This is a genomic window from uncultured Pseudomonas sp. (assembly GCF_913774235.1).
Taxonomy (GTDB): domain Bacteria; phylum Pseudomonadota; class Gammaproteobacteria; order Pseudomonadales; family Pseudomonadaceae; genus Chryseomonas.
Window position 1 is genome coordinate 1 of the sequence record NZ_CAJYDW010000019.1, and the last position, 55886, is coordinate 55886.

Sequence of the window (55886 nt, forward strand, 5' to 3'; positions counted from 1 at the left end):
GAGCCTGGCCGGCTGCCTGCTGGCGGCCACGGCGCTGGGCGTCTGGTGCCTATTCCTGCTGCGCCAACGCCAGGCACGGGGCTAGCCCTGGGCGGTCATCACTGCGGTCGATGATCGCTATCCCGCGGGACGATTTCTAGGCGAGGGGCAGGGTGGGGACAATGAGCTCACACCCACCCGACAAGGTACACGCCATGAAAACTCTCACCGCCCTCTTCGCCGCCACCCTGCTCACCGCTGCCGTCGTCCAGTCGGCCCAGGCTGAGGAAAGCGCCCTGCGCCCCCTGGGCTCGCTGATCGAGAAACAGCAGCAAACCGACCGTACCCTTGCCGAAAATGGCGCCGATCGTAGCCTGCAGCCGTCGATCCAGCGCCAGCAGGATCGCCTGGACCGCCGCGCCCTGGCCGAAAACGGTACCGACCGTAGCCTGCAGCCGTCGATCCAGCGCCAGCAGGATCGCCTGGACCGCCGCGCCCTGGCCGAGAACGGCGCCGACCGCAGCCTGCAGCCCTCGATCGAACGTCAGCAGAATCGCCTGGATGGCCAACGCCTGGCTGCCGACGGTGCCGAGCGCACCCTCCAGCAATGGCCCCAGCGCCAGCCGACCCATGGCTCCGTAGCGTGAGTTGGCTAGACCGTCAGCCGGTCGCGCAGATAGTCCGAGAACAGCTGGACGATGCGCGCCGACTGGCGATGCTGGGGATAGACCGCATAGACCGCGGCACTGGGCAGGGCGTAGTCCTCCAGCACCTGCACCAGCGCCCCTGAGGCCAGCGCCGCGCCCACGATGAAGGTCGGCAGCACCGCTATCCCCTGGCCGGCGATGGCCGCATCCCGCACCACCTCTCCGTTGTTGGCCCTGAGTTGCCCCTGCATGGGCAGCACCAGCGGCTTGCCTCCACGCTGGAAGCGCCATTCCACCTGGCGGCCATGCCCATAGAGCAGACAGCTGTGCCCGGCCAGATCCTCCGGCTGCAACAGCGGCGGCGCCTTCTTTAGATAGTCCGGACTGGCACAGGTCACCAGCTGCATCTCGGTCAGCCGCTTGGCGATCAGACTGGAATCGGCCAGGGTGCCGATGCGGATCGACATGTCGTAACCCTCCGCCAGCAGATCCACCGCGCGATCATTGAGATCCAGCTCCAGGCGAATCTGTGGATAGGCCGAGAGGAAGTCCGGCAGCAAGGGGCTCAGGTGCAGCGTGCCGAAGGTCATGGGTGCACTGACTCTCAGTACTCCCTGAGGTACCGTGCGCCGGCTGGACAGCAACTCCTCGGTGTCGTTGACGTCCTCGAGAATCTTCACCGCCCGCTCATAGAGCAGCACCCCCAGCTCGGTCGCCTGCAGCCGCCGCGTGGTGCGATTGATCAACCGCACCCCCAGGCTCTCTTCCAGCAACAGGGTCCGCCGACTGACGAACTGCTTGGACAGCCCCAGCTTGTCGGCGGCGGCGGTGAAACTGCCCTCGTTCAGGGTGGTGACGAACAGGCGCAGGTCTTCGAAATTCATGGCGGCATCCAGGCAACGGGTAGCGCTTTCACAGGTGATCAGGCGGCCGCCATTGTGCCAAATCGGTGCGGCAGGGACCGCGCCTTTGCTCCGGTACAGCCAAATTGCGCGCAAAAGAAAACCCCCTCGCCACCTTGCGGTAGGGAGGGGGCTCTGGCGTTCGCCTAGATCAGACGTTGAAGCGGAAGTGCATGACATCACCGTCCTTGACGATGTAGTCCTTGCCTTCCAGGCGCCATTTGCCGGCTTCCTTGGCGCCGTTCTCGCCCTTGAAGGCGATGAAGTCGTCGTAGGCCACCACTTCGGCGCGGATGAAGCCTTTCTCGAAATCGGTGTGGATGACGGCGGCGGCCTGGGGCGCGGTGGCGCCGATGCGTACGGTCCAGGCGCGGACTTCCTTCACCCCGGCGGTGAAGTAGGTCTGCAGGTTGAGCAGTTCGTAGCCGGCGCGGATCACCCGGTTCAGGCCCGGCTCTTCCATGCCCATGGATTCGAGGAACATCTGCTTTTCCTCGTCGTCATCCAGTTCGGCGATTTCCGCCTCGATCTTGTTGCACACCGGCACCACCACGGCGCCTTCTTCTTCGGCGATGGCGCGGACCACGTCCAGGTGCGGGTTATCTTCGAAGCCGTCCTCGGCGACGTTGGCGATATACATCACCGGCTTGCTGGTCAGCAGGTGGAAGCTGCGCACCAGGCGCTTCTGCTCCTCGTCCAGGCCCTTCATCAGACTGCGGGCGGGCTTGCCGGCCTCGAAGTGGGGAATCAGCTTCTCCAGCAGGGCCTTCTGTGCCAGGGCTTCCTTGTCGCCGCCCTTGGCGTTGCGGGTGACGCGCTGCAGTTGCTTCTCGCAGCTGTCGAGGTCGGCGAAGATCAGCTCCAAGTCGATCACCTCGATATCCCGCTTGGGGTCCACGGAGTTGGCCACGTGGATGACGTTCTCGTCTTCGAAGCAGCGCACCACGTGGGCGATGGCATCGGTCTCGCGGATATTGGCAAGGAACTTGTTGCCCAGGCCTTCACCCTTGGACGCACCTGCCACCAGGCCGGCGATGTCGACGAATTCCATGGTGGTGGGGATGACCCGCTCGGGCTTGACGATCTCCGCCAGGGCGTTCAGCCGCGCATCGGGCATGGGCACGATGCCACTGTTGGGCTCGATGGTGCAGAAGGGGAAGTTTTCCGCCGCGATACCGGATTGGGTCAGGGCATTGAACAGGGTGGACTTGCCGACGTTGGGCAGGCCGACGATGCCGCAATTGAATCCCATGGTGTGTGTCCTCGCGGAAGAAAGGGAAGAGGGTAGGGTGGGTCAGGCCTTGCGGCTGTGCAGGCGCTGCATGGCGCGGGTCAGGTCACCGGAGAGCAGCTCCGGTACCACCTCCAGGGCGGCGTCGATGCTGGCGTCGAGCAGCTCCTGCTCGCTGCGCGGTGCGCGGCCCAGCACGAAGTTGGAGACCAGGCTGGCATGCCCCGGATGGCCGATGCCCAGGCGCAGGCGCTGGAAACCGTTTTGATTGCCGAGCTGGGCGATGATGTCGCGCAGCCCGTTGTGGCCACCATGGCCGCCGCCGGTCTTGAGGCGCGCGGTGCCGGGTGGTAGGTCGAGTTCGTCGTGGGCCACCAGGATGGCCGCCGGCGGAATGCGGAAGAAGCCGGCGAGCGCCGCCACGGCCTGGCCGCTGCGGTTCATGTAGGTGGTGGGAATGAGCAGACGAACATCGTTGCCCGCGTGGCGAAAGCGCCCCACGAGGCCGTGATACTTGCGGTCGGCAGCCAGGCTCGCACCTTGGGCGGCTGCCAAGCGCTCAACGAAAAGGGCCCCTGCATTATGCCGGGTCTGGTCGTATTCGGGGCCTGGATTACCCAGGCCGACGATCAGTTGAACGGCAGTCATGTCAGGGGCCCTTCTCGGTCAGGCGTGCACGAGCTTACTCGGCAGCGCCTTCTTCGGCAGCACCGTCTTCGGCTTCTTCACGGATGCGCGGCAGGTGGATGCTGGCAACCGGCAGATCGCTGCCGTGGGCCAGGGACACCAGCTCGACGCCAGCCGGGACGTTCAGGTCGCTCAGGTGAACGATCTGGTCCAGCTCGACCTTGGCCATGTCGACTTCGATGAATTCCGGCAGGTCTTTCGGCAGGCAGGAGACTTCGACTTCGTTGATGGTGTGCAGGATCTCGCCACCTTGCTGCTTCACGCCCACGGAGGTTTCCTGGTTCATGAAGTGCAGGGGGACGTGGGCGGTCAGCTTCTGGCCGGCGATGACGCGCAGGAAGTCGGCGTGCATGACGTAGCCCTTGGAGGGATGACGCTGCAGGGCCTTGACCAGGACGCTTTCGTTGCTGCCGCCGACCTTCAGGGTGATGACGCTGGCGAAAGCGGCTTCGCTTTCCAGCATCTTGGCCAGGTCTTTGCCGACCAGGGTGATGGAGGTCGGAGCCTTGTCGCCACCGTAGATCACGGCGGGAACGTTACCGGCATTACGACGCAGGCGGCGGCTCGCACCTTTCCCCAGGTCGGAACGCACTTCGGCATTCAGAGTGAAATCTACCATTGTGAATCTCCAGGATAAGGAATCGGCAGACCGAGACTTGCGACCAGTTCTACGGCCCTACCGACTAAAAAGCCCCGGTAGACCGTCACGGCCTTCCGGGGCGCTTCCAGAGCGGCTGTTCCTTAACGGAACATCGCGCTGATGGATTCTTCGTTACTGATCCGGCGTACCGCCTCGGCCACCACCGGCGCGATGTCCAGTTGGCGGATCCGGCTGCAGGCCTGAGCCGCGGCGGACAGCGGAATGGTGTTGGTCACCACCAGCTCGTCCAGCACGGAGTTGTCGATGTTCTCGATGGCCCGACCCGACAGCACCGGGTGGGTGCAATAGGCCAGGACCTTGGCGGCGCCGTGTTCCTTCAGGGCCTTGGCCGCGTGGCACAGGGTGCCGGCGGTATCGACCATGTCGTCGACCAACACGCAGGTGCGGTCCTGGATGTCACCGATGATGTGCATCACTTCCGACTGGTTGGCCTTGGGGCGACGCTTGTCGATGATCGCCAGGTCCACACCCAGGCTCTTGGCCACGGCACGGGCGCGCACTACGCCGCCGATGTCCGGGGAAACGATCATCAGATTCTCGAAACGCTGGTCTTCGATGTCATCCACCAGGGCGGGGGAGCCGTAGATGTTGTCCACGGGAATATCGAAGAAGCCTTGGATCTGGTCAGCGTGCAGGTCGACGGTGAGCACCCGGTTGATGCCCACCACGGTCAGCATGTCGGCCACGACCTTGGCGCTGATGGCGACCCGCGCGGAACGCGGACGGCGATCCTGGCGCGCATAGCCGAAATAGGGGATGACTGCGGTGATACGAGTGGCCGAGGAGCGGCGGAAGGCATCGGCCATCACCACCAGTTCCATCAGGTTGTCGTTGGTCGGCTCGCAGGTTGGCTGGATGATGAAGACATCCTTGCCGCGCACGTTCTCGTTGATTTCGACGCTGATCTCGCCATCGGAGAATTTACCGACGGAGACGTCACCGAGAGGGATGTGCAGCTGGCGCACGATGCGCCGTGCCAGATCGGGGTTGGCGTTCCCCGTGAAGACCATCATCTTGGACACGCTGCAGTTCCTGCGGCTTGAGGTGGGTCTTGGAAGGAAAATGGCAGGGGCGGCTGGATTCGAACCAACGCATGGCAGGATCAAAACCTGCTGCCTTACCGCTTGGCGACGCCCCTGTATCTTGCTGAGTACTAGCTGTACTCATTCTCTGGTCAGACTTGCCAGCGCTCGGTGCAACATCGAAACGTTGCTGCCTTTGGCTACGAAGCCTGGAAGTGATGCTGGTAGCTGGCTCGCTACTGTATCAGCTTCGGTCTTATTTGGAAAGCTTCCAAATATGCAACCTCCAGTGCCGGTTAATCTAGCTGAAACAAATTTGTTTAGCAAGATCAAAGCGTTACGAATTTCTGGGTAACGCTTCTCGACCGTACTCTGGCAGTCATTCCGACCTGTCCACTCGAGAACGGCGCAAACTTTAATGGCGGGAGTGTCACGTGTCAACAGCGGATCGGAAAAAATTTCTGCAGTACTAACAGAGACTTGCGGCACGGCCACCAGATACCAGGGTTCCGGCGGCGTAACTGGCGTGAGCTTTTCCCCCACGCCCTCGGCGAAGGCGGCCTGGCCACGAACGAACACCGGGACGTCGGCGCCCAGGCGCAAACCCAGGGTGGCCAGATCGTCGAGGCTGGCGCCGAGGCCCCAGAGGTGGTTGAGGCCGAGCAGGGTGGTGGCGGCATCCGAGCTGCCGCCGCCGATACCGCCACCCATGGGTAGGCGCTTGGTCAGCCAGAGATCGGCGCCGCGGGGGGTACCGCTTTCCTCTTGCAGCAGACGGGCGGCGCGCAGGATCAGGTTCTGTTCCGGAGGGACCCCGGGCAGGCCGTCGTGCAACTCGAGGGCGCCGTCGTCACGGGCGGCGAAGCCCAGGTCGTCGCCCCAGTCGAGGAATTGGAAGAGCGTCTGCAGTTCGTGATAGCCGTCCGGCCGGCGACCGAGGATGTGCAGGAACAGATTGAGCTTGGCCGGCGCCGGCAGGGTGAAGGCGGGTACCGCGGTCATTTGCCCAGCTCACGCGGCTGCCAGCTCTTCACCACCAGGATGACTTCCAAGTCCTTACCGGTGAGCTTCAGGCGCTCGGGCAGGGTGTAGCCGTTCTGTTCGGTGTAGCGGGTATATTCGACGGTCCAGCCGTCCTGCACCAGGCGCGCCAGGTGGCTGTCGGCGTCCAGGGTCAGCTGGCTGCGGCTGTCCGGGGCCGGCAGACCGCGGACCCACCAGAGCAGGTGCGAGACCGGCAGGCGCCAGCCGAGTTGCTGTTCCAGCAGGGCTTCGGGGGAGTCGGCCTGGTAGCTGCCCTGGCCGGAGACGTCGAGGGTGACGGCGCCCGGACGCCCGGTGAGGCGAGTGGCGCCGCGGCCCAAGGGGCCGGCCAGGCGGATGTCGTAGTAGTCCTGGCGCTGCAGCCAGAACAGGGTGCCGCTGCCGGAATCGCGCGGGGCGCGGATGCCGACCTTGCCATCGATCTGCCAGCCGTCGAGGGCGGCGATGCGCTGCTTGTGGGCCTGCCACTGGGCGGCGTTGCCCTGGCCTTCCACGGCCTCCTGGCGAGAGGTGCTGGCGCAGCCGGCCAGCAGGACGAGCAGGAACAGGGTGAGGAGAGTACGCACGCGGATCATCGGAGGGTTTCGCTTCCAGTCAGGCGTTTGAGGGTGCTGCGCAGGATGGCGTCGTCGGCATCGGCCTCGAGACCGGCGCGCCAGACCTTGCGGGCTTCGCTGCGCTTGCCCTGGGCCCAGAGCACCTCGCCGAAGTGGGCGGCCACCTCGGCATCGGGGAAGCGTTCGAAGGCCTGGCGCAGGTAACGCTCGGCCTCGACCAGTTCGCCCTGGCGATAGCGGACCCAGCCCATGCTGTCGAGGATGGCCGGATCGTCCGGGCTCAGCTGGTGCGCCTTGTCGATCAACTGGCGCGCCTCGGCCAGGCGGGGGGTGCGATCGGCCAGGGTGTAGCCCAGGGCATTGAGCGCCATGGCGTTGTCGGGGTCGTGGGCGATGATGTAGCGCAGGTCGCTTTCCAGCTGACCGAGATCGCCACGCTTCTCCGCCAGCATGGAGCGGACGTAGAGCAGGTTGAGGTCGTTGGGGTATTGCTGCAGGGCCTGCTGCACGGTCTGCTCGGCGAGGGCGAGCTGGTCGGCGCTGGCCAGGCCTTCGGCTTCGAGCAGGTACAGCGGCACGGCATATTCGCTCTGGCGCTTACGGGCGTCGGCCAGACGCTGGCGCGCCTCGACGGTGCGGCCGGCGCCGAGCAGGATTTCCGTCTGGCGCTGCTGGGCGGCCAGGTAGTCGGTACCGGGACCGACCAGGGCGTATTCGGCCAGGGCCTGTTCGGGCTGGTCGAGTTCTTCGTAGCTGCGCCCCAGGTTGAGGTGCGCGGCGTCCACATGGCTGCCGCGGGCGATCAGCTCCTTGAGGTAGACCTGGGCTTCCTGCCAGGCCTGGGCCTCAAGGCAGACCAGCGCCAGGGAGAATCTGAGGTCGTCGTCATCGGGGAACTGGCTGACCAGCTCGGCGAATTCGCGCTTGGCCTGGTCCAGGCGATCCAGCTCCACCAGTAGGCGCGCATGGGCCAGGCGCAGGCGACGGTCTTCCGGATGCTGGCGAATGCCGGCCTCGAGCAGCGGCAGGGCCTCGGCGCTGCGATCCTCGCTCTGCAGCAGGCGGGCGCGCAGCAGCAGCGGGGCGACTTCGCGCTTGGCCGCCGGATTGCGCTCCAGCAGTTTCAGGGCTTCGTCGGCACGCCCGTCCTGCTGCAGCAGCAGCGCCTTGCCGAACAGCAGCTGGCCGTTGTGCGGATACTTGGTCAGCAGCCGGTCGAAGCTCTTGAGCAGGCCAGCGCGGGTGGTCTCGTCGGTTTCCGCCGCGGACAGGGCGAGGAAGTCGAAATGGGTATCGCCCTGGCCCTGGAGCACCTTTTCCATGTAGGCCATGGATTCGTCATAGCGCCCGGCGCGGGCCAGCATGATGGCCGCGGCGCGCTGGGCGTCCAGGTTGTCCGGAGCGTTGCGGGCCCAGATCTGCGCGGTTTCCAGTGCGGGGCTGTCGGCGCCGAGGTATTCGGCGATGCGGAAGGCCCGTTCGGCCACGCCCGGATCCTGGGTCGACTTGGCCTGCTCGACGTAGTTGGTCAGGGCGATGTCGAATCTATTGCGCTGACCGGCCAGCTCGGCGACCAGCAGGTCGTAGAGGGTGTCTTCGCGGAAGGAGCCGGCCGGTTGTGGCGTGCTCGTCTTGGCGGTGGGCGCGGGAATGGTGGCTTCGGGCGTCGGCTGACGGCCGAGATTCTGGCAGCCGGCGAGCAATAGGGCGGTCGTCAGCAGCGCGAGGTATCTGGTCATAGGGTCGGGGCGGCCTTTTTACAGTCGGTCCATCATGCCACAAGAGTCGCCGTGGCCGCGTTGCCCACGCGTAGCGACGCGCACGGGAAGTGCGGTGGTCGAGGCTGTTGACGCCTTTTGTCCGGCAAGATTCATTTGCCCAGGCTATGACGGCCATTGTCCGACGGCTCGTCGCTGCTGGTTGTCGCCACCGCCCGCGCGTAGGACAATGTTCGGCTTTCCCAATCCGTTCGACTGCTTGCGTCCATGGCCTTTCTCGCGCTCGGCATCAATCACAAGACCGCCTCGGTTGAGGTGCGCGAACGCGTGGCTTTCACTCCGGAGCAGACGGTCGAGGCCCTGCGCCAGCTGGAGCAGGCCACTCATAGTCGCGAAGCGGCCATTCTCTCCACCTGCAACCGCAGTGAACTCTACCTGGAGGTGGAGCCCAGTCTGGCGGATGCCGTGCTGGCCTGGCTCGCCCAGTATCACCGGGTGCCGCTGGAAGACCTGCGCGCCAGCATCTATCTGCACCAGGACGAAGCCGCCGTGCGGCACATGATGCGGGTGGCGGCGGGCCTGGATTCCATGGTGCTGGGCGAGCCGCAGATCCTCGGCCAGCTGAAGTCGGCCTATGCCGTGGCCCGCGAGGCCGGCACCGTGGGGCCGCTGCTGGGGCGGCTGTTCCAGGCCACCTTCAACACCGCCAAGACGGTGCGCACCGATACGGCCATCGGCGAGAACCCGGTGTCGGTGGCCTTCGCGGCGGTCAGCCTGGCCAAGCAGATCTTCAGCGATCTGAGTCGCAGCCAGGCGCTGCTGATCGGTGCCGGCGAGACCATCACCCTGGTCGCCCGCCATCTCCACGAGCAGGGCGTGCGCCGTATCGTGGTCGCCAACCGCACCCTGGAGCGCGCCAGCCACCTGGCGGAAGAATTCGGCGCCCACACCGTGCTGCTGTCCGACATTCCCGACGAGCTGGTCAACAGCGACATCGTCATCAGCTCCACCGCCAGCCAGTTGCCCATCCTCGGCAAGGGCGCGGTGGAGCGGGCGCTCAGGCAGCGCCGGCACAAGCCCATCTTCATGGTCGACATCGCCGTCCCGCGCGACATCGAGCCGGAGGTGAGCGAGCTGGAGGACGTCTACCTCTATACGGTGGACGACCTGCACGAGGTGGTGGCGGAGAATCTCAAGAGTCGCCAGGGCGCCGCCCAGGCCGCCGAGAAGCTGGTGCTGGCCGGGGTCGAGGACTTCATGCAGCGGTTGCGCGAGCGCGCCGCGGTGGACGTGGTCCGCGCCTATCGCCAGCAGGGCGAGCAGATCCGCGACGACGAACTGGCCCGTGCCCAGCGCCTGCTGGCCAATGGCGCCGATCCCCAGGAAGCCCTGGCGGCCCTGGCGCGTAGCCTGACCAACAAGCTGATGCACGCACCCAGCGTGCAGCTCAAGAAACTATCCGCCGAGGGGCGCGTCGATGCGCTGACCCTGGCCCAGGAACTCTTCGCCCTCGACGAGGGTTTGGACAAGACATGAAGACCTCTCTGTTGCACAAGCTCGACGGTCTGCAGGATCGTTTCGAGGAACTGACGGCGCTGCTCGGCGACGCCGAGGTCATCAGCGACCAGACCCAGTTCCGCGCCTATTCCAAGGAATACGCCGAACTCGAGCCGGTCAGCCAGGCGTTCAGCGAGTATCGCAAGGTGCAGGCCGACCTGGAGGGCGCCCAGGCGCTGCTCAAGGACAGCGATCCGGACCTGCGCGAGATGGCCGAGGAAGAGGTCACCACCGCCAGGGCACGGTTGCAGGAGCTGGAAGACGAATTGCAGCGCATGATGCTGCCTAAGGACCCCAACGACGGGCGCAACGTCTTCCTGGAAATCCGCGCCGGCACCGGTGGCGACGAGGCGGCGATCTTCGCCGGCGACCTGTTCCGCATGTATTCGCGCTATGCCGAGCGCCAGGGCTGGCGACTGGAAGTGCTCTCGGAGAACGAGGGCGAGCACGGTGGCTTCAAGGAAGTCATCGCCCGGGTCGAGGGTGACAACGTCTACGCCAAGCTCAAATTCGAGTCTGGTGCGCATCGGGTGCAGCGCGTCCCCGAGACCGAGTCCCAGGGCCGCATCCACACCTCGGCCTGCACCGTCGCCGTGCTGCCCGAGCCCGACGAGCAGCAGGCCATCGAGATCAACCCGGCCGATCTGCGCGTCGACACCTATCGTTCCTCCGGCGCGGGCGGTCAGCACGTCAACAAGACCGACTCCGCCGTGCGCATCACTCACCTGCCCACCGGTATCGTGGTGGAGTGCCAGGAAGAGCGCTCCCAGCACAAGAACCGCGCCAAGGCCATGGCCTGGCTGTCGGCCAAGCTCAACGACCAGCAGGACGCGGCGGCGCACAAGGAAATGTCCGATACCCGCCGTCTGCTAGTGGGCTCGGGCGATAGATCCGAACGCATCCGTACCTACAACTTCCCCCAGGGCCGGGTGACCGATCACCGCATCAACCTGACCCTCTATTCCCTGGGCGAGGTGATGAATGGCGACGTCCAGCAGGTGATCGATCCGCTGCTGCAGGAATACCAGGCCGACCAACTGGCGGCGCTGGGAGACTGAACCATGGCCACCATCGGCGCCTTGCTGCGTGAAACCCAGTTGCCCGACTCGCCCAGTGCGCGTCTCGACGTGGAGTTGTTGCTCGCCGCCGCCCTGGGCAAGCCGCGCAGCTACCTGCGCACCTGGCCGGAAAAGCTGGTGCCGCGCGAGGTCTTGGCGCGCTTCCAGGCCGATCTGGAGCGGCGCCGTCAGGGCGAGCCGGTGGCCTACATCCTCGGACAGCAGGGCTTCTGGTCGCTGGACCTGGAGGTGAGCCCCGACACCCTGATTCCCCGTCCGGACACCGAGGTGCTGGTGGAGACCGCCCTGGCGTTGCCGCTGGCCGACGAGGCACGGGTGCTGGATCTGGGCACCGGTACCGGCGCCATCGCTCTGGCCCTGGCCCATGAGCGGCCGCGCTGGCAGGTCCTCGGGGTGGATCGTATTCCCGCCGCCGTCGAACTGGCCCGTCGCAATGCCGGGCGCCTGCGCCTGGGCAATGCCCACTTCGCCGAGAGTCATTGGTTCAGTGCCTTGGAAGGCCAGCGTTTCGAACTCATCGTCAGCAACCCGCCCTATATCGCCGGTAGCGATCATCACCTGGATGAAGGCGATGTGCGCTTCGAGCCACGCAGCGCCCTGGTCGCCGGCGCCGATGGCCTGGACGACATCCGCGCTTTGATCGCGGCAGCGCCCGCCCACCTGCAGTCCTGTGGCTGGCTGTGGCTGGAGCATGGCTTCGAGCAGGCCGCCGCGGTGCGCGAGCTGCTGGTACGCCAGGGCTTCGCCGAGGTCGAAAGTCGGCGCGACCTGGGCGGTCACGAACGGATCAGCGGAGGCCGTTGGCCATGCTGAGCGATAGCGAGCTGCTGCGTTACAGCCGGCAGATCCTGCTGGCCCAGGTGGATATCGCCGGACAGCTGAAACTAAAGCAGGCCAAGGTGCTTATCGTCGGGCTCGGCGGCCTGGGCTCGCCGGTGGCGCTCTATCTGGCCGCGGCCGGGGTCGGTGAGTTGCACCTGGCCGACTTCGACCGGGTCGACCTGAGCAATCTGCAACGCCAGGTGCTGCACGACGAACGCCTGATCGGCCAGGGCAAGGTGGATTCCGCCCTGCAACGCCTGGCAGCGCTCAATCCCGAGGTGCGCCTGGTGCCGCTCCGCGAGGCGCTGGACGCCGACAGCCTGCAAGCACGAGTCGCCGCGGTGGATCTGGTATTGGATTGCTCCGACAACTTCACCACCCGCGCGGCGGTGAATGCCGCCTGCGTGGCTACCGGTCGCCCCCTGGTGAGTGGTGCGGCCATCCGCCTGGAAGGCCAGCTCAGCGTCTTCGATCCGCGCCGCGCCGACAGCCCCTGCTACCACTGCCTTTACGGCGAAGGTAGCGAAGCCGAACTCAGCTGCAGCGAGGCTGGCGTGCTCGGTCCGGTGGTGGGGCTGGTGGGCAGTCTGCAGGCGCTGGAAGCGCTCAAGCTGCTGGCCGGCTTCGGTGAGCCCCTGGTCGGTCGCCTGCTGCTGGTGGATGCGGCGGCCAGTCGCTTCCGCGAATTGCGCGTCAAGCGCGATCCGGCTTGCCCGGTGTGCGGCGCCCGCCATGGCTGACGAGGCGCCGGTCGGGGTCTTCGATTCGGGCGTCGGCGGCCTGTCGGTGCTGGCGGAGATTCGCCGGCTATTGCCGGCGGAAACCCTGCATTACGTGGCCGATTGCGGCCATATCCCCTATGGCGAGAAAACCCCGGAATACATCCGCGAACGCTGCCAGGTGATTGCGGCGCGGTTGCGCGAGCAGGGTGCCAAGGCACTGGTGGTGGCCTGCAATACCGCCACGGTGGCCGCGGTGGCCGATCTGCGCGAACGCTATCCCGACTGGCCCATCGTCGGCATGGAGCCCGCGGTCAAGCCGGCAGCGGCCGCCACGCGCAATGGCGTGGTCGGGGTCCTGGCGACCACCGGCACGCTGCAGAGCGCCAAGTTCGCCGCCCTGCTGGATCGTTTCGCCCATGGCGTTCAGGTCCTTACTCAGCCCTGTCCGGGCCTGGTGGAACAGGTCGAGCGCGGCGACCTCTCGGGGCCCCAGACCCGGCAGTTGCTGCAGGGCTTCGTCGAACCGCTGCTGGCGGCCGGCTGCGACACCCTGATCCTGGGTTGCACCCACTATCCCTTCCTGCGTCCGCTGTTGGCCGAGCTGGTGCCGCCCGAGGTCATCCTGGTGGACACCGGCGCGGCCGTGGCGCGCCGGCTGCATAGTCTGCTGGCGGTCAAAGGCTGCCTCGCGCAGGGGCCGGCCGGCCCGACCTGTGTCTGGACCTCGGGTGATCCCGCCGAGCTGGTTGGAGTGCTGCCCCAGCTATGGCCGGCGGGCGCCGAGGTACAGGCGTTCGTCTGACTATCTGTCAGGGTTTCGCTCGCCAAAGTCTTGTCCAGCGACTAGCATCCGACCTTGTAGGTAAAAATGTCCCAGCCTGTGAACCCCTTCACGCCTTGCTGGTCAATGCTGGCAGTTCGTAAAAACTAGAAACATTCATAAGGGCACTCTCATGAACAAATTGCTTTCCCTCGCAGTAGCCGCCGCGCTTTCGCTAGGTGGAGTGGCGTCGGTACAGGCCACCGAGATCACCGGTGCGGTCGGAGCGACCAGCCAGAGCGGCATGACCTATCGCCTTGGCGCTGGCTGGAATTGGGACAAGAGCTGGTGGGAAAGCTCCACGGGCCGTCTGACTGGTTACTGGGATGCTGGCTACACCTACTGGGAAGGCGACAATGGCCGTTCCTCCGACCAGCATTCGCTGTCCTTCGCCCCGGTATTCGTCTATGAATTCGGCAAGGGCTACGTGAAGCCCTTCGTCGAGGCCGGTATCGGCGTGGCGGTGTTCTCCAGCACCAAGGTCGGTGAGCAAGACCTGGGTTCGGCGTTCAACTTCGAAGACCGCATCGGCCTGGGTCTGAAGTTCGGCGAAACCCAGCGCGTGGGCATCCGTGCCACCCACTATTCCAATGCGGGCATCAAGCAGCCCAACGATGGCATTGAGTCGTACGCCCTGTTCTACAGCCACAGCCTGTAAACCCGACTGGGATGAAAAAAGCCGGACTCAGTCCGGCTTTTTTGTGTCTCTGCGCTTTGCCATGCCGCGATAGGCGGCGAGGGCGCGCTGGCGACTCTCGCCCAGATCCACCAGGGGCGCCAGGTAGCGGGCACCCGGGGTGTGCACGGCCTTGCCCTTGAGCTCAGCCAGTTCCGGTACCCAGGTGCGCACGTAGTCGCCCCGTGCATCTATCTTCAGCGCCTGGGTCTGGGGATTGAACACCCGGAAGTAGGGCACCGAATCCGTGCCGGTGGAGGCGCTCCACTGCCAGCCGCCGTTGTTGGAGGCCAGGTCGCCGTCGATGAGGTGCCGCATGAACCAGCGTTCGCCCTCGCGCCAGTCGATCAGCAGGTTCTTGCAGAGAAACATGGCGGTGAGCATGCGCATGCGATTGTGCATCCAGCCGGTCTGCTGGAGTTGGCGCATGGCCGCATCGATGATGGGAATGCCGGTACGACCTTGCTGCCAGGCGGCGAGGCCGTCGGGATCGTCGCGCCAGGGCAGGGCGGCGAGCTCGCGATTGAAGGGTTGATGCCGCGAGACCCAGGGGTAGCCTACCAGCACATGGCGATAGAATTCGCGCCAGAGCAGTTCGGTGATCCAGGTCGCCGCGCCTTGGCTACCGCCGCTCAAGCGCCCCCCGTTGGCCTCGACCGCCGCCTGCAGGCACTGCCGTGGCGACAGCACGCCGGCGTTCAGATAGGCCGATAGCTGGCTGGTACCGGGCTCGGACGGAATGTCACGCGCCTGGTGATAGTCGTCCAGATCATCGCGGATGAAGGTCTTCAGGCGTTGCAAGGCCGCCTGCTCACCTGCCGGCCAAAGCTGGCGCACCTCGACCGTCGGCTCGGGGAAGCCGTCGATCCGAGTAGGCAACTCGTCAGACCGACGTGCAGCCTTCTGCCGCTTGCCAGGCGCTGGCAGCAGTTTGGGCAACCCGGTCTCCAGGCGCGCTAGACAGGTCTTCTTGAACTGGCCGAAGACCTTGAAGTAGCCGCCGCTCTTGGTCAGCACCGTACCCGGGGCGAACAGGGTCTGGTCCAGATAGCGGTGCGTAGCGAACCCCGCGGCATCGAAGGCCTTGACTACGGCTTCGTCACGAGCGGCTTCGTTGAGGCCGTATTCGTCATTGAAATAGAGATGCTGGGCCTCGACTTCCCGCGCCAGGTCGAGCAGCACCTGCGGCGCCTGCTCCCAGGTGTCGGCCGTGCGGACCAGCAGAGGAATGCCCATCGCTTCCAAGACCTTACCCAGCTCGGCGAGATTGCGCAGCCAGAAGTCGACCTTGACCGGCGCCTCGTCGTGCGCCTGCCACTGCGCAGGACTTACCAGGAAGACGGCAGTGACCGATCCTTGCTCAGCGGCGGCGTGAAGGGCGGGATGGTCAAGGTGGCGCAGGTCGGTTCGAAACCAGACGAGGCCACTCATGCATGGCGTTCCTGACGCAGTAGCCCGGCACTCTGCAGCCGATCGAAGGCTTCTCCCGGCCCGCGAGCCGGCGCGGCATCGGCGGTCAGGGACTCGCCCAGCGCACCCAGGGTCAGACAGGGCAGCGCATGTCGGCTGGCGAAGGCTTGCAGCTGACGCCGCAGATCGCTGTCGGGACGGCTGTCGCGGCAGAGGATCAGTGCGCGAGGTTCGAGCTGTTCGACCAGGCGATCCAGATTGCTGGCCGGAATCGACCATTCCACCAGCTCCACCGGACAATCCGCGGCGCTGATCAACCAGGCACACAGCCAGAGCGACGCGTTCATCGGCGTGTCGTCGAGGTTCAGCAGCACCAGTGGGGCACCGCGCAGACTGTGCTGGCTGTGGTAGATGCGTGCGCCCAGCTTGCTGCGCAACCAGGAGTGGAAGAACACCTGCTGCAGTCGACCGTCGTCGGTGGCCTGACACAGCCGTTCCAGTTCGCGCAGCAGGGGCGCCAGCAACTGGTCCAGCAGTACCCGCGGTGGATAGAGGGACGCCGCGCGGTTGTAGGCTTCGTCCAGTGATCGCGATGCGAGCCGGCCAATGGCGTCCATCATCTCCCGATGGATGCCCTGCCAGGGTGTATCGCTCGGCAGCACCGCCGGCCGTTGCTCGTCGAGCAGTCCCTTGACCTGGCTGACCGCCACGCCCCGGGCGATCCAGGCGAGAACCTGCTGCACGCGGACCACATGGGCCTCACTGTACAGACGATGCCCCTTGGGGGTGCGCTTGGGTACCAGCAGCCCATAGCGACGCTCCCAGGCCCGCAGCGTCACGGCGTTCACCCCGGTCCGCCGGGCGATTTCACGGATGGGCAGCCACCCCTCATGGAGGGCTGAATCGTAGTCCTGATCCTCGCTGCCAGGCAACGAAGGCAAAGGGGTAGCACTAGATGGCATTTCGCAGACTCAGACGTTCGGGGTGCGGTTGCAGGTAGGCCTGCTCGTTCACATAGCGATCCGGATGCTGGCGGAAGTGATGCTTGAGTAGGGTCAGGGGCACCACCAGCGGGACGATTCCCTCATGGTACTGCTCGATCAGCTGTTGCATCTCCTGCTTCTCGCTGTCGCTCAGCACCCGACGCAGATAACCGAAAAGATGATAGAGCACATTGCAATGGGTGCCACGGGTTGCACAGCGCTTGAGAGCCGCCATCAAGCCACTGAAATACTCCTGGCCCAGCTCGTCCAGGTTGCGTTGGCCGATGCTGCCGACCAGTTGACCGAGGGCCCGAGCGCGATGCGGATCGTGAGCCATCAGCTGATACTTGTAACGGGAATGGTATGACAATAGTGCCCGTGCCGTCAGGCCTTGTTGCACCAGTTGCAGCCAGTGGGCGTGAGCGAAGACGCGAGTGACGAAGTTTTCCCGCAGCACCGGGTCGTTCAGCCGACCGGCTTCTTCCACCGGCAAGTCCGGTCGTAGACGCATGATGGCGGCGGCGAACAGGCCCCGACCGTCGCTGTCGCTGCCCTGGCCATTGGCGTGATAGACCTTGACCCGCTCCATGCCGCAGGAAGGCGATTTCTGCATGAAGATGAAACCGGACAGGTCGGAGAACTCTCCTGCCATCTTCTCACCATAGGCGGTGAGGGCATCGGTCACATCCAGGCTGGGGTCGACGGTACCCACCGCACGCGGTGCCTGCGAATCGCCCACCAGGCGAATCGGCTCGCGGGGCGTTCCCAGGCCGATGGCCATTTCCGGGCAGACCCGGACGAAATCGAAGTGCTCGGCGAAGGTCTGGCTGCACAGACGGGATTCTTTGTGCCCGCCGTTGTAGCGGACTTCGTCACCCAGCAGGCAGGCGCTGATACCCAGGCGCGGGCGGGGCAGGCTGGCGGCGTTGGAAGGCATGGCGATCCCCTGTCGTGTATTTTCTTGTACAAGAATTTCCTACTTGTACAAGTTTGGTGCAACTTTCGACAGGGGGCCGCCACAAAAGATTCGCCACAGGTTACCAACGGCGTGCGCTTCGTCGTTTAGTCCAGACTACCCAGGAGCTGTTGCGCCGCCTCATGACCACTCAACCAGGCCCCTTCCACCCGCCCGGTGGAACACCAGTCGCCACAGGCGAAGACGCCCATGTCCGGATCGGCCAGGGCACCCCACTGATGCGGCTGGGCCGGCCGAGCATAGAGCCAGCGATGGGCCAGGGTGAAGGTCGGCGCTGGCAGCGGACAGCCGATCAGCTCGGCGAAGGCGCCGTGCAGCCGTTCGATCACCTCGTCCTTGGCGGCATCGATGTGCGCCTTGCTCCAGGCGCTGGTGGCGTGCAACACCCAGGTGTCCAGGGTGGTATCGCGGCCGGGCTTGCAGCGGTTGCGCGCCAGCCAGTCCAACTCGCTGTCTTGCACGAAGCAACCCTCCACCGGTGTCTGCAAGGGAGTGGCGAAGGCCAGGGCCACCGACCAGGTCGGCTCCATGCTGACGCCGGCTACGGTCGACGCCAGCTTGGGCACGCTGGACAGCAGCGCGGCGGCCTGGGGCGCCGGCATGGCGATGATCACCTGGGCGAAGGGACCATGGGTCTCGCCATTGGCATCCAGCAGATGCCAGTGCTTGGCCCCGCGGAAGACCTCGGTGATGCGGCAATCGAAGGTGGTCGGCAGATCGGCCAGCAGGTGACGGGTGATGGCGCTCATGCGCGGCACTCCGACCCAGCGCGGCTGCTCGTCCTGGGATGGACTCAGGCGGCCGTCGCGGTACTGGTAGAGCGACGGATTCCATTCGGCCGCGCAGCCGGCGCGACGCCATTCGTTCAAGGCATCGATGAAGCGGCGATCCCGCGCCGTGAAATACTGGGCGCCCAGGTCCAGGGCACCGGCTTCGCTGCGTTTGCTGGCCATGCGGCCGCCGCTGCCGCGGCTCTTGTCGAAGATCTGGACCTGCTGCCCGGCGCGAATCAGCGTTTGAGCAGCGGAAAGTCCGGCTATTCCTGCGCCAATGATGGCGATAGGGGCAGTCATGATGGACCTCGCTTGTCTGACGAATCGCCCTCGACGAACGTTTGCGTGCGCAAGGGCTCTACGGCTACGACTGGCAACCGTTCTGGATCTTTCGACCCACGACCATAACAAACAATCCTCATCCCTATCGTCCAGATGCCAATTGGCGAGAGGGCTTCACGAGAAGGAAGTGACGACATGCATATCCTGCTGACGGGTGGTACCGGACTGATCGGCCGCGCCCTGTGCCGCCAATGGACGGCGGCCGGGCACCAGCTCAGCGTGCTCAGCCGTGATCCGCAACGCGTCGCCCGGGAGTGCGGGCCGGGCGTGCGCGGCATCGCCCGGCTGGAAGAGCTGGGTGAAGAATCCCTGGACGCCGTGGTCAATCTGGCCGGCGCGCCCATCGCCGACAAGCCCTGGACCCGTAGTCGCAAGGCCGAGCTCTGGGAAAGCCGGATCGGCACCACCGAACGGCTGGTCGACTGGCTGCGCGGGCGCAGTCAGCGGCCCGCGGTACTGCTCTCGGGCTCGGCGACCGGCTTCTATGGCGACAGCGGCGAGAAGCCGGTGAGCGAGACCGACAGCCTGGCCGGCCCCGACTTCGCCGGCGAGCTGTGCCTGGCCTGGGAGCAGGTGGCCAACGAGGCTGAGAAACTGGGCATCCGGGTGGTCAATCTGCGTACCGGCCTGGTGTTGGCCGCCGACGATGGCTTTCTGCTGCGCCTGTTGCCTCCCTTCCGCTTCGGTCTGGGCGCCCGCCTGGGCAACGGACGCCAGTGGATGCCCTGGATTCATTTGCAGGATCAAATCGGGGCTATCGATTTTCTTCTCAACCGCAGCGACGCCCAGGGTCCCTATAATCTCTGTGCCCCCCAGCCGGTGCGCAACCGCGACTTCACCGCAGCCCTGGGCCGGGCCTTGCGGCGCCCGGCGCGATTGCTGATTCCCGCCTTCGCCCTGCGCCTGATGGGAGAGCTGTCCATCCTGCTGCTGGGTGGCCAGCGCGCCCGCCCCGAGCGCCTGCTCGCGGCCGGGTACGTCTTTCGCTATCCCGAGCTGGACGCGGCCCTGGCCGACCTGCTCGCTGCCAAGGATTCACGATGACTGCCAACGCTCTGCTGCTCGCCAACCTGGGTTCGCCCGATTCGCCCCACGTTCCCGACGTGAAGCGCTACCTGAACCAGTTCCTGATGGATCCCCATGTGGTCGACCTGCCCTGGCCGCTGCGACGCCTGCTGGTCTCGCTGGTGCTGATCAAGCGCCCCGCGGCCTCGGCCGAGGCCTATGAGTCGATCTGGTGGGACGATGGCTCGCCCCTGATCGTGCTCAGTCGCCGTCTGCAGGAGGCGGTGCGTCCACATTGGCCGCATGGGCCGGTCGAACTGTGCATGAGATACGGCGAGCCCTCCGTGGAGTCGGTGCTCAAGCGCCTGGCCAGCCAGGGCATCCGCGAGGTGACCTATGCGCCGCTCTATCCGCAATTCGCCGACAGCACCACCACCACTGCCATCGTCGAAGCGCGGCGGGTGATCGAGGCTCATAACCTGCCGCTGACGCTGAAGATCCTGCCGCCTTTCTACGATCGTCCGGAATACCAGGCGGCGCTGGCGGCCAGCGTCGAACCCTATCTGCAGGAGCCCTACGATCACCTGCTGCTGTCCTTCCACGGCTTGCCCGAACGGCATATCCGCAAGCTGGTCAAGGATCGCAGTCACGACCTGCGCGCCCCCGACAGCAGCAAGGTCAGCGCCAAGGCCTTGGCCGTCTGCTATCGCAGCCAGTGCCAGCGCACCGCCGAGCTGCTGGCCAAGCGCCTAGGCATCCCCGATGGCAAGTGGTCGGTGTCCTTCCAGTCACGACTGGGCAAGGACAAGTGGATCGAGCCCTACACCGAGGCGCGGCTGGACGAGCTGGCCAAGGCGGGGGTCAAGCGCCTGCTGGTGATGTGCCCGGCGTTCGTCGCCGACTGCATCGAGACGCTGGAGGAGATCGGCGACCGCGGGCGCGAGCAGTTTATCGAAGCCGGCGGCCAGGAGCTGGTGCTGATTCCCTGCGTGAACGATCACCCGGCCTGGGTAGCGGCGTTGGTGGAGCTGTGCGAAGAGGTGGCGGAGCTGCCGCCGCAGCCCATCGAACAGCCCAAGCTGCCGGCGTAAGCGGCGGCTTGGGTGGGCCGTCAGAGCAGCGGGCGCTCTGGCGGTTCGGCATCCTTCTTCCAGGCGTTGTGACCCGGCAGGACCAGGTTGAGGCCGATGGCGATCAGGCCGCAGAGGGAGATGCCCTTGAGGCCGATCTCGCCGTTGCCGAAGACGATGCCGCCGATGCCGAATACCAGGGTCACCGAGACGATCACCAGGTTGCGCGCCTCGGACAGGTCTACCTGGTGGCGGATCAGGATGTTCAGGCCCACCACCGCGATGGAGCCGAACAGCAGGCAGAGGATGCCGCCCATGACCGGCACCGGGATGGTCTGCAGCGCCGCGCCGAACTTGCCGACGAAGGCCAGCACCATGGCGAAGCCCGCCGCCCACAGCATGACCCTTGGGTTGTGGTTCTTGGTCAGCATCACCGCGCCGGTCACCTCGGCGTAGGTGGTGTTGGGCGGGCCGCCGAACAGGCCGGCGGAGGAGGTGGCCAGGCCATCGCCCAGCAGGGTGCGGTGCAGGCCGGGCTGCTTGAGGTAGTTCTTGCCGGTCACCCCGCCCACCGCGATCACCCCGCCGACGTGCTCGATGGCCGGCGCCAGGGCTACCGGGACCATGAACAGGATGGCACCCCAATGGAATTCCGGCGCGACGAAGGCCGGGATCGCCAGCCAGGGCGCAGCGCCTATGCCTTCGGTATGGACGATGCCGAAGACGAAGGCCAGGGCATAGCCGACGAAGACCCCGGCGAGGATGGGGACCAGGCGGAACATACCCTTGCCGTAGATGGCCACCAGCAGGGTGGTGACCAGCGCCGGCATGGAGATCAGCATCGCCGTGGCATAGGGCACTAGTTGGGCGCTGCCATCACCGGCCTTGCCCATGGCCATGTTGGCCGCCACGGGTGACAGTCCCAAGCCAATGGAAATGATCACCGGAGCGATCACCACCGGCGGCAGCAGCCGGTCGATGAATCCCACGCCGCGCAGCTTCACCGCCAAGCCGAGGAAGGTGTAGACGAAACCGGCCGCCACCACCCCGCCGAGTACCGCCGGCAGGCCGAACTCAGCCTTGGCAGCGATGATCGGGGCGATGAAGGCGAAGCTCGAGGCCAGGAACACCGGCACCTGGCGGCCGGTGACCAGATGGAACAGCAGGGTGCCGAAGCCGGCGGTGAAGAGGGCGACATTGGGGTCCATGCCGGTGATCAGCGGCATCAGGACCAGGGCGCCGAAGGCCACGAAGAGCATCTGGGCACCGACTACGATTTCCCGCCACAGCGGTTCCCGCGTCGTCACGCTCAGGCGTCCTTCTGCTTGGTGCCGAAGATCTTGTCACCGGCGTCGCCCAGGCCCGGCAGGATGTAGCCGTGCTCGTTGAGGCGCTCGTCGATGGAGGCGGTGTAGAGGCGCACGTCCGGATGGGCGGCTTCGACCGCGGCAATGCCCTCGGGCGCGGCCACCAGCACCAGAGCGCGGATTTCCTTGGCGCCGGCCTTCTTCAGCAGGTCGATGGTGGCGATCATGGAGCCGCCGGTGGCCAGCATGGGATCGATGATCATGGCCAGGCGCTGGTCCAATTCACCCACCAGCTTTTCCAGGTAGGTGTGGGCCTGCAGGGTGGATTCGTTGCGGGCCAGGCCCACCACGCTGACCCGGGCGCTGGGGATCAGGCTGAGCACGCCGTCGAGCATGCCGATGCCGGCGCGCAGGATGGGCACTACGGTCACCTTCTTGCCGGAGATCTTCTCCACCTGCACGGTGCCGCACCAGCCTTCGATGTCCACCGTTTCCACAGGCAGATCCTGGGTCGCCTCGTAGGTGAGCAGGGCGCCGACCTCCTGGGCCAACTCGCGGAAATTCTTGGTGCTGATGTCGGCGCGGCGCATCAGGCCCAGCTTGTGGCGGATGAGCGGGTGGCGGATTTCGTGGACGGGCATGGGATTCTCCAGAGACGGTGGGGCAGCGGATCGCCGCGAGCGAGGCGGGTGTCGGTACGACCGGCGGCCCGAAGGCTTGCCGCAGGGTAGGGCAAGCCATAAAAAAACCGCGGTACATTAAAGCATCCGACTCGAGCTGGGCAGTACCCTGCGACAATACTAGCCGCCTGCCGGCGCTTGAGATCGGCCGGCGGTGTCTGTACCTTTGCCGCCTTTTATCCGCGCCAACCACCCGGCAGGCGCCCCGTCCCCCGGAGAAGCCCCATGTCCGCCGATCTCGCCCACATCCGCCAGGTCATGCAGGAGGCCGATTGCCTCTATGACGAAGCCCAGGTCGAAGCGGCCATCGACCGGATCGCCGCGGCCATCACCGCCGATCTCGCCGAGCGTAATCCGGTGGTCTTCTGCGTGATGAATGGCGGCCTGATCTTCACCGGCAAGCTGGCCACCCGGCTGAATTTCCCGCTGGAGATGTCCTATCTGCACGCCACCCGTTATCGCAACGAGACCACCGGCGGCGAGCTGTTCTGGAAGGCCAAGCCCGAGGTGTCCTTCATCGATCGCGATGTGCTGATCGTCGACGACATCTTCGACGAGGGCCATACCCTCAAGGCCATCATCGACTTCTGCCGCCACGCCGGCGCCCGCGAAGTCCATACCGCGGTGCTGATCGACAAGACCCACGACCGCAAGGTCAAGGGCCTGGAAGCCACCTACGTCGGCCTGCCCTGCATCGATCGCTACATCTTCGGCTACGGCATGGACTACAAGGGCTACTGGCGCAACGCCCCCGGCATCTACGCCGTGAAGGGACTGTGACCGCCCGCCTGTTCGATCAGGCACTGTTCGCCGACCTGCTCCGGCAGGCGGCGGCCAGTCCGCGCCGGCGCGCCCATCACAATCTGCATTCCATGGACGAGCCCTGCCACCGGCTGGTGGTGGGCCTGTGCGAAGACAGCTACGTGCCACCCCATCGCCACCTGGACCCGCGCAAGGCCGAGAGCCTGCTGGTGCTGCAGGGGCGGCTGGGGCTGCTGACCTTCGCCGAAGACGGGCAGGTATTGCTGCGTCGCGAGCTGTCCCAGGCCGCCGGTTGCCTGGGTGTCGATCTGGCACCCGGGCATTTCCATGCCCTGGTCGCCCTGGGCGGCGATTGCCTGTTCTTCGAATGCAAGGCCGGCCCCTTCGTCCCCCTCGGCGAGGGAGAGCGACCCGCCTGGGCGCCGTTGGAAGGGGCAGCGGATGCCGACCGCTATCGCGCCTGGATGCGTGCTCAGTTCGATTGAACTTTTGGTCGGCCTCGCGGTATTGCCATGGCTTTGTCACTGGCGGGGCGGCGGATGGCGGGGGTAGAATCGACCCTCCCTCAAATCCCCCAGCACAGGTAGCCAAAGGATGCGCAAGGATAAAAAGCAGGTCATCGGTGAAGAGATCAGTGACGAGCAGATCAAGCTGTTCCTCGACGTCGAACCGGCGGACGATACCCCAGCGTCTCTGCACAAGCTGGTCAAGGCCTATCGCGGGTTGCGTCCTGACGACTTCGAGCGCTTCGTCGGCTTCTTCGTCGAAGCGGGCTACGATCTCGATGCACGCAATGCCGAGGGTGAAGACTTCATCGCGCTGATCCGCAGCCATCGCCAGGCCGAGCCCTATATCGACGCCCTGCGCGCCGCCCACGCCTGATTCGGTTGATAAGTGCCTGCGCTCGGTCATGCTGCGTTAAAAACCGGCTCGGAATGCTCATTTACCCTTTGTAAACTCCGCTTCCTCGCCGATTTTTGCCTTGCCTGACCTTCGCTCGGCTACTTCTCAAACAAGCCTAAAAAAGAAACCCCGCCATGGCGGGGTTTCTTTTTGCCTGGAAAACGAGCCGCCTGAGCGGCCCGTGATCCATCAGGCTTCGCGGTTGCGGGTCAGCAGCGCGGGTTTCTCGCTACGCGGCCGGCTTGGCAGCTCTTCCAGTTGCTCCAGCGTCGGCAGGCGGTCGGCACGGGACGGCTTGTGCACGATCTTCGGCTGCGGCTTGCTCGGCGCTCGCTCTTCGGCAGCGTAGGAACGCGCCTCGTTGGGGCTGGCCTCGTAAGGCCGGGCCGCGCGGGGCTGGCCGCCGTTCTGGCCGCGACGCTTGCCGGGCTGCTGCTGTTGCTGGCCACGCTGACCACGGGCAGCGCCCTGGCCCTGACCCTGACGGGGCTGGCCATTGCCGGTAGCGGCGGCGGGACGGGCACCATTGCCGCCGTTGCCACTGCGCGGGCCTTTGCGGCCCTTGCCCTGGTAGGGGCTCACGTAGTCGACGCTGTTGCCGAAGTTGTCGTAATCGTCGTCCAGGAATTCTTCCGGATCACGATTGCGCGGCTGTTGGGCAACGGCCTGGCCGGGCTGGGCAGCCTTGTCCTGACCGGCGTCATCACGATCACGGCGGTTGCGACGATTGCGCGTACGGCCCTTGCGCTCGCCCTGGGGCTGCTGCGCACCGGACTGCTCACTATTGCTGGCTTTGCCCTGGCCCTGGCCTTGATTCTGCCCCTGGCCTTCGCTGCGCGCCGGCTTGTCGGCCTTCTTCTGGCGATTCTGCTGCGGCTTGCCACGCGGCTCGCGCGGCGCCCGCACTTCCGGTTGCTCCGGCGGGACGCTGGCGGGGTCGAAGCCCTGCATGTCGCCGTCGGGGATGCTCTGCTTGGTCAGGCGCTCGATGGCCTTGAGCAGCTTCTCTTCGTCCGGCGCCACCAACGAGATGGCCTCGCCGCTACGACCGGCCCGGCCGGTACGGCCGATGCGGTGCACATAGTCTTCCTCGACATTGGGCAGCTCGAAGTTGACCACGTGGGGTAACTGATCGATGTCCAGGCCGCGGGCGGCGATGTCGGTGGCCACCAGTACGCGGATGTCGTTGCTCTTGAAGTCGGCCAGGGCCTTGGTGCGCGCGTTCTGGCTCTTGTTGCCATGGATCGGCGCGGCCGGCAGGCCATGCTTGTTCAGGTACTCGGCCAGGCGGTTGGCGCCATGCTTGGTGCGGGTGAACACCAGCACCTGCTCCCAGGCACCCAGGGTGATCAGGTGGGCGAGCAGGGCGCGCTTCTGGTTGGCCGGGATGCGGAACAGGCGCTGTTCGATGCGCTCCACCGTGGTGTTCGGCGGGGTGACCTCGATGCGCTCCGGGTCCTGCAGCAGCTTGCCGGCAAGGTCGGTGATGTCCTTGGAGAAGGTCGCCGAGAACAGCAGGTTCTGGCGCTGCGCCGGCAGGCGGGCCAGGACCTTCTTCACGTCATGGATGAAGCCCATGTCGAGCATGCGGTCGGCTTCGTCCAGCACCAGGATCTCGACGGCGGACAGATCGACGCTCTGCTGACCGGCGAGGTCCAGCAGGCGGCCGGGGCAGGCGACCAGCACGTCGACACCCTTGGCCAGGGCAGTGACCTGCGGCTTGAGGCCGACGCCGCCGAAGACGCAGGCACTGCGCATGGGCAGGTCATGGGCATAGACCTTGAAGCTGTCGTGCACCTGGGCCGCCAGCTCGCGGGTCGGGGTCAGCACCAGGACGCGCGGTTGCTTGGCGACATAGTGGTGACCATCGGGATGACCGTTGGGGAACAGTCGCTCCAGGACCGGCAGGGCGAAACCGCCGGTCTTGCCGGTGCCGGTCTGGGCCGCCACCATCAGATCGCGACCCTGCAGGACGGCCGGAATGGCGCGTTGCTGGACGGGAGTGGGGTTCAGGTAGCCGGCGTCTTCCACGGCGCGGGCAAGGGCCTCGGAGAGACCGAGGGAAATGAAGGACATGCGGGGTTCCTGTCTCTGTCGGCGTCCCGCCGACGTGGGGGCGCGGTTGCGCTCCTGGTTGACGTCCGAAAGGTTCGAACGTCTCGCCCGCACTCGTCATCCTGCGCTGGATGAAGAGCCGGGCGATGACCGGAAGCGGTAATCACGATTGGGCGAAGCCGCCGCCAAAACGCGTGGCCGGCTTCAGAAACCGAGGTTTCGCCAGATGGCGATGCAAGGTTCCGCTTGGTTCAAGGTGTAGAAGTGCACGCCGGGTGCCCCACCTTCGAGCAGACGCTCGCACAGGGCGGTCATGACTTCTTCGCCGAAGGCTTGGATGCTCTGGGTATCATCACCGTAAGCTTCCAATTGCTTCCGCAGCCAGCGCGGCAGTTCAGCGCCACAGGCATCGGAGAAGCGTGCCAACTTGCTGTAGTTGGTGATCGGCATGATGCCAGGGATCACAGGAGCTTCGACTCCCAGTTTGCGGACACGTTCCACAAAATGGAAGTAGCAATCGGCATTGAAGAAGTACTGGGTGACCGCGCGGTCGGCACCCGCCTGCATCTTGTACACGAAATTGCGCACGTCGTCCGTAAAGCTGCGCGCCTGCGGATGGGTTTCCGGATAGGCGGCGACCTCGATATGGAAGTGGTCGCCGGTTTCCTCGCGGATAAAGGCGACCAGGTCGCTGGCGTGACGCAACTCGCCGCCACCGGACAGGCCCATGCCGGAGGGCAGGTCACCGCGCAGGGCGACGATGCGGTTGATGCCGGCTTCCTGGTACTGCTGCAGCAGTTCGCGCAGCTTGGCCTTGCTGTCGCCGACGCAGGACAGATGCGGCGCGGTCGGCACGCCGACCTCGTCGTTGAGCTGGCGCACGGTGCGGTAGGTGCCATCGCGGGTCGAGCCGCCGGCGCCGTAGGTGCAGGAGAAGAACTCCGGCCCGTGGCCGGCTAACTGCCGCGCGGTGGCGATCAGCTTCTCGTGGCCCGCTTCGGTCTTGCAGGGAAAGAATTCGAAACTCAGACTGGGTTTCACGTCGTCTCTCTCGTGAGAAGCCCCGCCCGCGCGGGCGGGGCGCGCCATCAGTAGCGGTAGCTGTCCGGCTTGAAGGGGCCGTCCTGGGTCACGCCGATGTACTTGGCCTGAGCCTCGGTCAGGCGGGTGACGACGCCACCGAAGCCTTTCACCATTTCCAGGGCCACTTCTTCGTCGAGCTTCTTGGGCAGGACCATGACGGTGACGTTGGCGGTTTTCTCGGCGACCGGCAGGTCGGCGAACTTCTCCTGGTACAGGTGGATCTGGGCCAGTACCTGGTTGGCGAAGGAGCCATCCATGATGCGGCTGGGGTGGCCGGTAGCGTTGCCCAGGTTCACCAGCCGGCCCTCGGCCAGCAGGATCAGGTAGTCGTCGTTGGTCGGGTCGACGGTCAAGCCGGTGCGGTGGATCTTGTGCACCTGCGGCTTCACCTCTTCCCAGCCCCAGTGCTGGCGCATGAAGGCGGTGTCGATCTCGTTGTCGAAGTGACCGATGTTGCAGACCACGGCGCGCTTCTTCAGCGCCTTGAGCATGTGGGCGTCACAGACGTTGACGTTGCCGGTGGTGGTGACGATCAGATCGATCTTGCCCAGCAGGGCGCGATCCACGGAGCCTTCACTGCCGTCGTTCAGGCCGTCGACATAGGGCGAGACCAGCTCGTAACCATCCATGCAGGCCTGCATGGCGCAGATCGGATCGACTTCCGAGACCTTGACGATCATGCCTTCCTGACGCAGCGAGGCGGCCGAGCCCTTGCCCACGTCGCCGTAGCCAATCACCAGCGCCTGCTTGCCAGACAGCAGGTGGTCGGTGGCGCGCTTGATGGCGTCGTTGAGGCTGTGGCGGCAGCCATACTTGTTGTCGTTCTTGCTCTTGGTGACCGAGTCGTTGACGTTGATCGCCGGGACCTTGAGGGTGCCGTCCTTGAGCATGTCCAGCAGGCGGTGCACGCCGGTGGTGGTCTCTTCGGTGATGCCGTGGACGCGTTCCAGCACCTGCGGGTACTTGTCGTGCAGGATCTGGGTCAGGTCACCACCGTCGTCCAGCACCATGTTGGCGTCCCAGGGCTGGCCGTCCTTGAGGATGGTCTGCTCGATGCACCACTCGTATTCGGCTTCGGTCTCGCCCTTCCAGGCGAACACCGGGATGCCGGCGGCGGCGATGGCGGCCGCGGCCTGGTCTTGGGTGGAGAAGATGTTGCAGCTGGACCAGCGCACTTCGGCGCCCAGGGCCACCAGGGTCTCGATGAGCACGGCGGTCTGGATGGTCATGTGGATGCAGCCGAGGATCTTGGCACCGGCCAGGGGTTGCTCGCCGGCGTACTTGCGGCGCAGGCCCATCAGAGCGGGCATTTCCGATTCGGCGATGATGACTTCGCGACGACCCCAGTCGGCCAGGGAAATGTCGGCGACCTTGAAATCGTTGAAAGCGGCAGGCGTGAGGACAGCGCTCATTGAAGAGTCTCCATTCGTTAGGTGCGAATGGGCGCCGTTGATGCGTTCTGATAACGCTCCACTCGAGCCTGACAACGTCTGGCGTCATGCCCGCCGAGATTCCCGCAGCGGCGGCGGGTCGGCTAGGATGGGATAACGCAGCGTGCTGCAGCGCCCCTCGAGCGGAAGGCGGGGCGGCCTGGTGGCCGCGATGCGCGGGCAGTATAACGAGGATCGCACCAAACCCAAAGGGTGGCGCTCTGCCTCATGTCCACCGGAATCTACCGCGCGCGCCCTGATCTGATGCCCCAACCCCCTGGACATTCAAGGAACCCTGATGAACTTCCATACCCGCAAATGGGTGAAACCCGAGGACCTCAACGCCAATGGCACCCTGTTCGGCGGCAGCCTGCTGAAATGGATCGATGAGGAGGCGGCGATCTACGCCATCGTCCAGCTGGAAAATCCCAAGGTGGTGACCAAGTACATCTCGGAGATCAACTTCATCAGCGCCTCGCGCCAGGGCGACATCATCGAACTGGGCATCACCGCCACCGAGTTCGGCCGGACCTCCATTACTCTGAGATGCGAGGTGCGCAACAAGATCACCCGCAAGAGCATCCTCACCATCGACAAGATCGTCTTCGTCAACCTCGACGAGGACGGCAATCCGGTGCCGCACGGCAAGACCGAGATCACCTACGTCAAGGACAGATTCAAGGATGCGCCTTGAGACCGGGCTTGCTCACGTCCAGGCGCCGGCGCTCGGCCCAGTAGAGCAGCAGCTCGCGTAGCTGGGATAGTTCGATCGGCTTGCCCATGTGGCCGTCCATGCCGGCCTCCTGGGCGCGATCCTTGTGCTCGGCGAGGATGTGGGCGGTCAGTGCCACCACCGGGGTACGCGACCTGTGGTTCTGTTGCTCCCAGGCGCGCAACCGGCGCGTGGCACCGAAGCCGTCGAGCAGGGGCATCTCGCAGTCCATCAGGATCAGGTCATAGGTGTTCTGCTGGAGCTTCTCGAAGGCCTCCAGGCCGTTGCTCACGGTGTCGGGCTCCACGCCGAGCTTCTTGAGCATGCCGCGGATCACCTTGACCGAGATGCTGTTGTCCTCGGCCACCAGCACCCGGAAGTCGGCCGGAACGCCGCTCGGCTGCTCCTGGGGTTCCGGTTCGCTGGCGCGCTGGCCGCGGCGGGACAGTTCGTCGGCGAGGGTGGCTCTGAGGGTATAGCCAGCCACCGGCTTGGCCATGATGCGCTTGATGCCGGCATTGCGGGCGATGACCTTGCTGGGCGCGTTGCTCAGCCCGGTGAGCATGATCAGCAGCAGGTCGTGGTTAAGGTTCTCGTCTTCGTTGATACGCGCCGCCAGTTGCATGCCGGTCATGCCGGGCATCTGCTGGTCGAGCAGGACGACGTCGAAGTATTCGCGCAGGTGCGATTGGGTGCGCAGCAGCGCCAGGGCCTCGCGGCCGGAGGCGGCGGTGACCACCTGCATGCCCCAGGCACTGCATTGCTGCTGCAAGACCTTGCGGCACAGCTCGTTGTCGTCGACCACCAGGACGCGAACGTCCTGCAGCGGGTAGTCGCTGTCGCCGCGGGACAGCACCAGGGCCTGGGCCGGGATGGGCAGGCTGATCCAGAAACTGGAGCCGCCCTCGGCATTGTTCTGGATGCCGAATTCACCCTGCATCAGCAGCACCAGCTGGCGGGCGATGATCAGGCCGAAGTCGAGGCTGTCGGTGTCGCCGGTGAGGAAGTCACGGCTGTCGAGATGGCTGGACAGCAGCTGGCGGCTGAGGGTGGCATCCAGCGGCGTGCCGCTGTCCTGCACGGAGATGCGCAGCCGCGGGGCGTGGCCGGCGGCCTCTTCCAGGGAGATCACCAGCAGGATCTCGCCCTCTTCGGTCCGCTGGAAGGCGTTTTCCAGCAGGTTGAGCAGAATCTGACGCAGACGGGTCGGGTCGCCGATGAAGCGGCGCGGTACCTGGGGCTGGATGAAACTGAGCAGTTCGACCCGGTGTTCCTCGGCGCGGGGGCGGAAGATGTCCAGGCAGTCGTCGAGCAGGGCATTGAGATCGAAGGTCACCTCTTCCAGTTCGATCTGGCCGCTTTCCAGGCGGGTGATGTCGATGATCTCGTTGATCAGATTGAGCAATTCGGCGCCGGCGCTGTGGATGGTCTGCACGTAGTCGCGCTGCTTGGCCGACAGCGCCGTGCCCTGCAGCAGTTCGGTCATGCCCAGCACGCCGTTCATGGGGGTGCGGATCTCATGGCTGATGCGCGAGAGGAATTCGGCCTTGCCCTTGAGCTCGGCGTGGTTGGCGGCGCGATCGCGGGTGCGGGTGAATTGCTCCTCGCGCAGGTAGCGGCGGCGTTCTTCCAAGGCCAGGGTGAGCAGGATGCCGCCGAGCATGCAACTGCTCATCAGCGCCCGCCCCAGCCACAACGGTGCATTGGCGTAGCCGCTGAGGATCGGCAGGGCGATCAGGCCGGACAATCCCAGCAGGGCACAACAGACCACCAGCAGCCGCGCATAGCGAGCGCCCTGGTGCCAGCGCTCGCTGGCGATCGCCAGGCAGGCGAACAGCACCAGGCCGTTGACCAGCATCAGCCAGTCGCCGACGTAGAGGTCGCCGGCGAGTACCCGTCCCGCGGCCGCCAGGGCCACCAGGGCCAGCAGGGCCCGGATCACCCGGCGGGTCCAGAGCGGCAGCCGGCGCCAGCCGAAGAAGGCGGCGACCAGGTGCAGTCCGGCTGCGCTGCAGGCGAGGACCGACAGATCGGTCAGCAACGGCGCCTGATTCTTGAAACTGCCGAGCAGGAACTTGCTCAGGCCGAAGAGATTGAGCGCCACGCACACCAACATCACCAGCAGGACGGTCAGGGCACTGGTGGCGCGGCTGCGGTGGTAGAGCAGCTGGATGCCATTGTACAGGGCGAGCATGGCCAGGCAGCCGAGCAACACGCCGAACATCACCAGGCGATGGGTGATCTCGGCCTCGGCGCTGTTGCTGAGGGTCAGCGCGATGCGCATCGGCTGGGGCGATTCGAATCTCAGGAACAGGTCCAGCGGCTCGGTGCTGGGCGGGATGGTGAAGACGAAGTCGCGGCTGATCTGCTGGGGATTGAGCAGCGGTCGGGCCAGGCCATCGCGAATCTCGCTGAGCAACTGGTCTTCGCTGTAGGCGTAGAAATCCAGGTAGCCGACGTTGGGCGAGATGATGCGCAGCAACCGCTGCTGGGTGTCGGGCGAGACCCGGGTGTGCAGCCAGAGGGCGCCTGGGCCGGCCGGTCTGTGGGTCTTGTTGGCGATCAGCGGCTTGAAGGCGGAGAGACGGTCGCGCACGTCATCCAGGCGGAATTCGCCGGTGGCGTCTTCGTACTGCGCCCAGCCCGCATCTGGCGGGTTCTCGGCTTGCACGGAGTTGGCCACCGCCAGCAACAGTAGCCAGCTGACCACAAAGCCTAGGGCGATCCAGAGCCGGTGCACGAGAGTTCCCTTCGCGGATGCAGGTAGCGAGTATAGATCAGCCCGTCGCAGCCGGTGACGTCATCGGCTGGACGGACGAATTTCGGACGAGCGTCACTCTCGCTCGCGGGCGATGGCACGGTAGCCGATGTCGCTACGGAAGAAACAGCCATTCCAGGAAATTTCCCGAGCCAGGGCATAGGCGTTCTGCTGGGCAGCGGAAACCGTATCACCCAACGCCGTGGCGCACAGCACCCGACCACCGGCTGTTACCACCTGACCGTCGCGCAGGCTGGTGCCGGCATGGAACACCTTGCCCGGCAGGGCCGCGGCGGCTTCCAGGCCAGCGATGGCGTCGCCCTTGGCGTAGTCACCCGGGTAGCCACCGGCGGCCAGGACGATGCCCAGACTCGGGCGCGGATCCCAGCGTGCTTCGATCTTGTCGAGCGCCTCGGCCAGTGCCGCTTCCACCAGCAGTACCAGGCTGGACTGCAGGCGCAGCATCACCGGCTGGGTCTCGGGATCGCCGAAGCGGCAGTTGAATTCGATGACCTTGGGCGCACCGCTGGCATCGATCATCAGGCCGGCGTAGAGGAAGCCGGTGTAGACATTGCCTTCGGCGGCCATCCCGGCCACGGTGGGCTCGATGATCTCGCGCATGACCCGGGCGTGGACCTCGGGGGTCACCACCGGCGCCGGAGAGTAGGCGCCCATGCCGCCGGTATTGGGGCCGCTGTCGCCATCGCCGACGCGCTTGTGGTCCTGGCTGGTGGCCATGGGCAGGACGTTCTTGCCGTCGACCATGACGATGAAGCTGGCTTCCTCGCCATCGAGGAATTCCTCGATCACCACCCGCGCGCCCGCGTCGCCGAAGGCATTGCCGGAGAGCATGTCACGCACCGCGTCCTCGGCTTCGGCCAGGGTCATGGCGACGATCACGCCCTTGCCGGCGGCCAGACCGTCGGCCTTGATGACGATGGGGGCACCCTGCTCGCGCAGATAGGCCAGGGCCGGCTCCACCTCGGTGAAGTTGGCATAGGCGGCGGTAGGAATCTGATGGCGTGCCAGGAAGTCCTTGGTGAAGGCCTTGGAGCCTTCCAGCTGGGCCGCGCCGGCGGTGGGGCCGAAGCAGGGCAGGCCGCGGCGGCGGAACAGGTCGACCACGCCGGCCACCAGGGGCGCCTCGGGGCCGACGATGGTCAGCTGGACGTTGGCGGCGGCGAAATCGGCCAGTTGTTCCAGGGCCAGGACGTCGAGGGCGACGTTCTCGCACTTGGCTTCGGTGGCGGTGCCGGCGTTGCCCGGAGCGACATAGACCTTGGTCACCCGGCTGTCCTGGGCGACCTTCCAGGCCAGGGCGTGTTCGCGACCGCCGCTGCCGATGATGAGTACGTTCATGCAGAGTTCCTCTCGGACGGCCGCATCGGAGCGGCCGCCGCTGAAAATTGGCGTGACGGCGAGGCCTGGCGGCCGCGCCGTGGCAGGCGCTTAGTGGCGGAAGTGGCGCATGCCGGTGAAGACCATGGCGATGCCCGCTTCGTCGGCGGCGGCGATGACCTCGGCGTCACGCATGGAGCCGCCTGGCTGGATCACCGCGGTGATGCCGACCGCCGCAGCGTTGTCGATGCCGTCGCGGAAGGGGAAGAAGGCGTCCGAGGCCATGACCGCCCCGGCCACGGCCAGACCGGCGTGCTCGGCCTTGATGGCGGCGATGCGCGCCGAGTTGACGCGGCTCATCTGGCCCGCGCCGATGCCCACGGTCTGCTGGCCCTTGGCGTAGACGATGGCGTTGGATTTGACGAACTTGGCCACCTTCCAGGCGAAGATCAGGTCCTGCAGCTCCTGCTCGCTGGGTGCGCGCTGGGTCACTACCTTGAGGTCGGCGGCGGTGATCATGGCGATGTCGCGGCTCTGCACCAGCAGGCCGCCGTTGACGCGCTTGAGGTCCAGGCCAGGCTTGCGCTCGGCGGGCCACTCGCCGCACTCCAGCAGGCGGACGTTGGCCTTGGCGGCGACGACTTCGCGGGCTTCGGCGCTGACGCGCGGGGCGATGATCACCTCGACGAACTGGCGTTCGACGATGGCACGGGCGGTCTCGGCGTCCAGCTCACGGTTGAAGGCGATGATGCCGCCGAAGGCCGACTCGTTGTCGGTGGCATAGGCCAGTTCATAGGCCTGGCGGATGTCGCCGGCCACGGCCACGCCGCAGGGATTGGCGTGCTTGACGATGACGCAGGCCGGCTCCTCGTAGCTCTTCACGGTTTCCAGGGCGGCGTCGGTGTCGGCGACGTTGTTGAAGGACAGTTCCTTGCCCTGCAGCTGGGTGGCGGTGGCCACGCAGGCTTCGCTGGCGTGCTCGACGTAGAAGGCCGCCTGCTGGTGAGGGTTCTCGCCATAGCGCATGTCCTGCGCCTTGATGAACTGGGCGCTGAAGGTGCGCGGGAAGGCGGCGCGGCCTTCGGTGGACAGGGTCTCGGCCTGCTGGTCGATACTGCCCAGGTAGTTGGCGATCATGCCGTCGTAGGCGGCGGTGTGCTCGAAGGCCTTGAGCGCCAGGTCGAAACGCTGGGCATAGCTCAGGCCACCGGCCTTGAGGTCGTCGAGGATGGCCGCGTAGTCGCTGGCATTGACCACGATGGCAACGTCCTTGTGGTTCTTGGCCGCGCTGCGGACCATGGTCGGGCCGCCGATGTCGATGTTCTCGATGGCGTCGGCCAGGCTGCAACCGGGCTTGGCCACGGTGGCGGCGAAGGGATAGAGGTTGACCGCGACCAGGTCGATGGGGCGAATGCCGTGCTCGCTCATCACCTCATGATCGACGCCGCGGCGGCCGAGGATGCCACCGTGGATCTTCGGGTGCAGGGTCTTGACGCGACCGTCCATCATCTCCGGGAAGCCGGTGTAGTCGGCGACTTCCACGGCCGGGATGCCTTCGTCGCGCAGCAGCTTGTAGGTGCCGCCGGTGGACAGGATTTCCACGCCGATGGCCGCGAGTTCACGGGCGAAGTCGACGACGCCCGTCTTGTCGGACACGCTGATCAGCGCACGGCGGACGGGGAGGCGAGAGGTCTGGTCGGTCATGGTCATGTCCATCAGGAGAAGAGAGGCCGCCGGCCGAGCCCTCAGGGCCGCCGGCGAGGAGGCGGATCAGAGCAGGTCGTACTGCTTGAGCTTCTTGCGCAGGGTGCCGCGATTGAGGCCGAGCATTTCCGAAGCCTTGGTCTGGTTGCCCTTGACGTAATTCATCACGCTTTCGAGCAGCGGTGCTTCCACTTCGCAGAGCACCATGTTGTAGACGTCGGTCACCGGCTGCCCATCGAGATGGGCGAAATAATTGCGTAGCGCCTTCTCGACGCTGTCGCGCAGCGTCTGGCCCTCCTGCAGGGGAGCGGTCAGGTGCTGCTTCAAGTCGCCGTTTTCGCTCACGGGCGCTATTCCAGTCAAAGGGGTCTGGGTCATCGAATTCATGCCACCTGCTTCCCGATCGGGGGCTGCGCGAAGAAGGCGCGAATGCTGGCGTACTGCGCGTCCGCGTCTTGCAAACGATTGAACAGGGCGCGCGATTCCGCGGCGCCAGGACGGTCGGCGAGGTACCAGCCGACGTGCTTGCGGGCGATGCGCACGCCCATCTCCGGGCCATAGAAGGCGTGAAGTGCGGCGAGATGCTCAAGCAGGATGCGTTCCACCTCGGCATCACTGGGGGCCGGCAGATGTTCGCCGGTGGCCAGGTAATGGGCGATCTCGCGGAAGATCCAGGGCCGGCCCTGGGCGGCGCGGCCGATCAGCAGGCCGTCGCAACGGGTGTGTTCGAGCACAGCCCGGGCCTTTTCCGGGCTGTCGATGTCGCCATTGGCGAATACCGGGATGCCGACCGCCTGCTTGATAGTGGCGATGGTGTCGTATTCGGCGGCGCCGAGGAATCTGTCGTCACGGGTGCGGCCATGCACGGCCAGGGCCTGGATGCCGGCATCCTCGGCCAGGCGCGCGATGCGCGGGCCGTTGCGGTGCTCGGGATCCCAGCCGGTGCGGATCTTCAGGGTGACGGGCACCTCCACGGCGGCCACCACCGCGGCGAGGATCTCGGCCACCAGGGCCTCGTCCTTCATCAGCGCCGAGCCGGCGGCCTTGTTGCAGACCTTCTTGGCCGGGCAGCCCATGTTGATATCGATGATCTGGGCGCCGAGCTCGACATTGCGCTGGGCCGCTTCGGCCAGCATCGCCGGATCGCCGCCAGCGATCTGCACCGAGCGCGGCTCCTGCTCGCTGGCGTGGATCAGGCGCAGCCGCGACTTGCGGCTGTCGTAGAGACGCACGTCGCTGGTGACCATTTCCGACACGGCCATGCCGGCGCCCAGTGCGAGGCACAGGCGGCGGAAGGGCAGGTCGGTGACCCCGGCCATGGGCGCGAGAATCAGCGGATTGGGCAAGGTATAAGGGCCGATGCGTACCATCGACATATCTTTTTCCCTGGCGAATAGGCACCTGTTCCGCCTGCGCCGGAAACCGGCCGCGGACAGGGACTGCTGTGCTTGAAAAGGGTTGGGAATGATACCCGCTCGCCGCCTCCGGATAAAGCGCGAGTTGGCTAGTTTATGAGCAATTCCCGGGTGCCCTCACTCCGGCGAAAAGAAGCTCAGGCTGTAATTCACCGCCCGTGGCCCGGGATCGAGGATGTCCAGGGCGATGTGGATCGGCGTCTGCGGCGGCATCTCGTCCTGGCCCTTGAGTTCGCCGTTCAGGTATTCGCCGGGCTTGAAACGGCGGCTGGCGAGCAACTGCCCGTTGAGGTCGGCGAAGCGCAGTTCCAGCAGCGGGAAGGGCTGCGAGAAGGGCGCCCGGTTGTAGAGGATGGCATCGACGCGCAGGGCGCCGGAGAACTGCGGATGGCTGCGCACCACCAGGTTACTGCTGCGGATTTGCGCGACGTCGACCTTGGACGGCACCTTGCAGCCAAGGCTGGCGCAGGCCTGGACGAACAGCGGGCGATAGCCGTCCTGCCGCGCCAATTCGTCGAAGTGGTAGTAGACGTACTGACCGGCGAGGGCCAGCAGGGCCAGCAGGCAGAGGAAGCCCCACAGCAGGCGCCGCCCCCAGCGTGGCCGTTCGCGACGGGTGTCCAGCAGCAGGGGATCGTCGTGCAGGTCCACCAGGGGATCGTCCTGCCATTCCGGCTCGCTGCGCAACGCGGTGGCCGACTTGGCCGGCAGGGCTTCGTCTTCGCCGTCACGATCGGCGCTGAGCGGCTCCGCGACCGGCTCTTGCCAGTCGTCCAGGCGGCCCAGCCCGGGTTCGGCACGGTCGTCGTCCTCGGCGTCGACGCGGCCGAGGGCCGGCTCCTGGCGTTCGCGCGCGGGCACCGTGAGCGGGGCGGGCGGCGGCGGGGCGGCCGGGCGCAGGGGCGCCGTGCCGGCAGCGATGGGCGTCAGAGGGGCGATCGACCGCGGGGCGATGACGGGCTCGGGCTCTACTTCGGGCTCGGGGTGGTCGTCGAGTTCCGGCTCGGCAGCGGCGTGCAGCGCCAGCGGCTCGGGGTCGGCTTCCCGCTCGGCGGTCACGGCGCCCAGTGCCGGCAGTTCCAGCGGGTCCTCGTCGTCCTCGGGACGACGCGCGGCCAGGCCGCGCTCCGGCGCCGGTTCTTCCTGTGGTGTCTGCACCGAGGGGGCGACAGCGGGCATGGCCGGAACACGACGCTGCTCTTCCAGGGCGCCGAGGCGGGCGACCTCGGCGTCGAGCTCCAGGTGGCTGAGATCCAGCTCGTCGTGCGGCCAGGCGGCTTCGCTCGGCGTCGGCGCAGCCGGCGGTGGGGCCGCCGGGGCGGGCGCGGCGACCGGAGCGGTCAGGGGTGCGGCCTGGTTGCTGGCATTGAAGACTTCCAGACAGACGCCGCACCTGACGTCACCGTCCGCAGCGGCCAGATGTTCCTGGGTGACGCGGAAGCGAGTATGGCAATGCGGACACTGGGCGACGAGGGAATCGGTCATGGCGAGGCGACAGCCAGGGAATTTAAGCGCGCTAGTGTACCCGAAGGTCCTGGCGAAAGAAGGGCTTCCGCCGGCCCGCCCGGTGAGCGGTCCGGCGGCGTAGCGGTTGCCTACTGACGGCGGGTACCGCTGATGCGGACCCAGCCGTCCAGGGTGGCGGTGGGCTCCAGGTCGAAGCTGCCGGCGTAGGCGGCGCGTACGTCCTCGGCCTGCTCGGCGAGGATGCCGGAGAGCGCGAGGCGGCCGCCGACGCGGGTCAGGCGGGTGATCTGCTCCGCCAGGCCGACCAGCGGACCGGCGAGGATGTTGGCCACCACCACGTCGGCCGGCTCGCTCGGCAGGTCGGCAGGCAGGTACAGCGGAAAGCGTGCCGGGTCGATGCCGTTGCGGTTGGCGTTCTCCCGCGAGGCTTCCAGTGCCTGGACGTCGATGTCGGTGCCTACTGCGCGCTCGGCGCCCAGCAGTAGGGCGGCGATGGCGAGAATCCCCGAGCCGCAGCCGAAATCCAGCACCTGACGGCCCTCGACCGGCTCGCCGTCCAGCCATTGCAGGCATAGGGAGGTGGTGGGGTGGGTGCCGGTACCGAAGGCCAGGCCCGGGTCCAGCAGCAGGTTGACCGCCTCCGGCTCCGGCGCCTCGTGCCAGCTGGGCACGATCCACAGTCGCTGGCCGAAGCGCATGGGCTGGAAGTTGTCCATCCAGCTGCGCTCCCATTCCTGGTCTTCCAGGCGCTCCACCTCGTAGGTCAGGCCGTTGGCCAAGAGTTGGACACGCTGCTCCAGGGCCGCAGCGTCGGTATCGCCTTCGAACAGGGCCAGCAGATGAGTCTGGGACCACAGCGGGGTGGTGCCGAGATCCGGCTCGAAGATCGGCTGGTCCTCGGCGTCCATGAAGGTCACCGAGACGGCGCCCAGTTCGAGCATGAGGTCTTCGTAGGTTTCCGCCTGGGCGGGGGTGAGGGCGAGGCGGACTTGCAGCCAGGACATGGTGGGCTACCTGAATCGGATCAAAGCGGGGAGGGTAAATGAAAACGGGCTGCCCGAGGGCAGCCCGTTCACTGGATCAGAAGCGGTCACGTGCTTAGTGACGGAGACCGAGCTTCTTCTCCAGGTAGTGGATGTTCACGCCGCCCTGGCCGAAGGCCTGGTCGCGAGTCAGCATCCGGTGCAGATCGGCATTGGTCTTGATGCCGTCGACGATCAGCTCGTCCAGGGCGTTGCGCATCCGGGCCATGGCCTCGTCGCGGGTCTTGCCCCAGGTGATCAGCTTGGCGATCAGCGAATCGTAGTTCGGCGGAACCTTGTAACCGCTGTACAGGTGCGAATCCACCCGCACGCCATTGCCGCCCGGCGCATGGTAGTGCTTGACCAGGCCCGGGGAGGGCATGAAGGTCTTGGGATCTTCGGCGTTGATCCGGCACTCGATGGCGTGGCCGGTGATCTTGATGTCTTCCTGCTTGATCGACAGTTTGTTGCCCGCAGCGATGCTGAGCATCTCCTTGACGATGTCGACGCCAGTGATCATCTCGGTCACCGGATGCTCCACCTGCACGCGGGTGTTCATCTCGATGAAGTAGAAGCGACCGTCTTCGTAGAGGAACTCGAAGGTGCCGGCGCCGCGGTAGCCGATGTCGATGCAGGCCTTGACGCAGCGCGCCAGGACTTCTTCGCGGGCCTTCTCGTCGATCTGGGGCGCAGGCGCCTCCTCGATGACCTTCTGGTGACGACGCTGCAGCGAGCAGTCGCGGTCGTAGAGGTGCACGGCGTTGCCCTGGCCATCGGAGAGCACCTGGACTTCCACGTGACGCGGATTGCCGAGGAACTTCTCCATGTAGACCATGGAGTTGCCGAAGGCGGCGCCGGCTTCGGTCTGGGTCAGCTTGATCGACTTGATCAGCTCGGCCTCGTCCTCGACCACGCGCATGCCGCGACCACCACCGCCACCGGCGGCCTTGATGATCACCGGATAGCCGACTTCGCGGCCGATGCGCAGGCACTCGGCCTCGTCATCCGGCAGGGCGCCATCGGAGCCCGGCACGGTGGGGACGCCGGCCTGCTTCATGGCGTTCTTGGCGGACACCTTGTCGCCCATCAGGCGAATCACGTCAGCGGTGGGGCCGACGAAGGCGAAGCCGGATTGCTCCACCTGCTCGGCGAAGTCGGCGTTCTCGGCGAGGAAGCCGTAGCCGGGGTGGATGGCGGTGGCGCCAGTGACTTCCGCGGCACTGATGATGGCCGGGATGTTCAGGTAGGACTGGGGCGAGGGGGCCGGGCCGATGCACACCGATTCGTCGGCGAGGGACAGATGCATCAGTTCGCGGTCGGCGGTGGAATGAACCGCCACCGTCTTGATGCCCAGCTCCTTGCAGGCACGCACCACGCGCAGGGCGATTTCCCCGCGGTTGGCGATCAGGACTTTTTCCAGCATCGTGGGCTCCACGGGCTTAGACAATGGTGAACAACGGCTGGTCGAATTCGACGGGCTGACCGTTCTCGACCAGCACCTGGCCGATGGTGCCGCTGGCTTCGGCTTCGATGTGGTTCATCATCTTCATGGCTTCGACGATGCACAGGATGTCGCCTTTCTTCACCTGTTGGCCGACTTCGACGAAGGGCGGGGTGGTGGGCGAGGAAGCGCGGTAGAAGGTGCCGACCATGGGCGAACGAGCCACGTTACCGGTCAGTTGCGGAGCGGCAGCCTCGGCGGCGGGCGCAGCAGCGGCCGGCGCGGCAGCCGGAGCCGGGGCGGCGACCGGAGCGGGGGCCGCGGCATAGACGGTCTGCATGCCCTGGCCACGGCCGGTGTTGCGGCTGATGCGGACGGATTCTTCGCCTTCGCGGATTTCCAGCTCGTCGATACCGGACTCTTCCAGCAGCTCGATCAGTTTCTTGACTTTACGGATGTCCATTGGCGTTGGCTCTCCCCTCGGGTTCTGGTGATGTTCTAGAAATTGGGTCGCGTTCAGCCGCGGGCGGCGAGCTGTTCGCAGGCGGCTTCCAGCGCCAGGCGGTAGCCACTGGCGCCGAGCCCGCAGATGACCCCGACCGCCACGTCGGAAAAGTAGGAGTGGTGGCGGAAGGGTTCGCGCTTGTGCACGTTGGAGAGGTGCACTTCGATGAATGGGATGCTCACCGCGAGCAAGGCGTCACGTAGGGCGACGCTGGTATGGGTAAAGGCGGCCGGATTGATCAGGATGAAATCCACCCCTTCGTCACGCGCGGCATGGATGCGGTCGATCAGTTGGTGCTCGGCGTTGCTTTGCAGGTAGTGCAGGCGATGCCCGGCGGCGCTGGCGCGGGCTTCGAGATCGGCGTTGATCTGGGCCAGGGTGGTGGCACCGTAGACGCCCGGCTCTCGGGTTCCCAGCAGATTCAGGTTGGGCCCATGCAGTACCAGCAGATGCGCCATAGCCGCTTTGCCTCACGTTTTCGCAACCAGATTGGCCGCGGACTATGCCGCAACCTGAGGTGACTGTCCAGTCGCTGGACGTTTGCCGGAAATGCCAGCACGTTGGGCGAAATTTCTTTTAATCGCTGGAGCTGAGCCTTTTTACCTCAGCCAGGCGGGCGAGAAAGCCGGTGGCGTCGATTTCGCCGACGATGCGAGCCGAGGTCTGTTCCTGGCCCTTGGCATCGTAGAACAGGATCGCTGGGGGGCCGAACAGGCCCTGGCGCTCCAACCATTGCCGCTGTTCCCGGTCGCTCGCCGTCATATCGAAGCGGATCAGTGTGAAATCCTGCAACTGCGCCTGCACCTTGGGATCGCCGAACACCTCGCGCTCGATGAGTTTGCAGCTGATGCACCAGTCGGCATAGACATCCACCAGCACCGGTCGCCCCTGGCCGAGACTGCTGGCCAAGGCCGCCGGATCGCTGAGGCTGTGCATGACGTCCGCGCGGGCGGCCACGGCAGGCGCCGCGGCATCGCCCAGGGGGCGCAAGGGATCGCTGGCACCGCGCAGGGCGCCGATGCCGGCCGCCGCGCCATAGACCACCAGGGTCAGGCCGGCCAGTTGCAGCAGCCGCTGACGGGGTGGCTTGGGCACGAATTCCAGGGCGCCGAGAAACAGCCCGACGCCGGCCGCCAGCAGGCCCCAGGCGGCCAGGGCCAATGGCCCCGGGAGCAACCGTTCGAGCAGCCACAGGGCCACCGCCAACAGCAGAACGCCGAAGGCGTTGCGCATGCCCACCAGCCAGGCGCCGCTGCGTGGCAGCAGGGCGCCACCACCGGCGGCGATGAGGATCAGCGGGGTACCCATGCCCAGGCCCAGGGCGAACAGCGCCAGTCCGCCGCCGAGCCAGTCGGCGGTGCTGCTGATATAGAGCAGCAGGCCCGCCAGGGGCGCCGAGACGCACGGCGAGACGATCAGGCTGGAGAGCACGCCCAGGGTGGCCGCGCCACCCAGGGAGCCGCCGCGGGTGCCGCTGGCCAGCTGTTCCAGGCGATCGCGGAGGACCGCCGGCAGGCGCAGTTCGAAGAGACCGAACATGGCCAGGGCGAACATCGCGAACAGCGCGGCGAAGGGAATCAGCACCCAGGCCGACTGCAATTGCGCCTGCAGGTTGAGACTGGCGCCAAAGACCCCCATGAGCGCGCCCAGGGCAGCGAAGCTCAGGGCCATGGGCACCACGTAGGCCAGTGCCAGCAGCAGGCCACGTCCGGGACGCGCCTTGCCGGCCAGGACCACCGCCGAGACGATGGGCAGCATCGGCAGGACGCAGGGAGTGAAGGTCAGCCCGAGTCCGGCGAGAAAGGCCAGCAGGATCCTGTTCCAGCCGAGCTGATCGGGGACCGTAGCGGCCGCCGCCGGGGTCGCTGCGGTCGACATCGCAGGTCCGGCGATGTCCAGAGTACGGGTTTCCGGCGGATAGCAGAGACCGCGATCGGCGCAGCCCTGGTAGGTCACCTTTATCTGGCCGCCGCGGTCGGGCGTCAGGGGCAGGGGGATGTCGACGCCGGCGTGATAGACCTGGACGTCGCCGAACCATTCATCGTGCTTGGGCTCGCCGGGCGGCAGGGCCACCGGCGCGGTCAGCAGACCGGGGTCGGCGTCGAAGGCGAAGCGTTGCCGATAGAGGTAATAGCCTTCGGCGATGATGAAGCGCACCTGGGGACGACCCTCGGCATCGCGGCGCTGCTCCAGGCGAAAGGCCTGATCCACCGGCAGGAATTGCTGACTGGGACGCTGGCCGCCCAGCCCCAGGTCGGCGGCCGGGCGTGGCGCGTCGAACAGACCCGCGGCGGCGGGCAGGGTCAGCAGCAGGGTGAGCAGGAACAGCAGGACACGCATGGGCTTCTCGACGATCGACAGCGGCCGATCATAGCAGAGGCGATGGCGGCTTCCGGCTAATCCTGGCCGTACTGGCGCACGCAGTTGCGGCCGGCGCGCTTGGCCGCGTAGAGCGCCTGGTCGGCCTGCTTGGCCAGCAGCGTCATCTCCTGGTTGGGCTGCAGCTGCGCCAGGCCGGCGCTGAAGGTGCAGCTGAGTTCCTTGGGCGGGGCGGGATAGTGGATCTCGGCGAAGCGCTGGCGGATCTCGTCGATCAGCCGGGTGGCGGTGGCCAAGTCGGTGTCGGGCAGGACGATGGCGAATTCCTCGCCACCGTAGCGACCGATGTGGTCGGACTTGCGTAGCCGCTGCTTGAGGAACAGCGCCAGGCTCTTGATCACCCGGTCACCCATGGGGTGGCCGTAGTGGTCGTTGACCTGCTTGAAGTGGTCGATGTCCAGCATGGCGAAGGTGATCGGCCGTTGGGTGCGGCGGGCGCGGAAGCAGGCATCTTCCAGCAACTGCAGGGTATGGGTGTGGTTGTACAGGCCGGTGAGGCTGTCCTGGACGATGCGCGCCTGCAGGCTGCGCGCCCGGGCGGCGCGGGTGCGGACGGTGGCGATCAGGTGACGCGGCTTGATCGGTTTGGTGAGGAAGTCGTCGCCGCCTTCGCTCATGGCGTCCAGCTGCTTGTCGAGATCGTCCTCGGCCGAGAGATAGATGATGGGCACGCTGACATAGCGCTCGTGCTGGCGGATGACCTTGGCCAGTTCGGTGCCGATGCACTCGGGCATGTACATGTCGAGGATGATCAGATCGGGCACGAATTCGGCCAGGTGGGACATCACCGCGCCCGGCTGCATCAGGGTGCGGGTAACGATGCCGGCACTGTTGAGCGCCATTTCCGTGGCCATGGCCTGGGCGCGGGAGTCGTCCACCACCAGGGCGCGGATCGGATCGTAGTAGACGGTGCGGGTGAGGCTCTCGATCTTCTCCAGCAGTCGCGCCGAATCCAGGGTCCCGGTGTAGAACTCCTGGCCGCCAGCGCGGACCGCGGCCAGGCGAAAGGGGGTGTCGGCTTCCTGGTGGCTGTAGAACAGCACCGGCAGCTTGCGCTCCAGGCCGGCCTGGGCCTCCAGCGCCAACCGGATGCCGGCGCCGACGCCGCCGAAGTCCACGTCCATGACGATGACCGCCGGGTGGCGGCTGTCCATCATCTGGCGGAATTCCTCGGCGCCGCGGCAGATCTGGATCACCACACCGAAGTATTCCATCTGCTGCGCCAGGCGCTCGGCACGCTCGGTATCGAGCAGGGCGATGTAGATCGGCTTGCGCAGCGGCGGCAGGCTGGTGGTTTCCAGTTGGTCGCCCTGGCGCAGGCCGGTGCGCGACAGGCTCTGCATGGCCTGGCTGAGCTCGGTGATGGCCTGGCTGTTGAGGCGGCCGCGATTGGCCGCGACCTGACCCAGGGTGGCACCTATGGTCTCGGCGAGTTCGGCGTGTCCCTGCTGGTCGAAGCGCTTGGCATATTGCAGCAGGCGGACGTTGGCATCGGTCAGCTCGGCGAGACTGCTGGCGTTCCACTCGTCCCGCTGCAGTCGCTGCCAGATCTCGAGGACCTGGCGCGACTGATGAATGACCCGCTGGGCGAAGTGCAGCTTCAGGCGGTCGCGGCTCGGGTCTTCAGGTTCGCTCACGAAATGATCCGTCATTCTTGAGTTGATGGCTCTATGCTACCAATTGAAGACCGGCAGGGAAGAGACGTTACCCTGGTTAGCGGCGGCGATGCCGCTCGCACGGACACTGCCGGTCGCTTCTGGAGTAGCGTCCGTCGCCTGTTACCCTAGTCTCGAGGATGACCGCCGACGCGACCCTGCCGCCTGCGCCCGATCCAAGCGCGCAACCGGCGGCGCCGGCGACAGTCCAAGCGCAGACCCCTTTGAAATCATTGCAAGGAATTGCCCATGCGGGAGTGGAATATGAGGTCGGGATGGCTCCGGCTGGTAGCGGTGCTGGTGGCACTCTATCTGCTGGTCACCCTGGCGATCGGCTGGTACTGGAGTCGCGAACCGGAGTTCTTCCCGGTGCAGCAGCACGCCCAGGAGGCCGCTGCCGCCAGCGGACGCAAGCTGGTGCTGGGCTACACCACCGTCGAGACGCTCAAGCAGGTGGCCTCCACCCTGCTCGACAAGCCGGGCGGCTACCTCTCCAACGACATCCTGCCACCGGGCGTCTGGCTGGACGACATGCCGTCCTGGGAATACGGCGTGTTGGTGCAGACCCGCGACCTAGCCCGCGCCCTGCGTAAGGACTTCGCCCGCTCCCAGTCGCAGTCCACCGAGGACGTCGACCTGGCCCAGGCCGAGCCGCGCTTCAACTTCGACAACCACAGCTGGGCCATGCCCTCGTCGGAATCCGAGTATCGCGCCGGCATTGCCTCCCTGGATCGCTACCTGGCCCGCCTGGGTGGCCAGAATACCCAGGGCCAGCCAGCCGCCTACTTCTATTCGCGCTCCGACAACCTGCGCAACTGGCTGGGTGACGTCGAAACCCGCCTGGGCTCGCTGTCCCAGCGGCTCTCCGCCAGCGTCGGCCGCGTGCGCCTGGATGCCGAGGTGCGGCCGGACCAGGACATCCCCGCCGGCCAGGTGCCGGAGGTACACGAGCAGCGCGTCGAGACGCCCTGGCTGCAGATCGACAACGTCTTCTACGAAGCCCGTGGCCAGGCCTGGGCGCTGTCGCACATCCTGCGCGCCATCGAGGTGGACTTCGCCGACACCCTGGCCAAGAAGAACGCCACGGTGAACGTGCGCGAGATCATCCGCGAGCTGGAGGCGGCGCAGCAGCCGATCTGGAGTCCGATGATCCTCAACGGCAGCGGCTTCGGCATCCTGGCCAACCACTCGCTGGTGATCGCCAACTACATCTCCCGCGCCAATGCCGCCATCATCGATCTGCGCCAGCTACTGGAACAGGGCTGATGGTGATCGACGAGCGCGAGGCGGCCCATCGCGCCGCGTCCGACCGGGAAGCGGTGGTCTGGGTCGATCGTGACGACCGTATCCAGGGCCACCTGCCACGGGCGGAATTACGCGCTCGTGGCTTGATCGGTCGCTGCACCTTCATCCTGCTGTTCAATGGCGCGGGCGAACTCTGCGTGCACCGCCGTACCCTGAGCAAGGCGCTCTACCCGGGCTACTGGGACGTGGCCGCCGGTGGCATGGTGGCGCCGGGGGAAAGCTACGCCGAGTCCGCGGCGCGGGAACTGGCGGAGGAACTGGGCGTGAGTGGCGTCCCCCTGCGCGAGCACGGCACCTTCTATTACGAGGAGCCGGGCAATCGGCTCTGGGGCGGGGTGTTCAGCGCCCGCTGGGACGGCCCGCTGCGACTGCAGCCGGAAGAGGTACTGGAGGCGCGCTTTCTTGCGCCCGCGGTCATCGTCGAGCAGGCCCGCGAGGTGCCCTATTGCCCGGACTCGCTGGCCGCGCTGCGGCTCGTCCTGAACGGTGCCGATGTCGCATCCCTGCCTTAATTTCTCGCATTCGTCCCTTAGCATCCGGCGACGATGCTGCTACATTGCGCGGCCCCGGAATAGCGCGGCCCGAGCCGGCCGGCGCAGCTTCCAAGGTTGCCTCCAGGCGTCCGTCGCCTGGTGCCCGACGCCTGTCCCCGAGCTGGGAGGACCGCCCCTTGAGCAAGAAATCCACATCCCTGTCGGACCTCAGCCGTCTGGTGTATTCCACCGACGTGGGGCGTATTCGTCCGGAAGAGCCGGCCGCCCCTAAGCCCACCGGCGACGGCATCGCCCGGGTGCGGCGCGAGACCAAGGGCCGCGGCGGCAAGACGGTGACCACTGTCACCGGCGTGCCACTCGAGGGTGATGAACTCAAGGACCTGGCCAGCGCGCTGAAACGCCGCTGCGGCACCGGCGGTGCGCTCAAGGAGGGCGTCATCGAGATCCAGGGCGACCACGTCGAACTGCTGGTCGGCGAACTCGAGAAGCGCGGCTTCAAGACCAAACGCTCGGGCGGCTAGCACGTCTGGTCTGGCCCCGGCATACAACTTACCGCCCCTGTCGGCGGTCCATCCAAGCAAGATTCCCTACAGGAGATTCCCGCGAATGTCCCCACGACGCACGCGCAAAGACGACGGCAGCCAGTGGACCGTGGCGGACAGCCGCAGTGTCTACGGTATTCGCCACTGGGGCGCCGGCTACTTCGCCATCAGCGACGCCGGCAACGTGGAAGTACGCCCCCATGGTCCGGACGGTCAGCCGATCGACCTGCACGTGCTGGTCGGCCAGTTGCGCGAGGCAGGGCTCTCGCTGCCGCTGCTGGTGCGTTTCCCCGATATTCTCCAGGGCCAGGTACGCCACCTGACCGGCGCCTTCGACCGCAACATCGAGCGGCTCGACTACCAGGGCCGCTACACCGCCCTCTATCCGATCAAGGTCAACCAGCAGGAAGCGGTGGTGGAGAACATCATCGCCACCCGCGACGTCTCCATCGGCCTGGAAGCCGGTTCCAAGCCGGAACTAATGGCGGTGCTGGCGCTGGCGCCCAAGGGCGGCACCATCGTCTGCAACGGCTACAAGGACCGCGAATTCATCCGCCTGGCGCTGATGGGCCAGAAGCTCGGGCATAGTGTCTTCATCGTCATCGAGAAGGAATCCGAGGTGCCGTTGGTGATCGAGGAGGCCGCCGAACTCAAGGTCACGCCCCAGGTCGGCCTACGGGTACGGCTGTCGTCCTTGGCCTCGAGCAAGTGGGCCGATACGGGTGGCGAGAAATCCAAGTTCGGCCTGTCCGCCGCCCAGCTGCTGTCGGTGATCGAGCGCTTCCGCGCCGCCGGACTGGAGCAAGGCGTGCGCCTGCTGCACTTCCACATGGGCTCGCAGATCGCCAACCTGGCCGACTACCGCCAGGGCTTCCGCGAAGCCATCCGCTACTACGCCGAGCTGCGCGCCCTGGGCCTGCCGCTGGATCACATCGACGTCGGTGGCGGTCTGGGCGTGGACTACGACGGCACCCACTCGCGCAATGCCAGCTCCATCAACTACGACATGGACGACTACGCCGGTACCGTGGTCGGCATGCTCAAGGAGTTCTGCGACCAGCAGGAATTGCCGCATCCGAACATCTTTTCGGAAAGCGGCCGCGCCATGACCGCGCACCACGCCATGCTGGTGATGCAGGTCACCGACGTCGAGCGCCACAACGACAGCGTGCCGGCCAGCGAGCGTTTCGAAGGCAAGGCCGAGGTGGTGCAGTGGCTGGCCGAGCTGCTCGGCGACACCGATCCGGAGATGGTCACCGAAACCTACTGGCGCGCCACCCAGTACGTCAGCGAGGCCGCCGCCCAGTACGCCGCGGGCAGCCTCAGCCTGGGCGACAAGGCGTTGGCCGAGCAGTGCTACTTCGCCATCTGCCGGCGCCTGTACAACCAGCTCAAGGCGCGCCAGCGCTCCCACCGCCAGGTGCTCGACGAACTCAACGACAAGCTGGCCGACAAGTACATCTGCAACTTCTCGGTGTTCCAGAGCCTGCCGGATACCTGGGCAATCGACCAGATCCTGCCCATCGTGCCCCTCACTCGCCTGGACGAGGAGCCGGTGCGCCGCGCCGTGCTACAGGACCTCACCTGCGACTCCGACGGCAAGATCAAGCAATACGTCGACGAGCAGAGCATCGAGACCAGCCTGCCGGTGCACGAGGTGCGGGAAGGCGAGGACTACCTGCTGGCGGTGTTCCTGGTGGGGGCCTACCAGGAGATCCTCGGCGACATGCACAACCTGTTCGGCGACACCGACTCGGTGAACGTCTACCAGGACGCCGACGGCAGCGTGCGCCATGGCGGCATCGAGACTCACGACACCATCGAGGACATGCTCAGGTACGTGCACCTCTCGCCCGAAGAGCTGATGACCTATTACCGCGACAAGGTCGCCAGCGCCCGGCTCACCGCCCGCGAGCGGACCCAGTTCCTCGACGCCATGCGCCTGGGGCTGACCCGCTCTTCCTATCTGGCTGGCTGAGACGGCGAACCCTGACGGCCGGGTAGGCTCTATAGCCTTGCCGTCAGGATGGAGGAGAGGATTCATGAAGCTGCGTACGGCGTCGCTGCTGTTGAGCTGCCTGGTACTGGCCGCGTGCGGCAAGGTGACCCAGGAAAACTATTCCCGGCTCAAGGCCGGCCAGACCAAGGCGGAAGTGGAGCAGATCCTGGGCGCGCCCACGGAATGCGCCGGTGCCCTGGGCGTCACCACCTGTACCTGGGGTGATCGCGGCTCCTTCATCAGCGTGCAGTATCTCAACGACAAGGTGGCGATGTTCGCCGGGCAGGGGCTGCGATGAAAACTTCTACCAAACTGTTGCTGCTGGCGGGTGCCGCCGGTCTGCTAGCGGCCTGCGCCAGTGGCCCGAAGCCGGTACCGCCGCTCACCGCCGGCAACGTCGACCTGCAGCGCTACCAGGGGCACTGGTACGAACTGGCGCGGCTGCCGATGTTCTTCCAGCGCAACTGCGCCCAGTCCGAGGCCAACTACCACGTCATGGCCGATGGCAAGGTCGCGGTGTTCAACCGTTGCCGCACCCTGGATGGCAAGGTCCAGGAAGCCACGGGCACTGCCACGCCGATCAAGCCGGGCGTGACCGATCGCCTGGAAGTCCGCTTCGATACCTGGTTCAGCGGGGTATTGCCCAACGTCGCCAAAGGGCCGTACTGGATTCTCTACGTCGACGACGACTACAAGACCGCGCTGGTGGGTAGTCCCGACCGCAAGTACCTCTGGCTGCTGGCGCGCAGTCCCGAGATATCGTCGGCGCAAAGCGAGAAGCTGCTGCGTATCGCCCGTGAGAAGGGCTACAACCTCAATCGTCTGGTCTGGCGCGAGACCGACGCCCATATGCCTTGAGTGACAGGAGCCCGTTCATGAAACTCTGGACCGATGCCTTCGCCGACAACGGCTTCATGCCCAAGCGCCACGAATTCGATGTGGCCGACTTCAGCGCCCACGGCGACAACGTCTCGCCTGCCCTGCAATGGGCCGACCTGCCGGCCGACGCCAAGAGCCTGGCGCTGACCGTCTACGATCCGGATGCCCCTACCGGCAGCGGCTTCTGGCACTGGGTCGTGGTCAACATCCCGGTCGGCACCCAGGGCCTGGCGGAAGACGCCGGCCGTGCCGATGGCTCGGGCCTGCCGGCGGGCGCCCTGCAACTGATCAACGACTACGGCACCCGCGGCTTCGGCGGCGCGGCGCCGCCCAAGGGTGACAAACCGCACCGCTACATCTTCCAGCTGCATGCGCTCAAGGTCGATCAACTGCCGGTGCCAGCGGACGCGACCAATGCCGTCGGTCGCTTCATGATCCACCTGAACCAGTTGGCCTCTGCGACCTATACCGGTCTCTACGAGATCAAATAGGGTACTGAACGGACGAGCTAGAACAGCTCGTCCGTCGATACCGCCAGCCGCACGCCCGCGGCGCGCATCTCGGCCAGGAAGGCTTCACCCTGAGCCTCGAAACCAGGTACCGAATGACTGCAGTCGGTCAGCAGCACCAACTGCTGGCGCCGGTCCGCCGGCCAGACCTCGAGTAGATCGCGCAGGGTGCTGGCCACGCAATGCGACAGGGCTTCGCCCGCCACCAGCAGGGTATCGGCGTCTTGCAGGCGGGCGATCAGGCGGGCATCGAGTGCAGTGTCCGGATCTGCCGGGTCCGGCACCTCGGCGCGCAGGGCCGAATAATGCTCCGTCCGCGGATTGCCGCCCTTGGCGATGAAGTCCACCAGGCGTCCCTGCGTTCGTCCCCAAGTATTGAGTGCCCGATGGACGTCCTGCTGCACCCCGTGTCCCCAGCCGCCCACCAGGCAGTGCTCCGGCCAGATCACCAGTCGATAACGCCCGCCGGCCTCCAAGGCCTGCACATAGGCCAGGCCGTGGTCCTGCTGGGCCGGATCACGAGTCTGCCAGCGTCCGCTGGCCACTTCGTCGGCGCCGATCTGAGTGAAGGGTGCTGGCGGCTGACCTTGGGCGTCCTGCCACCAGTGTGGATGGGCGATATGCAAAGGCTGGTGGGAGTCCAGCGTCAGGTGCACCTGGTCGAGGTGTGGGCCGAGGCGTTCGACCAGAGCAGCGACACGCTGCAGGCCGGCGACCGCGCCGGGGACGGGCAGGGCGGCGCCCGGCAGATCGCAGAAGTCGTTCTGCGGGTCGATCAGCAGCAGCTGCAGCTTGGACTCGAACATGGGGACTCCTCGGACGAAGGGCTGATGATGGTGCGGGCAGGTACCGACGGCAGGCAAGCCCCGGGCGGCGTGGAAACCCGGTAAGGTGCAGGTCTATGATGAACAGGCCGATCTTGCACCGCGGAGCGCGACATGCTGAATCTGTACCCGGAAATCAAGCCCTACGCCCGCCACGAGCTGGCCGTCGAAGCGCCCCATGTGCTCTATGCCGACGAAAGCGGTTCGCCCGACGGGCTGCCGGTACTGTTCATCCACGGCGGCCCCGGCTCCGGCTGCGATCGCCTGAGTCGGCGCTTCTTCGATCCCAATCTCTATCGCATCGTCACCTTCGACCAGCGCGGCTGCGGGCGTTCCACGCCCTATGCCAGTCTGGAGAACAACACCACCTGGCACCTGGTGGAAGACATCGAGCGCCTGCGCGAGCACCTGGGCATCGAGCAGTGGGTGCTGTTCGGCGGCTCCTGGGGTTCGACCCTGGCACTGGCCTACGCCCAACGCCATCCCGAGCGCGTCCGGGCGATGATCGTCCGCGGCATCTTTCTCTGCCGACCGGTGGATCTGCAGTGGTTCTACCAGGAAGGAGCGAGCCGGCTCTTCCCGGATTTCTGGCAGGACTACCTCAATCCCATCGCCGAAGACGAGCGCGGCGACCTGATCAATGCCTACTACCGCCGCCTGACCGGCCCGGACGAACTGGCGCAGATGTCGGCCGCCCGTGCCTGGTCCTGCTGGGAAGGCCGTACCGCCACCCTGAGACCCAACCCCGACGTCATGGAGAAATTCAGCGAGCACGCCCTGGCCATCGCCCGCATCGAATGCCACTACTTCGTCAACGACGCCTTCCTCGAGCCCGACCAGTTGCTGCGTGACATGCCCAGGATCGCTCATATCCCGGCGGTGATCGTCCATGGCCGCTACGACATGATCTGTCCGCTGGACAATGCCTGGGCACTGCACCAGGCCTGGCCGGGCAGTGAATTGCAGATCATCCGTGACGCCGGTCATGCGGCCAGCGAACCCGGCATCTGCGACGCCCTGGTACGGGCGACCGACCAGATCGCCCGCCAACTGCTCGATCTGCCCCAGGAGGCCGAATGAAGGCGCTGCTGCAGCGGGTCAGCCGCGCCGCGGTCGAGGTCGAAGGCGTCACGGTCGGTGCCATCGGCCCGGGCCTGTTGGTCTTCGTCGGCATCGAGCCCGCGGATGACGAAGCGGCCTGTGGCCGGATGCTCAAGCGTCTGCTGGAGTATCGGGTGTTCGCCGACGGCGAGCAGCGCATGAATCTCTCCCTGCAGGACGTCGATGGTGGCCTGCTGCTGGTGTCCCAGTTCACCCTGGCGGCCGATACCCGCAGCGGGCGCCGCCCGAGCTTTTCCACTGCCGCGCCGCCGGCCCAGGGCGAGCGACTGTTCAGTCATCTGGTGAGCCTCGCCCGCGACCTGCATCCGCAGGTGCAGACCGGGCGTTTCGGTGCCGATATGCAGGTTTCCCTGGTCAACGACGGCCCAGTGACATTTTTATTGTCGATTTAGTGAGGGTGCCCCTTACAGCGCCCTGCCAAGTGTCTATGATTGCGCAGTTCGAGTTTGAACGGTCGTCCAACCGGGGAATCATTACCCCCTGAGGGAGTCGGACCTCTGCCTATCCGTTTCGCGACCAGGGGTCGCCGAACGTATTCGTACGCTGATTTAGGAGGCTGCGTGTTATCCAATTCCAAAGTTAAGCCGGGCAAGCAGGGCTTCGCCCTTGCCGGGCTCACCCTCGCGCTGGGCCTGTTCAGTGCCCAGGCCCTGGCCTTCAGCCTGGACGACGTGGCTGCCAAGGCCAAGGAGCTTTCCGGCCAGAAGTTCGTCGCGCCCAAGAGCAACCTGCCGGCATCCTTCAGCGGCATGAAGTACGCCGACTATCAGCAGATCACCTTCAATCAGGACAAGGCCTACTGGAAGGATGCCAAGACCCCCTTCCGCCTCAACTTCTATCACGAGGGCATGCACTACAGCGTGCCGGTGAAGATCAACGAGGTCACGGCCACCAACGTCGAGGAGATCAAGTACGATCCTTCGATGTTCAACTTCGGCAACCTGCAGATCGACCAGAGTCAGCTCAAGGATCTCGGTTTCGCCGGCTTCAAGGTGCTCTATCCGCTGAACAAGGCGGACAAGTACGACGAAGTCATGACCATGCTCGGCGCCAGCTACTTCCGGGTGATCGGCAAGAACCAGGTCTACGGCCTGTCGGCTCGCGGCCTGGCCATAGATACCGCCCTGCCGTCCGGCGAGGAATTCCCGCGCTTCACCGAATTCTGGATCGAACAGCCCCAGGCGGATCGCCGCAATCTGGTGATCTATGCGCTGCTCGACTCGCCGCGCGCCACCGGCGCCTATCGCTTCGTGCTGACGCCCGGCAAGGACAGCACGGTTGACGTCGAGTCCAAGGTGTTCCTGCGTGACAACGTCAACAAGCTCGGCCTCGCCCCGCTGACCAGCATGTACCTGTTCGGCCCCAACCAGCCGAGCCCCCAGGTCAACTACCGTCCGGCCCTGCATGATTCCAACGGCCTGGCCATCGCCGCCGGCAATGGCGAGTGGCTGTGGCGTCCGCTGAACAACCCGCGGCGCCTCTCGGTCAGCACCTACACCATCGAGAATCCGCGCGGCTTCGGCCTGCTGCAACGTGGCCACGAGTTCTACAAGTACCAGGACCTGGACGAGCGCTACGACAAGCGTCCCAGCGGCTGGGTCGAGCCCAAGGGCGACTGGGGCAAGGGCCACATCGAACTGGTGGAGATCCCCACCCCGGACGAGACCAACGACAACATCGTGGCCTTCTGGACGCCGGATAAGCTGCCCGAGAAGGGCCAGCCGATCGAGATGAGCTACCGGCTGCACTTCACCACCGATGAGCCGGCGCTGCACACCAAGGATCTGGCCTGGGTCTCCCAGACCCGTCTGTCCACCGGTGACGTGCGCCAGTCCAACCTGGTACGCCAGACCGATGGCAGCCTGGCCTACATCATCGACTTCGAAGGTCCGAACCTCGATGACCTGCCCGAGGATTCCCAGGTCGGCTCCCAGGTCAGCCTGGACGCCAACGGTGAACTGGTCGAGAACTCTGTGCGCTACAACCCGGTTACCAAGGGCTATCGTCTGACCTTGAGACTCAAGGTCAAGGATCAGACCAAGCCGGTGGAAATGCGCGCCAACCTCGCCCAGGGTGACAAGCCGCTCAGCGAAACCTGGACCTACCAGCTACCTGCCAATGAATAACAGCACCCGTGATACCTCGGTCGCCGCTACCGGCGACTACCTGGAGCACCTGCCGTTGCCCGCTGGGCAGCGGCAGGCGCTGGCTTCGGCCACCGACGTCGAGACGCTGCACCGGCAACTGGCCGGTACCCGTGGCGAGGGTGCCCAGGGCGCCGACGCGGTGATCGCCTCCACCGAGGCGCGCCTCGCCGCCGGTTGGGACGACACCCTGGAAGATGGCGAGCTGCTGGGCAGCGATGCCCAGGGCCGTGTCTTCATCAAGGCCACTCCGCCCATGACCCGCTCCATGATGGTGCCCGATCCCTGGCGCACCAATCCCGTGGCGCGGAGCTGGAAGCGTCTGCTCGGCCGCAAGGACCACAGCCGCTGGCAACCCGATCCCGAGGCCGACGCCCATGCGCACTGGCGCAAGGTCGGTTCCTTCCGGCGCTTCATCCTGCTGATCCTCATGCTGGTGCAGACCGGCATCGCCACCTGGTACATGAAGGCCGTACTGCCCTATCAGGGTTGGGCGCTGGTCGATCTCAGCGAGGTCTACCGTCAAGGCTGGGGCGAGTCCATCCGTCAGGTATTGCCCTACGTGGTGCAGACCAGCATTCTGCTGCTCTTCGCCCTGTTGTTCTGCTGGGTCTCCGCCGGCTTCTGGACCGCCCTGATGGGCTTCTGGCAGCTCCTCAGCGGCCGCGACAAGTACAGCATCTCGGCCAGCTCCACCGGGACCGAGCCCATCGATCCCCAGTCGCGCACCGCCCTGGTGATGCCCATCGCCAACGAAGACGTCCCGCGT

Annotated in this window: 54 protein-coding genes, 1 tRNA gene and 1 riboswitch (1 of these 56 running past the window's edge); of the genes, 24 read left to right on the forward strand and 31 right to left on the reverse strand. The window is 66.0% G+C overall.

The features are described from left to right. The first annotated feature begins 194 nt into the window (after positions 1–194). Positions 195–626, forward strand: a complete 432-nt coding sequence (locus QZ471_RS20560; protein WP_295467314.1) for a hypothetical protein — start codon at positions 195–197, stop codon at positions 624–626. Positions 627–631: 5 nt separating this feature from the next. On the opposite strand, the gene QZ471_RS20565 is transcribed toward QZ471_RS20560, so the two are convergent. The 9 genes from QZ471_RS20565 to QZ471_RS20605 form a co-directional block, all read right to left on the reverse strand. Further along, positions 632–1510: a LysR family transcriptional regulator gene (locus QZ471_RS20565; RefSeq protein ID WP_295467316.1), complete on the reverse strand. Its 879-nt coding sequence runs from the start codon at positions 1508–1510 to the stop codon at positions 632–634. 169 nt (positions 1511–1679) lie between these two features. Then, entirely contained in the window at positions 1680–2780 is a 1101-nt protein-coding gene (gene ychF / locus QZ471_RS20570) for a redox-regulated ATPase YchF (RefSeq protein WP_295467318.1), read from the reverse strand. A gap of 42 nt (positions 2781–2822) precedes the next feature. Continuing rightward, positions 2823–3407, reverse strand: a complete 585-nt coding sequence (gene pth / locus QZ471_RS20575) for an aminoacyl-tRNA hydrolase (protein WP_295467320.1) — start codon at positions 3405–3407, stop codon at positions 2823–2825. A gap of 34 nt (positions 3408–3441) precedes the next feature. After that, the gene (locus QZ471_RS20580) at positions 3442–4065 is read right to left on the reverse strand and encodes a 50S ribosomal protein L25/general stress protein Ctc (RefSeq protein ID WP_295467322.1); all 624 of its coding nucleotides are present in this window, start codon (positions 4063–4065) and stop codon (positions 3442–3444) included. Positions 4066–4187: 122 nt separating this feature from the next. Beyond that, on the reverse strand, positions 4188–5129 hold the full coding sequence (locus QZ471_RS20585) for a ribose-phosphate pyrophosphokinase (RefSeq protein ID WP_017641089.1): 942 nt from the start codon (positions 5127–5129) through the stop codon (positions 4188–4190). A gap of 41 nt (positions 5130–5170) precedes the next feature. Beyond that, positions 5171–5245: transfer RNA gene (locus QZ471_RS20590), tRNA-Gln, on the reverse strand. Positions 5246–5270: 25 nt separating this feature from the next. Then, positions 5271–6131, reverse strand: coding sequence for a 4-(cytidine 5'-diphospho)-2-C-methyl-D-erythritol kinase (gene ispE, locus QZ471_RS20595; protein WP_295467325.1), 861 nt, complete (start codon positions 6129–6131; stop codon positions 5271–5273). Beyond that, positions 6128–6748: a lipoprotein insertase outer membrane protein LolB gene (lolB, locus tag QZ471_RS20600; protein WP_295467328.1), complete on the reverse strand. Its 621-nt coding sequence runs from the start codon at positions 6746–6748 to the stop codon at positions 6128–6130. The genes ispE and lolB overlap by 4 nt, the downstream gene beginning before the upstream one ends. Beyond that, a complete protein-coding gene (locus tag QZ471_RS20605; RefSeq protein WP_295467330.1) occupies positions 6745–8469 on the reverse strand; it encodes a tetratricopeptide repeat protein in 1725 nt (574 codons plus the stop codon). The genes lolB and QZ471_RS20605 overlap by 4 nt, the downstream gene beginning before the upstream one ends. Positions 8470–8715: 246 nt before the next feature. On the opposite strand from QZ471_RS20605, the gene hemA reads away from it, so the two are divergent. The 6 genes from hemA (at position 8716) to QZ471_RS20635 (ending at position 14106) form a co-directional block, all read left to right on the forward strand. Further along, positions 8716–9984 carry a glutamyl-tRNA reductase gene (gene hemA, locus QZ471_RS20610; RefSeq protein WP_295467332.1) on the forward strand — a complete coding sequence of 423 codons (1269 nt, stop codon included), beginning with the start codon at positions 8716–8718 and terminating at the stop codon, positions 9982–9984. Continuing rightward, positions 9981–11063, forward strand: coding sequence for a peptide chain release factor 1 (gene prfA, locus QZ471_RS20615; RefSeq protein WP_295467334.1), 1083 nt, complete (start codon positions 9981–9983; stop codon positions 11061–11063). The genes hemA and prfA overlap by 4 nt, the downstream gene beginning before the upstream one ends. A 3-nt stretch (positions 11064–11066) precedes the next feature. After that, the gene (gene prmC, locus QZ471_RS20620; protein ID WP_295467336.1) at positions 11067–11897 is read left to right on the forward strand and encodes a peptide chain release factor N(5)-glutamine methyltransferase; all 831 of its coding nucleotides are present in this window, start codon (positions 11067–11069) and stop codon (positions 11895–11897) included. Then, on the forward strand, positions 11891–12646 hold the full coding sequence (locus QZ471_RS20625; protein ID WP_295467338.1) for a molybdopterin-synthase adenylyltransferase MoeB: 756 nt from the start codon (positions 11891–11893) through the stop codon (positions 12644–12646). Before prmC ends, QZ471_RS20625 begins: the two co-directional genes overlap by 7 nt. Continuing rightward, a complete protein-coding gene (gene murI, locus QZ471_RS20630; RefSeq protein ID WP_295467340.1) occupies positions 12639–13430 on the forward strand; it encodes a glutamate racemase in 792 nt (263 codons plus the stop codon). The genes QZ471_RS20625 and murI overlap by 8 nt, the downstream gene beginning before the upstream one ends. Before the next feature lie 151 nt (positions 13431–13581). Further along, positions 13582–14106, forward strand: a complete 525-nt coding sequence (locus QZ471_RS20635) for an acyloxyacyl hydrolase (protein ID WP_295467342.1) — start codon at positions 13582–13584, stop codon at positions 14104–14106. A 27-nt stretch (positions 14107–14133) separates the two neighbouring features. On the opposite strand, the gene phrB is transcribed toward QZ471_RS20635, so the two are convergent. The 4 genes from phrB to QZ471_RS20655 all read right to left on the reverse strand — a co-directional run bounded on the left by phrB (position 14134) and on the right by QZ471_RS20655 (position 18566). After that, positions 14134–15555, reverse strand: a complete 1422-nt coding sequence (gene phrB, locus QZ471_RS20640; RefSeq protein WP_295467344.1) for a deoxyribodipyrimidine photo-lyase — start codon at positions 15553–15555, stop codon at positions 14134–14136. Further along, positions 15552–16475 (reverse strand): MerR family transcriptional regulator, encoded by a 924-nt coding sequence (locus QZ471_RS20645; RefSeq protein ID WP_295467346.1) that lies wholly within the window; start codon positions 16473–16475, stop codon positions 15552–15554. Before QZ471_RS20645 ends, phrB begins: the two co-directional genes overlap by 4 nt. Positions 16476–16485: 10 nt before the next feature. Next, entirely contained in the window at positions 16486–17454 is a 969-nt protein-coding gene (locus tag QZ471_RS20650; RefSeq protein WP_295467348.1) for a DUF523 and DUF1722 domain-containing protein, read from the reverse strand. 125 nt (positions 17455–17579) lie between these two features. Continuing rightward, a complete protein-coding gene (locus tag QZ471_RS20655) occupies positions 17580–18566 on the reverse strand; it encodes an NAD(P)/FAD-dependent oxidoreductase (protein WP_295467350.1) in 987 nt (328 codons plus the stop codon). A gap of 177 nt (positions 18567–18743) precedes the next feature. Here QZ471_RS20655 and QZ471_RS20660 point away from each other — a divergent pair, with 177 nt between their 5' ends. Together QZ471_RS20660 and hemH are read left to right on the forward strand one after the other, a co-directional pair. Continuing rightward, on the forward strand, positions 18744–19652 hold the full coding sequence (locus QZ471_RS20660; protein ID WP_295467352.1) for a TIGR01777 family oxidoreductase: 909 nt from the start codon (positions 18744–18746) through the stop codon (positions 19650–19652). Next, entirely contained in the window at positions 19649–20704 is a 1056-nt protein-coding gene (gene hemH, locus QZ471_RS20665) for a ferrochelatase (RefSeq protein ID WP_295467355.1), read from the forward strand. Before QZ471_RS20660 ends, hemH begins: the two co-directional genes overlap by 4 nt. Positions 20705–20724: 20 nt before the next feature. Here hemH and QZ471_RS20670 read toward each other — a convergent pair whose 3' ends face one another. Further along, positions 20725–21996, reverse strand: coding sequence for a uracil-xanthine permease family protein (locus tag QZ471_RS20670; protein ID WP_295468293.1), 1272 nt, complete (start codon positions 21994–21996; stop codon positions 20725–20727). Next, positions 21993–22631: a uracil phosphoribosyltransferase gene (gene upp, locus QZ471_RS20675; protein WP_295467357.1), complete on the reverse strand. Its 639-nt coding sequence runs from the start codon at positions 22629–22631 to the stop codon at positions 21993–21995. Before upp ends, QZ471_RS20670 begins: the two co-directional genes overlap by 4 nt. A 264-nt stretch (positions 22632–22895) precedes the next feature. Between upp and QZ471_RS20680 the strand changes: the two genes are divergently transcribed. The 3 genes from QZ471_RS20680 to QZ471_RS20690 all read left to right on the forward strand — a co-directional run bounded on the left by QZ471_RS20680 (position 22896) and on the right by QZ471_RS20690 (position 24314). Next, positions 22896–23450: a hypoxanthine-guanine phosphoribosyltransferase gene (locus tag QZ471_RS20680; RefSeq protein WP_295467359.1), complete on the forward strand. Its 555-nt coding sequence runs from the start codon at positions 22896–22898 to the stop codon at positions 23448–23450. Further along, entirely contained in the window at positions 23447–23917 is a 471-nt protein-coding gene (locus QZ471_RS20685) for a WbuC family cupin fold metalloprotein (RefSeq protein ID WP_295467361.1), read from the forward strand. Before QZ471_RS20680 ends, QZ471_RS20685 begins: the two co-directional genes overlap by 4 nt. 109 nt (positions 23918–24026) lie before the next feature. Then, on the forward strand, positions 24027–24314 hold the full coding sequence (locus QZ471_RS20690; RefSeq protein WP_059230789.1) for a PA4642 family protein: 288 nt from the start codon (positions 24027–24029) through the stop codon (positions 24312–24314). 210 nt (positions 24315–24524) lie between these two features. On the opposite strand, the gene QZ471_RS20695 is transcribed toward QZ471_RS20690, so the two are convergent. The 3 genes from QZ471_RS20695 to ahcY form a co-directional block, all read right to left on the reverse strand. After that, positions 24525–26411 carry a DEAD/DEAH box helicase gene (locus QZ471_RS20695; RefSeq protein WP_295467364.1) on the reverse strand — a complete coding sequence of 629 codons (1887 nt, stop codon included), beginning with the start codon at positions 26409–26411 and terminating at the stop codon, positions 24525–24527. A gap of 183 nt (positions 26412–26594) precedes the next feature. Next, on the reverse strand, positions 26595–27479 hold the full coding sequence (gene metF, locus QZ471_RS20700) for a methylenetetrahydrofolate reductase [NAD(P)H] (protein WP_295467366.1): 885 nt from the start codon (positions 27477–27479) through the stop codon (positions 26595–26597). Further along, positions 27479–28885 (reverse strand): adenosylhomocysteinase, encoded by a 1407-nt coding sequence (gene ahcY, locus QZ471_RS20705; protein WP_295467368.1) that lies wholly within the window; start codon positions 28883–28885, stop codon positions 27479–27481. The genes metF and ahcY overlap by 1 nt, the downstream gene beginning before the upstream one ends. A gap of 22 nt (positions 28886–28907) precedes the next feature. After that, positions 28908–29050: riboswitch (S-adenosyl-L-homocysteine riboswitch) on the reverse strand. A 151-nt stretch (positions 29051–29201) separates the two neighbouring features. Between ahcY and QZ471_RS20710 the strand changes: the two genes are divergently transcribed. Then, positions 29202–29597 carry a hotdog domain-containing protein gene (locus tag QZ471_RS20710; RefSeq protein ID WP_295467371.1) on the forward strand — a complete coding sequence of 132 codons (396 nt, stop codon included), beginning with the start codon at positions 29202–29204 and terminating at the stop codon, positions 29595–29597. Here the strand turns inward: QZ471_RS20710 and QZ471_RS20715 are convergent. The 12 genes from QZ471_RS20715 to QZ471_RS20770 all read right to left on the reverse strand — a co-directional run bounded on the left by QZ471_RS20715 (position 29581) and on the right by QZ471_RS20770 (position 45281). Further along, complete coding sequence (locus QZ471_RS20715; RefSeq protein WP_295467373.1) at positions 29581–32355, reverse strand: hybrid sensor histidine kinase/response regulator; 2775 nt, start codon at positions 32353–32355, stop codon at positions 29581–29583. The two genes, QZ471_RS20710 and QZ471_RS20715, sit on opposite strands and share 17 nt — an antisense overlap. 93 nt (positions 32356–32448) lie before the next feature. Then, a complete protein-coding gene (gene purD / locus QZ471_RS20720; RefSeq protein ID WP_295467375.1) occupies positions 32449–33732 on the reverse strand; it encodes a phosphoribosylamine--glycine ligase in 1284 nt (427 codons plus the stop codon). 90 nt (positions 33733–33822) lie between these two features. After that, positions 33823–35415, reverse strand: a complete 1593-nt coding sequence (purH, locus tag QZ471_RS20725) for a bifunctional phosphoribosylaminoimidazolecarboxamide formyltransferase/IMP cyclohydrolase (RefSeq protein ID WP_295467377.1) — start codon at positions 35413–35415, stop codon at positions 33823–33825. 66 nt (positions 35416–35481) lie between these two features. Next, entirely contained in the window at positions 35482–35802 is a 321-nt protein-coding gene (gene fis, locus QZ471_RS20730; protein ID WP_295467379.1) for a DNA-binding transcriptional regulator Fis, read from the reverse strand. Next, positions 35799–36791, reverse strand: a complete 993-nt coding sequence (gene dusB / locus QZ471_RS20735; protein WP_295467381.1) for a tRNA dihydrouridine synthase DusB — start codon at positions 36789–36791, stop codon at positions 35799–35801. Before dusB ends, fis begins: the two co-directional genes overlap by 4 nt. A gap of 156 nt (positions 36792–36947) precedes the next feature. Beyond that, positions 36948–38315, reverse strand: a complete 1368-nt coding sequence (locus QZ471_RS20740; protein WP_295467383.1) for a DUF3426 domain-containing protein — start codon at positions 38313–38315, stop codon at positions 36948–36950. Between the two features lie 110 nt (positions 38316–38425). Then, the gene (gene prmA, locus QZ471_RS20745; protein ID WP_295467384.1) at positions 38426–39301 is read right to left on the reverse strand and encodes a 50S ribosomal protein L11 methyltransferase; all 876 of its coding nucleotides are present in this window, start codon (positions 39299–39301) and stop codon (positions 38426–38428) included. 94 nt (positions 39302–39395) lie between these two features. Continuing rightward, the gene (accC, locus tag QZ471_RS20750) at positions 39396–40742 is read right to left on the reverse strand and encodes an acetyl-CoA carboxylase biotin carboxylase subunit (RefSeq protein WP_058764988.1); all 1347 of its coding nucleotides are present in this window, start codon (positions 40740–40742) and stop codon (positions 39396–39398) included. A gap of 16 nt (positions 40743–40758) precedes the next feature. Then, entirely contained in the window at positions 40759–41223 is a 465-nt protein-coding gene (accB, locus tag QZ471_RS20755; RefSeq protein ID WP_058764986.1) for an acetyl-CoA carboxylase biotin carboxyl carrier protein, read from the reverse strand. Positions 41224–41276: 53 nt separating this feature from the next. Then, positions 41277–41723 (reverse strand): type II 3-dehydroquinate dehydratase, encoded by a 447-nt coding sequence (aroQ, locus tag QZ471_RS20760; RefSeq protein WP_295467388.1) that lies wholly within the window; start codon positions 41721–41723, stop codon positions 41277–41279. Between the two features lie 118 nt (positions 41724–41841). Beyond that, positions 41842–43605, reverse strand: a complete 1764-nt coding sequence (dsbD, locus tag QZ471_RS20765; RefSeq protein WP_295467390.1) for a protein-disulfide reductase DsbD — start codon at positions 43603–43605, stop codon at positions 41842–41844. 56 nt (positions 43606–43661) lie between these two features. Further along, entirely contained in the window at positions 43662–45281 is a 1620-nt protein-coding gene (locus tag QZ471_RS20770; protein WP_295467392.1) for a PleD family two-component system response regulator, read from the reverse strand. A gap of 267 nt (positions 45282–45548) precedes the next feature. Between QZ471_RS20770 and QZ471_RS20775 the strand changes: the two genes are divergently transcribed. From QZ471_RS20775 to QZ471_RS20805, 7 genes are all read left to right on the forward strand, one after another. Next, complete coding sequence (locus QZ471_RS20775; RefSeq protein WP_295467394.1) at positions 45549–46565, forward strand: DUF2333 family protein; 1017 nt, start codon at positions 45549–45551, stop codon at positions 46563–46565. Next, entirely contained in the window at positions 46565–47116 is a 552-nt protein-coding gene (locus QZ471_RS20780) for an NUDIX hydrolase (RefSeq protein ID WP_295467396.1), read from the forward strand. The genes QZ471_RS20775 and QZ471_RS20780 overlap by 1 nt, the downstream gene beginning before the upstream one ends. Positions 47117–47274: 158 nt before the next feature. Continuing rightward, the gene (locus QZ471_RS20785; RefSeq protein ID WP_295467398.1) at positions 47275–47619 is read left to right on the forward strand and encodes a translation initiation factor Sui1; all 345 of its coding nucleotides are present in this window, start codon (positions 47275–47277) and stop codon (positions 47617–47619) included. An 85-nt stretch (positions 47620–47704) separates the two neighbouring features. After that, the gene (gene speA, locus QZ471_RS20790; RefSeq protein ID WP_295467400.1) at positions 47705–49618 is read left to right on the forward strand and encodes an arginine decarboxylase; all 1914 of its coding nucleotides are present in this window, start codon (positions 47705–47707) and stop codon (positions 49616–49618) included. 64 nt (positions 49619–49682) lie between these two features. Continuing rightward, positions 49683–49937, forward strand: coding sequence for a hypothetical protein (locus QZ471_RS20795; RefSeq protein WP_059230831.1), 255 nt, complete (start codon positions 49683–49685; stop codon positions 49935–49937). After that, positions 49934–50497 (forward strand): lipocalin family protein, encoded by a 564-nt coding sequence (locus tag QZ471_RS20800; protein WP_295467403.1) that lies wholly within the window; start codon positions 49934–49936, stop codon positions 50495–50497. Before QZ471_RS20795 ends, QZ471_RS20800 begins: the two co-directional genes overlap by 4 nt. 17 nt (positions 50498–50514) lie before the next feature. Continuing rightward, positions 50515–51009, forward strand: coding sequence for a YbhB/YbcL family Raf kinase inhibitor-like protein (locus QZ471_RS20805; protein ID WP_295467405.1), 495 nt, complete (start codon positions 50515–50517; stop codon positions 51007–51009). Positions 51010–51026: 17 nt separating this feature from the next. Here QZ471_RS20805 and QZ471_RS20810 read toward each other — a convergent pair whose 3' ends face one another. Then, positions 51027–51833 carry a hypothetical protein gene (locus QZ471_RS20810; protein ID WP_295467407.1) on the reverse strand — a complete coding sequence of 269 codons (807 nt, stop codon included), beginning with the start codon at positions 51831–51833 and terminating at the stop codon, positions 51027–51029. A gap of 132 nt (positions 51834–51965) precedes the next feature. On the opposite strand from QZ471_RS20810, the gene pip reads away from it, so the two are divergent. The 4 genes from pip to mdoH form a co-directional block, all read left to right on the forward strand. Further along, positions 51966–52931, forward strand: a complete 966-nt coding sequence (gene pip / locus QZ471_RS20815; RefSeq protein WP_295467409.1) for a prolyl aminopeptidase — start codon at positions 51966–51968, stop codon at positions 52929–52931. Further along, complete coding sequence (gene dtd, locus QZ471_RS20820; protein WP_295467411.1) at positions 52928–53365, forward strand: D-aminoacyl-tRNA deacylase; 438 nt, start codon at positions 52928–52930, stop codon at positions 53363–53365. The genes pip and dtd overlap by 4 nt, the downstream gene beginning before the upstream one ends. A gap of 168 nt (positions 53366–53533) precedes the next feature. Then, positions 53534–55099 carry a glucan biosynthesis protein G gene (locus tag QZ471_RS20825; RefSeq protein ID WP_295467413.1) on the forward strand — a complete coding sequence of 522 codons (1566 nt, stop codon included), beginning with the start codon at positions 53534–53536 and terminating at the stop codon, positions 55097–55099. Next, positions 55092–55886, forward strand: the 5' end (the start) of a protein-coding gene (gene mdoH, locus QZ471_RS20830; protein ID WP_295467415.1) for a glucans biosynthesis glucosyltransferase MdoH. It continues 1803 nt past the right edge of the window; the window shows 795 of its 2598 coding nt (coding positions 1–795); its start codon is at positions 55092–55094; its stop codon lies beyond the right edge, outside the window. The genes QZ471_RS20825 and mdoH overlap by 8 nt, the downstream gene beginning before the upstream one ends.

Bases quoted from the DNA above. Each gene is read 5' to 3' on its own strand.
- hemH (WP_295467355.1), top strand. From the start codon at position 19,649: ATGACTGCCAACGCTCTGCTGCTCGCCAACCTGGGTTCGCCCGATTCG.
- QZ471_RS20625 (WP_295467338.1), top strand. From the start codon at position 11,891: ATGCTGAGCGATAGCGAGCTGCTGCGTTACAGCCGGCAGATCCTGCTG.
- prfA (WP_295467334.1), top strand. From the start codon at position 9,981: ATGAAGACCTCTCTGTTGCACAAGCTCGACGGTCTGCAGGATCGTTTC.
- purH (WP_295467377.1), bottom strand. From the start codon at position 35,415: ATGACCGACCAGACCTCTCGCCTCCCCGTCCGCCGTGCGCTGATCAGC.
- hemA (WP_295467332.1), top strand. From the start codon at position 8,716: ATGGCCTTTCTCGCGCTCGGCATCAATCACAAGACCGCCTCGGTTGAG.
- QZ471_RS20800 (WP_295467403.1), top strand. From the start codon at position 49,934: ATGAAAACTTCTACCAAACTGTTGCTGCTGGCGGGTGCCGCCGGTCTG.
- QZ471_RS20635 (WP_295467342.1), top strand. From the start codon at position 13,582: ATGAACAAATTGCTTTCCCTCGCAGTAGCCGCCGCGCTTTCGCTAGGT.
- QZ471_RS20560 (WP_295467314.1), top strand. From the start codon at position 195: ATGAAAACTCTCACCGCCCTCTTCGCCGCCACCCTGCTCACCGCTGCC.
- speA (WP_295467400.1), top strand. From the start codon at position 47,705: ATGTCCCCACGACGCACGCGCAAAGACGACGGCAGCCAGTGGACCGTG.
- accC (WP_058764988.1), bottom strand. From the start codon at position 40,742: ATGCTGGAAAAAGTCCTGATCGCCAACCGCGGGGAAATCGCCCTGCGC.
- ychF (WP_295467318.1), bottom strand. From the start codon at position 2,780: ATGGGATTCAATTGCGGCATCGTCGGCCTGCCCAACGTCGGCAAGTCC.
- purD (WP_295467375.1), bottom strand. From the start codon at position 33,732: ATGAACGTACTCATCATCGGCAGCGGCGGTCGCGAACACGCCCTGGCC.
- QZ471_RS20740 (WP_295467383.1), bottom strand. From the start codon at position 38,315: ATGACCGATTCCCTCGTCGCCCAGTGTCCGCATTGCCATACTCGCTTC.
- murI (WP_295467340.1), top strand. From the start codon at position 12,639: ATGGCTGACGAGGCGCCGGTCGGGGTCTTCGATTCGGGCGTCGGCGGC.
- QZ471_RS20780 (WP_295467396.1), top strand. From the start codon at position 46,565: ATGGTGATCGACGAGCGCGAGGCGGCCCATCGCGCCGCGTCCGACCGG.
- QZ471_RS20695 (WP_295467364.1), bottom strand. From the start codon at position 26,411: ATGTCCTTCATTTCCCTCGGTCTCTCCGAGGCCCTTGCCCGCGCCGTG.
- QZ471_RS20655 (WP_295467350.1), bottom strand. From the start codon at position 18,566: ATGACTGCCCCTATCGCCATCATTGGCGCAGGAATAGCCGGACTTTCC.
- QZ471_RS20805 (WP_295467405.1), top strand. From the start codon at position 50,515: ATGAAACTCTGGACCGATGCCTTCGCCGACAACGGCTTCATGCCCAAG.
- ahcY (WP_295467368.1), bottom strand. From the start codon at position 28,885: ATGAGCGCTGTCCTCACGCCTGCCGCTTTCAACGATTTCAAGGTCGCC.
- metF (WP_295467366.1), bottom strand. From the start codon at position 27,479: ATGGCGCGCCCCGCCCGCGCGGGCGGGGCTTCTCACGAGAGAGACGAC.
- dsbD (WP_295467390.1), bottom strand. From the start codon at position 43,605: ATGCGTGTCCTGCTGTTCCTGCTCACCCTGCTGCTGACCCTGCCCGCC.
- upp (WP_295467357.1), bottom strand. From the start codon at position 22,631: ATGCCCGTCCACGAAATCCGCCACCCGCTCATCCGCCACAAGCTGGGC.
- aroQ (WP_295467388.1), bottom strand. From the start codon at position 41,723: ATGGCGCATCTGCTGGTACTGCATGGGCCCAACCTGAATCTGCTGGGA.
- QZ471_RS20795 (WP_059230831.1), top strand. From the start codon at position 49,683: ATGAAGCTGCGTACGGCGTCGCTGCTGTTGAGCTGCCTGGTACTGGCC.
- phrB (WP_295467344.1), bottom strand. From the start codon at position 15,555: ATGAGTGGCCTCGTCTGGTTTCGAACCGACCTGCGCCACCTTGACCAT.
- QZ471_RS20690 (WP_059230789.1), top strand. From the start codon at position 24,027: ATGCGCAAGGATAAAAAGCAGGTCATCGGTGAAGAGATCAGTGACGAG.
- QZ471_RS20810 (WP_295467407.1), bottom strand. From the start codon at position 51,833: ATGTTCGAGTCCAAGCTGCAGCTGCTGCTGATCGACCCGCAGAACGAC.
- pth (WP_295467320.1), bottom strand. From the start codon at position 3,407: ATGACTGCCGTTCAACTGATCGTCGGCCTGGGTAATCCAGGCCCCGAA.
- prmA (WP_295467384.1), bottom strand. From the start codon at position 39,301: ATGTCCTGGCTGCAAGTCCGCCTCGCCCTCACCCCCGCCCAGGCGGAA.
- QZ471_RS20650 (WP_295467348.1), bottom strand. From the start codon at position 17,454: ATGCCTTCCAACGCCGCCAGCCTGCCCCGCCCGCGCCTGGGTATCAGC.
- fis (WP_295467379.1), bottom strand. From the start codon at position 35,802: ATGAATTCGATGACCCAGACCCCTTTGACTGGAATAGCGCCCGTGAGC.
- QZ471_RS20710 (WP_295467371.1), top strand. From the start codon at position 29,202: ATGAACTTCCATACCCGCAAATGGGTGAAACCCGAGGACCTCAACGCC.
- prmC (WP_295467336.1), top strand. From the start codon at position 11,067: ATGGCCACCATCGGCGCCTTGCTGCGTGAAACCCAGTTGCCCGACTCG.
- QZ471_RS20565 (WP_295467316.1), bottom strand. From the start codon at position 1,510: ATGAATTTCGAAGACCTGCGCCTGTTCGTCACCACCCTGAACGAGGGC.
- QZ471_RS20680 (WP_295467359.1), top strand. From the start codon at position 22,896: ATGTCCGCCGATCTCGCCCACATCCGCCAGGTCATGCAGGAGGCCGAT.
- lolB (WP_295467328.1), bottom strand. From the start codon at position 6,748: ATGATCCGCGTGCGTACTCTCCTCACCCTGTTCCTGCTCGTCCTGCTG.
- pip (WP_295467409.1), top strand. From the start codon at position 51,966: ATGCTGAATCTGTACCCGGAAATCAAGCCCTACGCCCGCCACGAGCTG.
- ispE (WP_295467325.1), bottom strand. From the start codon at position 6,131: ATGACCGCGGTACCCGCCTTCACCCTGCCGGCGCCGGCCAAGCTCAAT.
- QZ471_RS20580 (WP_295467322.1), bottom strand. From the start codon at position 4,065: ATGGTAGATTTCACTCTGAATGCCGAAGTGCGTTCCGACCTGGGGAAA.
- accB (WP_058764986.1), bottom strand. From the start codon at position 41,223: ATGGACATCCGTAAAGTCAAGAAACTGATCGAGCTGCTGGAAGAGTCC.
- QZ471_RS20605 (WP_295467330.1), bottom strand. From the start codon at position 8,469: ATGACCAGATACCTCGCGCTGCTGACGACCGCCCTATTGCTCGCCGGC.
- QZ471_RS20660 (WP_295467352.1), top strand. From the start codon at position 18,744: ATGCATATCCTGCTGACGGGTGGTACCGGACTGATCGGCCGCGCCCTG.
- dusB (WP_295467381.1), bottom strand. From the start codon at position 36,791: ATGTCGATGGTACGCATCGGCCCTTATACCTTGCCCAATCCGCTGATT.
- dtd (WP_295467411.1), top strand. From the start codon at position 52,928: ATGAAGGCGCTGCTGCAGCGGGTCAGCCGCGCCGCGGTCGAGGTCGAA.
- QZ471_RS20775 (WP_295467394.1), top strand. From the start codon at position 45,549: ATGCGGGAGTGGAATATGAGGTCGGGATGGCTCCGGCTGGTAGCGGTG.